At 68.3% G+C, this 56,406-nt stretch carries 51 protein-coding genes and 1 tRNA gene; 23 read left to right on the forward strand and 29 right to left on the reverse strand.

All coding sequences use genetic code 11. The features are described from left to right. Positions 1-111: 111 nt before the first annotated feature. The gene (gene rsmI / locus ACWCPQ_RS25280) at positions 112-957 is read left to right on the forward strand and encodes a 16S rRNA (cytidine(1402)-2'-O)-methyltransferase (RefSeq protein WP_449903088.1); all 846 of its coding nucleotides are present in this window, start codon (positions 112-114) and stop codon (positions 955-957) included. 12 nt (positions 958-969) lie between these two features. Here rsmI and metG read toward each other — a convergent pair whose 3' ends face one another. Beyond that, the gene (gene metG, locus ACWCPQ_RS25285) at positions 970-2,535 is read right to left on the reverse strand and encodes a methionine--tRNA ligase (RefSeq protein WP_449903090.1); all 1,566 of its coding nucleotides are present in this window, start codon (positions 2,533-2,535) and stop codon (positions 970-972) included. Positions 2,536-2,815: 280 nt separating this feature from the next. On the opposite strand from metG, the gene ACWCPQ_RS25290 reads away from it, so the two are divergent. From ACWCPQ_RS25290 to rsmA, 3 genes are all read left to right on the forward strand, one after another. After that, the gene (locus tag ACWCPQ_RS25290) at positions 2,816-3,652 is read left to right on the forward strand and encodes a TatD family hydrolase (RefSeq protein ID WP_449903092.1); all 837 of its coding nucleotides are present in this window, start codon (positions 2,816-2,818) and stop codon (positions 3,650-3,652) included. A gap of 151 nt (positions 3,653-3,803) precedes the next feature. Continuing rightward, positions 3,804-3,986 (forward strand): hypothetical protein, encoded by a 183-nt coding sequence (locus tag ACWCPQ_RS25295; RefSeq protein ID WP_449903274.1) that lies wholly within the window; start codon positions 3,804-3,806, stop codon positions 3,984-3,986. Between the two features lie 49 nt (positions 3,987-4,035). Beyond that, positions 4,036-4,902, forward strand: a complete 867-nt coding sequence (gene rsmA / locus ACWCPQ_RS25300) for a 16S rRNA (adenine(1518)-N(6)/adenine(1519)-N(6))-dimethyltransferase RsmA (protein ID WP_449903256.1) — start codon at positions 4,036-4,038, stop codon at positions 4,900-4,902. A 6-nt stretch (positions 4,903-4,908) separates the two neighbouring features. Here the strand turns inward: rsmA and ACWCPQ_RS25305 are convergent, their stop codons facing one another. Further along, the gene (locus ACWCPQ_RS25305; RefSeq protein WP_449903094.1) at positions 4,909-5,118 is read right to left on the reverse strand and encodes a heavy-metal-associated domain-containing protein; all 210 of its coding nucleotides are present in this window, start codon (positions 5,116-5,118) and stop codon (positions 4,909-4,911) included. Positions 5,119-5,367: 249 nt separating this feature from the next. On the opposite strand from ACWCPQ_RS25305, the gene ACWCPQ_RS25310 reads away from it, so the two are divergent. Both ACWCPQ_RS25310 and ACWCPQ_RS25315 read left to right on the forward strand, forming a co-directional pair. Continuing rightward, positions 5,368-6,336, forward strand: a complete 969-nt coding sequence (locus ACWCPQ_RS25310) for a 4-(cytidine 5'-diphospho)-2-C-methyl-D-erythritol kinase (protein ID WP_449903097.1) — start codon at positions 5,368-5,370, stop codon at positions 6,334-6,336. A gap of 106 nt (positions 6,337-6,442) precedes the next feature. Then, positions 6,443-8,248, forward strand: coding sequence for an ABC-F family ATP-binding cassette domain-containing protein (locus ACWCPQ_RS25315; protein ID WP_449903099.1), 1,806 nt, complete (start codon positions 6,443-6,445; stop codon positions 8,246-8,248). Positions 8,249-8,263: 15 nt separating this feature from the next. Here ACWCPQ_RS25315 and ACWCPQ_RS25320 read toward each other — a convergent pair whose 3' ends face one another. Together ACWCPQ_RS25320 and ACWCPQ_RS25325 are read right to left on the reverse strand one after the other, a co-directional pair. Continuing rightward, on the reverse strand, positions 8,264-9,121 hold the full coding sequence (locus tag ACWCPQ_RS25320; RefSeq protein ID WP_449903102.1) for an Abi-alpha family protein: 858 nt from the start codon (positions 9,119-9,121) through the stop codon (positions 8,264-8,266). Then, positions 9,112-10,434 (reverse strand): hypothetical protein, encoded by a 1,323-nt coding sequence (locus tag ACWCPQ_RS25325; RefSeq protein ID WP_449903105.1) that lies wholly within the window; start codon positions 10,432-10,434, stop codon positions 9,112-9,114. Before ACWCPQ_RS25325 ends, ACWCPQ_RS25320 begins: the two co-directional genes overlap by 10 nt. Positions 10,435-10,727: 293 nt before the next feature. Here ACWCPQ_RS25325 and ACWCPQ_RS25330 point away from each other — a divergent pair, with 293 nt between their 5' ends. Together ACWCPQ_RS25330 and ACWCPQ_RS25335 are read left to right on the forward strand one after the other, a co-directional pair. Continuing rightward, on the forward strand, positions 10,728-11,735 hold the full coding sequence (locus ACWCPQ_RS25330) for an Abi-alpha family protein (protein ID WP_449903106.1): 1,008 nt from the start codon (positions 10,728-10,730) through the stop codon (positions 11,733-11,735). Between the two features lie 350 nt (positions 11,736-12,085). Beyond that, positions 12,086-12,709 (forward strand): nuclear transport factor 2 family protein, encoded by a 624-nt coding sequence (locus ACWCPQ_RS25335; protein ID WP_449903258.1) that lies wholly within the window; start codon positions 12,086-12,088, stop codon positions 12,707-12,709. Between the two features lie 6 nt (positions 12,710-12,715). On the opposite strand, the gene ACWCPQ_RS25340 is transcribed toward ACWCPQ_RS25335, so the two are convergent. Next, the gene (locus tag ACWCPQ_RS25340) at positions 12,716-14,359 is read right to left on the reverse strand and encodes a peptide chain release factor 3 (protein ID WP_449903109.1); all 1,644 of its coding nucleotides are present in this window, start codon (positions 14,357-14,359) and stop codon (positions 12,716-12,718) included. Positions 14,360-14,920: 561 nt separating this feature from the next. Between ACWCPQ_RS25340 and ACWCPQ_RS25345 the strand changes: the two genes are divergently transcribed. Then, positions 14,921-15,517, forward strand: coding sequence for a 50S ribosomal protein L25/general stress protein Ctc (locus ACWCPQ_RS25345; RefSeq protein WP_449903112.1), 597 nt, complete (start codon positions 14,921-14,923; stop codon positions 15,515-15,517). 18 nt (positions 15,518-15,535) lie between these two features. Continuing rightward, complete coding sequence (gene pth / locus ACWCPQ_RS25350; protein WP_449903114.1) at positions 15,536-16,111, forward strand: aminoacyl-tRNA hydrolase; 576 nt, start codon at positions 15,536-15,538, stop codon at positions 16,109-16,111. A 124-nt stretch (positions 16,112-16,235) separates the two neighbouring features. On the opposite strand, the gene egtD is transcribed toward pth, so the two are convergent. The 4 genes from egtD to egtA all read right to left on the reverse strand — a co-directional run bounded on the left by egtD (position 16,236) and on the right by egtA (position 20,763). Next, positions 16,236-17,207 carry an L-histidine N(alpha)-methyltransferase gene (gene egtD, locus ACWCPQ_RS25355; protein ID WP_449903117.1) on the reverse strand — a complete coding sequence of 324 codons (972 nt, stop codon included), beginning with the start codon at positions 17,205-17,207 and terminating at the stop codon, positions 16,236-16,238. Beyond that, on the reverse strand, positions 17,204-18,040 hold the full coding sequence (gene egtC, locus ACWCPQ_RS25360; RefSeq protein WP_449903119.1) for an ergothioneine biosynthesis protein EgtC: 837 nt from the start codon (positions 18,038-18,040) through the stop codon (positions 17,204-17,206). Before egtC ends, egtD begins: the two co-directional genes overlap by 4 nt. Further along, the gene (egtB, locus tag ACWCPQ_RS25365) at positions 18,040-19,350 is read right to left on the reverse strand and encodes an ergothioneine biosynthesis protein EgtB (protein WP_449903260.1); all 1,311 of its coding nucleotides are present in this window, start codon (positions 19,348-19,350) and stop codon (positions 18,040-18,042) included. The genes egtC and egtB overlap by 1 nt, the downstream gene beginning before the upstream one ends. Positions 19,351-19,443: 93 nt before the next feature. Beyond that, positions 19,444-20,763: an ergothioneine biosynthesis glutamate--cysteine ligase EgtA gene (egtA, locus tag ACWCPQ_RS25370; RefSeq protein WP_449903121.1), complete on the reverse strand. Its 1,320-nt coding sequence runs from the start codon at positions 20,761-20,763 to the stop codon at positions 19,444-19,446. Between the two features lie 213 nt (positions 20,764-20,976). Here egtA and ACWCPQ_RS25375 point away from each other — a divergent pair, with 213 nt between their 5' ends. Beyond that, the gene (locus ACWCPQ_RS25375; RefSeq protein ID WP_449903123.1) at positions 20,977-22,149 is read left to right on the forward strand and encodes an aminotransferase class V-fold PLP-dependent enzyme; all 1,173 of its coding nucleotides are present in this window, start codon (positions 20,977-20,979) and stop codon (positions 22,147-22,149) included. Between the two features lie 143 nt (positions 22,150-22,292). Here ACWCPQ_RS25375 and ACWCPQ_RS25380 read toward each other — a convergent pair whose 3' ends face one another. The 3 genes from ACWCPQ_RS25380 to ACWCPQ_RS25390 all read right to left on the reverse strand — a co-directional run bounded on the left by ACWCPQ_RS25380 (position 22,293) and on the right by ACWCPQ_RS25390 (position 25,548). Further along, positions 22,293-23,789 (reverse strand): MFS transporter, encoded by a 1,497-nt coding sequence (locus ACWCPQ_RS25380; protein WP_449903126.1) that lies wholly within the window; start codon positions 23,787-23,789, stop codon positions 22,293-22,295. A 307-nt stretch (positions 23,790-24,096) separates the two neighbouring features. Further along, on the reverse strand, positions 24,097-24,900 hold the full coding sequence (locus ACWCPQ_RS25385; protein ID WP_449903128.1) for a hypothetical protein: 804 nt from the start codon (positions 24,898-24,900) through the stop codon (positions 24,097-24,099). Positions 24,901-25,008: 108 nt separating this feature from the next. Next, positions 25,009-25,548: a lipoprotein LpqH gene (locus ACWCPQ_RS25390; RefSeq protein ID WP_449903130.1), complete on the reverse strand. Its 540-nt coding sequence runs from the start codon at positions 25,546-25,548 to the stop codon at positions 25,009-25,011. A 131-nt stretch (positions 25,549-25,679) separates the two neighbouring features. Between ACWCPQ_RS25390 and ACWCPQ_RS25395 the strand changes: the two genes are divergently transcribed. The 4 genes from ACWCPQ_RS25395 to ACWCPQ_RS25410 are packed head-to-tail and all read left to right on the forward strand — an operon-like array spanning position 25,680 to position 30,943. Continuing rightward, positions 25,680-27,047 carry a hypothetical protein gene (locus tag ACWCPQ_RS25395; protein ID WP_449903133.1) on the forward strand — a complete coding sequence of 456 codons (1,368 nt, stop codon included), beginning with the start codon at positions 25,680-25,682 and terminating at the stop codon, positions 27,045-27,047. Continuing rightward, a complete protein-coding gene (locus ACWCPQ_RS25400; RefSeq protein ID WP_449903135.1) occupies positions 27,047-28,156 on the forward strand; it encodes a hypothetical protein in 1,110 nt (369 codons plus the stop codon). The genes ACWCPQ_RS25395 and ACWCPQ_RS25400 overlap by 1 nt, the downstream gene beginning before the upstream one ends. Position 28,157: 1 nt before the next feature. Next, entirely contained in the window at positions 28,158-29,669 is a 1,512-nt protein-coding gene (locus ACWCPQ_RS25405) for a tetratricopeptide repeat protein (RefSeq protein ID WP_449903137.1), read from the forward strand. Between the two features lie 47 nt (positions 29,670-29,716). Further along, complete coding sequence (locus tag ACWCPQ_RS25410; RefSeq protein ID WP_449903262.1) at positions 29,717-30,943, forward strand: CHAT domain-containing protein; 1,227 nt, start codon at positions 29,717-29,719, stop codon at positions 30,941-30,943. A 505-nt stretch (positions 30,944-31,448) separates the two neighbouring features. Here ACWCPQ_RS25410 and ACWCPQ_RS25415 read toward each other — a convergent pair. Continuing rightward, positions 31,449-32,357: an NADP-dependent oxidoreductase gene (locus tag ACWCPQ_RS25415; RefSeq protein ID WP_449903139.1), complete on the reverse strand. Its 909-nt coding sequence runs from the start codon at positions 32,355-32,357 to the stop codon at positions 31,449-31,451. A gap of 113 nt (positions 32,358-32,470) precedes the next feature. On the opposite strand from ACWCPQ_RS25415, the gene ACWCPQ_RS25420 reads away from it, so the two are divergent. Next, positions 32,471-32,938, forward strand: coding sequence for a winged helix-turn-helix transcriptional regulator (locus ACWCPQ_RS25420; RefSeq protein ID WP_449903141.1), 468 nt, complete (start codon positions 32,471-32,473; stop codon positions 32,936-32,938). Here ACWCPQ_RS25420 and ACWCPQ_RS25425 read toward each other — a convergent pair. Continuing rightward, the gene (locus ACWCPQ_RS25425) at positions 32,935-33,594 is read right to left on the reverse strand and encodes a TetR/AcrR family transcriptional regulator (RefSeq protein ID WP_449903143.1); all 660 of its coding nucleotides are present in this window, start codon (positions 33,592-33,594) and stop codon (positions 32,935-32,937) included. The two genes, ACWCPQ_RS25420 and ACWCPQ_RS25425, sit on opposite strands and share 4 nt — an antisense overlap. A 115-nt stretch (positions 33,595-33,709) precedes the next feature. On the opposite strand from ACWCPQ_RS25425, the gene ACWCPQ_RS25430 reads away from it, so the two are divergent. Next, positions 33,710-35,116 (forward strand): MFS transporter, encoded by a 1,407-nt coding sequence (locus ACWCPQ_RS25430; protein WP_449903146.1) that lies wholly within the window; start codon positions 33,710-33,712, stop codon positions 35,114-35,116. Positions 35,117-35,189: 73 nt separating this feature from the next. After that, positions 35,190-35,576, forward strand: a complete 387-nt coding sequence (locus tag ACWCPQ_RS25435; RefSeq protein ID WP_449903148.1) for a cupin domain-containing protein — start codon at positions 35,190-35,192, stop codon at positions 35,574-35,576. A gap of 28 nt (positions 35,577-35,604) precedes the next feature. On the opposite strand, the gene ACWCPQ_RS25440 is transcribed toward ACWCPQ_RS25435, so the two are convergent. Both ACWCPQ_RS25440 and ACWCPQ_RS25445 read right to left on the reverse strand, forming a co-directional pair. Then, positions 35,605-36,522 (reverse strand): ribonuclease Z, encoded by a 918-nt coding sequence (locus tag ACWCPQ_RS25440; protein ID WP_449903150.1) that lies wholly within the window; start codon positions 36,520-36,522, stop codon positions 35,605-35,607. Continuing rightward, a complete protein-coding gene (locus ACWCPQ_RS25445) occupies positions 36,523-36,780 on the reverse strand; it encodes a hypothetical protein (RefSeq protein ID WP_449903264.1) in 258 nt (85 codons plus the stop codon). On the opposite strand from ACWCPQ_RS25445, the gene ACWCPQ_RS25450 reads away from it, so the two are divergent. After that, complete coding sequence (locus ACWCPQ_RS25450; RefSeq protein WP_449903152.1) at positions 36,718-36,855, forward strand: hypothetical protein; 138 nt, start codon at positions 36,718-36,720, stop codon at positions 36,853-36,855. The genes ACWCPQ_RS25445 and ACWCPQ_RS25450 overlap by 63 nt on opposite strands. 45 nt (positions 36,856-36,900) lie before the next feature. Here ACWCPQ_RS25450 and ACWCPQ_RS25455 read toward each other — a convergent pair whose 3' ends face one another. From ACWCPQ_RS25455 to ACWCPQ_RS25475, 5 genes are all read right to left on the reverse strand, one after another. Next, the gene (locus ACWCPQ_RS25455; protein WP_449903155.1) at positions 36,901-37,989 is read right to left on the reverse strand and encodes a hypothetical protein; all 1,089 of its coding nucleotides are present in this window, start codon (positions 37,987-37,989) and stop codon (positions 36,901-36,903) included. A 61-nt stretch (positions 37,990-38,050) separates the two neighbouring features. Then, on the reverse strand, positions 38,051-38,305 hold the full coding sequence (locus tag ACWCPQ_RS25460) for a hypothetical protein (protein ID WP_449903157.1): 255 nt from the start codon (positions 38,303-38,305) through the stop codon (positions 38,051-38,053). Positions 38,306-38,426: 121 nt separating this feature from the next. Beyond that, positions 38,427-39,407, reverse strand: a complete 981-nt coding sequence (locus ACWCPQ_RS25465) for a ribose-phosphate diphosphokinase (protein ID WP_449903159.1) — start codon at positions 39,405-39,407, stop codon at positions 38,427-38,429. Between the two features lie 15 nt (positions 39,408-39,422). Beyond that, positions 39,423-40,895 (reverse strand): bifunctional UDP-N-acetylglucosamine diphosphorylase/glucosamine-1-phosphate N-acetyltransferase GlmU, encoded by a 1,473-nt coding sequence (gene glmU, locus ACWCPQ_RS25470; RefSeq protein WP_449903161.1) that lies wholly within the window; start codon positions 40,893-40,895, stop codon positions 39,423-39,425. 43 nt (positions 40,896-40,938) lie between these two features. Continuing rightward, a tRNA-Gln gene (locus tag ACWCPQ_RS25475) sits at positions 40,939-41,009 on the reverse strand. 355 nt (positions 41,010-41,364) lie between these two features. Here ACWCPQ_RS25475 and ACWCPQ_RS25480 point away from each other — a divergent pair. From ACWCPQ_RS25480 to ACWCPQ_RS25495, 4 genes are all read left to right on the forward strand, one after another. Continuing rightward, positions 41,365-42,027 (forward strand): TetR/AcrR family transcriptional regulator, encoded by a 663-nt coding sequence (locus ACWCPQ_RS25480; RefSeq protein ID WP_449903266.1) that lies wholly within the window; start codon positions 41,365-41,367, stop codon positions 42,025-42,027. A 162-nt stretch (positions 42,028-42,189) separates the two neighbouring features. After that, the gene (locus ACWCPQ_RS25485) at positions 42,190-42,837 is read left to right on the forward strand and encodes a TetR family transcriptional regulator (protein ID WP_449903164.1); all 648 of its coding nucleotides are present in this window, start codon (positions 42,190-42,192) and stop codon (positions 42,835-42,837) included. A 531-nt stretch (positions 42,838-43,368) separates the two neighbouring features. Next, positions 43,369-46,983: a transcription-repair coupling factor gene (gene mfd, locus ACWCPQ_RS25490; RefSeq protein ID WP_449903166.1), complete on the forward strand. Its 3,615-nt coding sequence runs from the start codon at positions 43,369-43,371 to the stop codon at positions 46,981-46,983. A gap of 98 nt (positions 46,984-47,081) precedes the next feature. Beyond that, positions 47,082-47,735: a MazG family protein gene (locus ACWCPQ_RS25495; RefSeq protein ID WP_449903268.1), complete on the forward strand. Its 654-nt coding sequence runs from the start codon at positions 47,082-47,084 to the stop codon at positions 47,733-47,735. Positions 47,736-48,201: 466 nt separating this feature from the next. On the opposite strand, the gene ACWCPQ_RS25500 is transcribed toward ACWCPQ_RS25495, so the two are convergent. The 8 genes from ACWCPQ_RS25500 to ACWCPQ_RS25535 all read right to left on the reverse strand — a co-directional run bounded on the left by ACWCPQ_RS25500 (position 48,202) and on the right by ACWCPQ_RS25535 (position 56,314). After that, the gene (locus ACWCPQ_RS25500) at positions 48,202-48,777 is read right to left on the reverse strand and encodes a TerD family protein (RefSeq protein WP_449903168.1); all 576 of its coding nucleotides are present in this window, start codon (positions 48,775-48,777) and stop codon (positions 48,202-48,204) included. A 233-nt stretch (positions 48,778-49,010) separates the two neighbouring features. Then, entirely contained in the window at positions 49,011-49,493 is a 483-nt protein-coding gene (locus ACWCPQ_RS25505) for a pyridoxamine 5'-phosphate oxidase family protein (protein ID WP_449903170.1), read from the reverse strand. 216 nt (positions 49,494-49,709) lie between these two features. Beyond that, positions 49,710-50,168, reverse strand: a complete 459-nt coding sequence (locus ACWCPQ_RS25510) for a flavodoxin domain-containing protein (protein WP_449903172.1) — start codon at positions 50,166-50,168, stop codon at positions 49,710-49,712. A gap of 38 nt (positions 50,169-50,206) precedes the next feature. Continuing rightward, positions 50,207-51,610, reverse strand: a complete 1,404-nt coding sequence (locus tag ACWCPQ_RS25515) for an MATE family efflux transporter (RefSeq protein ID WP_449903175.1) — start codon at positions 51,608-51,610, stop codon at positions 50,207-50,209. After that, positions 51,607-52,743, reverse strand: a complete 1,137-nt coding sequence (locus ACWCPQ_RS25520; RefSeq protein WP_449903177.1) for a PLP-dependent cysteine synthase family protein — start codon at positions 52,741-52,743, stop codon at positions 51,607-51,609. Before ACWCPQ_RS25520 ends, ACWCPQ_RS25515 begins: the two co-directional genes overlap by 4 nt. A gap of 55 nt (positions 52,744-52,798) precedes the next feature. Beyond that, positions 52,799-54,181, reverse strand: a complete 1,383-nt coding sequence (locus ACWCPQ_RS25525) for an alanine racemase (RefSeq protein ID WP_449903179.1) — start codon at positions 54,179-54,181, stop codon at positions 52,799-52,801. Then, complete coding sequence (locus ACWCPQ_RS25530; protein WP_449903181.1) at positions 54,172-55,182, reverse strand: ornithine cyclodeaminase family protein; 1,011 nt, start codon at positions 55,180-55,182, stop codon at positions 54,172-54,174. The genes ACWCPQ_RS25525 and ACWCPQ_RS25530 overlap by 10 nt, the downstream gene beginning before the upstream one ends. Further along, complete coding sequence (locus ACWCPQ_RS25535; protein ID WP_449903183.1) at positions 55,154-56,314, reverse strand: TauD/TfdA family dioxygenase; 1,161 nt, start codon at positions 56,312-56,314, stop codon at positions 55,154-55,156. Before ACWCPQ_RS25535 ends, ACWCPQ_RS25530 begins: the two co-directional genes overlap by 29 nt. Between the last annotated feature and the right edge of the window lie 92 nt (positions 56,315-56,406).

The following is a 56,406-nucleotide window of genomic DNA, read 5'->3' on the forward strand; positions in this document are numbered from 1 at the left end:
CAGGCCTCGAAAGCGCATGAGCCGAAGGCTCGAGTCTCGAGGCCTGAACGGCGAGACCAAGGGGGCCTCAACCCCGCGCCGCCGCAGGCGGCGCCGAAAACAAGGAGTGTGGTGGGCGTCGGTGGGCTGATTTTGGCGGCGACTCCGCTCGGGGCGATCGGGGATGCATCGCTGCGGCTGCGGGACGCGCTCGGCAGCGCCGATATCGTCGCGGCGGAGGACACTCGGCGTACCCGGTCGCTGGCGGATGCGCTCGGTGTGGAGATCCGGGGGCGGGTGGTCAGCTTCTACGACCATGTCGAGGAGGCGCGGATTCCGGCTCTGCTGACCGATATCAGCGACGGCCGCACTGTCCTGCTCGTCACCGATGCCGGTATGCCGTCGGTGAGCGATCCCGGGTATCGGCTGGTGGCGGCGTGTGCCGAGCGGGGGTTGCCGGTGACCTGCCTGCCCGGGCCGTCGGCGGTGACCACCGCGCTGGCGCTGTCGGCGCTGCCGGTGGACCGGTTCTGCTTCGACGGTTTCGCGCCCCGGAAGTCGGGTCGCCGCAAGGAGTGGCTCGGGACTCTGGTGGGGGAGAAGCGGGCGGTTGTCTTCTTCGAGGCGCCGCACCGGCTGGCGGACTGTCTGGCCGATGCCGTGGAAGTGCTGGGCGGCGATCGCCGGGCGGCGGTGTGCCGGGAGCTCACCAAGACCTACGAGGAGGTCGTCCGCGGCACGCTCGCCGAGCTCGCCGCTTGGGCGGTGGACGGGGCGCGCGGCGAGATCACCGTGGTGCTCGCGGGCGCTTCCGCCACTGTGGTCGATCCGGAGGATCTGGTGGCCCAGGTGGAGGAGCGCGCCGCGGCGGGTCTGCGTCTCAAGGACGCGAGCGCGGAGATCGCGGAGGTCGCCGGGGTTTCCCGCCGGGAGCTCTACGATGCCGTGCTGGCCGCCCGCCGCGCCGCGGTGGACTGAATCCGGCCGGATTCAGTCGTCGGTTTTCGGCTCCACGTAGCGCGGGAAGACCGGTTCGGGGGCCGGGAGCGCGACGCCGGGTACCAGCGGGGTGGCGATCGCGGCGAATTCGCGGTCCTGCTGGGCGAGCAGGTCCAGGATCCGTGCCGCCGATCCGGGCAGTACCGGCTGCACCAGGATCGCCACGATCCGGACCACCTCGAGGGTGACGTAGAGGACCGTCGCCATCCGGGCCAGATCCTCGTCGGTACCCGATTTGCGCAGTGCCCACGGCGCCTGGGCGCTGAAGTAGCGGTTGGTCTCGCCGAGGGTCAGCCAGATCTGTTCGAGCGCCAGATGCATCTGCTGGACGTCGAATTCGGCCCGGCAGCGTTCCAGCAGCGCGCCGGCGCGGTCGAGCAGCGCCCGGTCCTCATCGGTGAATTCGCCCGGGGTGGGGACGGCCGCACCACAGTTCTTGGCGACCATGGTCAGACTGCGCTGCACGAGGTTGCCGAATTCGTTGGCGAGGTCGGCGTTGATCCGGGAGACGATCGCCTCGTGGCTGTAGCTGCCGTCCTGTCCGTAGGAGATCTCGCGCAGCAGGAAGAAGCGCACCGCGTCGAGCCCGTAGGCGTCGACGAGGTCGATCGGGTCGACGACATTGCCGACCGATTTCGACATCTTCTCGCCCTTGTTGTACAGGAACCCGTGCACGAAGACCCGGCGCGGCAGCTCGATCCCGGCCGACATCAGGAAGGCCGGCCAGTACACCGTGTGGAAGCGGGTGATGTCTTTACCGATGATGTGTACGTCGGCGGGCCAGAATTTCTGGAACGTCGCCGAATCGGTGTCCGGGAAACCGACTCCGGTGAGGTAGTTGGTCAGCGCGTCCACCCAGACGTACATCACGTGGTCGGGATGGCCGGGGACGGGAACACCCCAGTCGAAGGTGGTCCGGGAGATCGACAGGTCCTTGAGACCGGCCTTCACGTAGCTCACGATCTCGTTGCGCCGGGTGGCCGGAGCGATGAACTCGGGGTGCTCGTCGTAGAGCGCGAGCAGTTTGTCCTGGTAGGCGGAGAGCCGGAAGAAGAAGTTGGATTCCTCGGTCCAGGTGACCGGCGTTTTCGTATCGGTGGAGACGCGGCTGCCGTCGTCGAGCAGCGTGGTCTCCTCCTCGGTGTAGAAGGCCTCGTCGCGCACCGAGTACCAGCCGGAGTAGTTGTCCAGGTAGATATCGCCGTTGTCCAGCATCCGCTGCCAGATGGCGGTACTGGCGATCTGGTGATCGGCGTCGGTGGTGCGGATGAAACGGTCGTAGGAGACGTCGAGGGTTTTGTCCATCTGCTCGAACACGTCGGAGTTGCGGGCGGCCAGCTCCTCCACCGGGATGTTCTCGGCGGCGGCGGTCTGCTGCATCTTCTGACCGTGCTCGTCGGTTCCGGTCATGAAGAAGACGTCATACCCGTCGAGCCGCTTGAACCGGGCGAGCGCGTCCGAGGAGATGTACTCGTAGGCGTGCCCGATATGCGGCGCACCGTTGGGGTACGCGATGGCCGTGGTGAGATAGAAGGCGGGGCGATCGACTGCGCTCATGGTGTGTCGATTCCATCATGAGGACCGCAGTGAACCCGACTCGACTGCGTGTTCATGCCATCAGAGGTTACTGGCAGGGCTTCGCGAGCCGGAATTCGAATTCGCCCGGGCACCGGTCTCCCGGCTGCTCGGTGAGCCGAACCGCCGCGCCGCGGGGCCGCGGCCGGGTCTCTACTGTGGTGCGCGTGGCTCTTCTCGAACGCGTGCGTGTGCTCCGTTCCGCCCACCCGGCGGAACCCGTCCGGTTCGCCGGTCCGCTCGGGCGCCGGGTGACCGGCCGATGAGCGCGAAACGTCCCGCGCCGCCGCTTCCCGAACCGTTGACACCGCTGGTCGACGCGCATACCCATCTCGACGCCTGCGGAGCCACCGACGCGCAGTCGGTGGCGGAGATGGTGGACCGGGCGGCCGCGGCCGGGGTCGGCCGGGTGGTGACCGTCGCCGACGACCTGGATGCCGCGCGCTGGGCGGTGCGTGCGGCGAACTGGGACGACCGGGTGTATGCGGCGGTCGCGCTCCATCCGACCCGGGCGAACGCCCTCGACGACACGGCACGAACCGAGCTGGAGCAGCTGGCGGCCGATCCGCGGGTGGTCGCGGTCGGCGAGACCGGGCTGGACTACTACTGGCCGGGGAAGCTCGACGGCTGCGCGGATATCGAAACCCAGATCGAGGGTTTCCGCTGGCATATCGACCTGGCCAAGCGGATCGGTAAACCGCTGATGATCCACAACCGGGAGGCCGATCACGATCTGCTGACCGTTCTGCTGGACGAGGGAGCTCCGGAGACGGTGATCTTCCACTGTTTCTCCTCGGACGCGAATATGGCGCTCTCGTGTGTGGCCGAGGGGTATGTGCTGAGCTTTTCCGGGACGTCGAGCTTCAAGAACGCGCACGAGTTGCGGGAGGCGGTGAAGGTGGTGCCCGATGAGCAGCTGCTGTTCGAGACCGATGCGCCGTATCTGACGCCGCACCCGTATCGGGGCGCGCCCAACGAGCCGTACTGCCTGCCCTATACGGTGCGCGCGGTGGCCGGGATCCGTGGTCAGGATCCGGCCGAGCTGGCCGAGATCAGTACCGCGAACGCGCGCCGCGTGTATCGGTTCGGTCGCGGCTGAGCCCGGTTGATCCAGAGTGATGTGAATCACAAATCGACAACCTGATATCTCGTCTACCTGGGGTGCTGCCCCTGGGGCGCGATGTGAAGAATCGGCGGGTCTGTTCGTAGCGGTTGTGGGGTGCCGCGGGCGTCGTTATCGTCCTGTGACCGTGTCACCCTTTGCGAGGATCAACTCCTCACGTTCGCCGCTGCTGTACCTGGTCATCGCCGCTGTGCTGCTGACCCTGATCGCTGGTGCCGGCGCCGCGATCGCCACGCACGACTCCGGGGGCGATCGCACGCGCTCCGCGCCGGCCCACGCCTCGTATTCGCTGGATATCGACGCGGCCTGAGTTCGCGTCCGCACCGGGTTGGTAGGTTCTCCCGGTGTCCGATGCCGAGATGATGGTGCGTGGCCAGGCCGCTCTGCTGGGTCCTGCGCAGGTGCGCGAGCTGGCCGAGCAATTGGGGGTGCGCCCGACCAAACAGCTCGGGCAGAATTTCGTGCACGACGCCAACACTGTCCGGCGGATCGTGACCGCGGCCGGTGTCGGGCGGGCGGATACCGTGCTCGAGGTGGGGCCGGGGCTCGGCTCTTTGACATTGGCCCTGCTGGATGTGGTTGACGCAGTTCTCGCTGTGGAGATCGACCCGGTGCTGGCCGGACAGTTGCCGGCAACGGTGCGGGAGCGGGCCGGAGAGCTGGCCGAACGGCTGACCGTGATCCCGGGTGATGCGTTGCGGATCGGATCGGACGCGGTCTCGGTGGCGCCCACCGCGCTGGTCGCGAATCTGCCGTACAACGTCGCCGTACCGGTTCTGCTGCATCTGCTCGCCGAATTCCCGAGTATCGCGACCGCATTGGTGATGGTGCAGGCCGAGGTGGCCGACCGGCTCGCGGCCGATCCGGGCAGCCGGGTGTACGGGGTGCCGAGTGTGAAGGCGGGCTTCTACGGAACCGTGCGCAAAGCGGGGGCGGTGGGCCGTCAGGTGTTCTGGCCGGTACCGCAGGTGGAATCCGGGCTGGTCCGTATCGATCGGTTCACCGAACCGCCGTGGCCGGTGGACGCGGCGCATCGGCGACGCGTTTTCGAAGTGGTCGACCTGGCATTCGCGCAGCGTCGGAAAACGCTGCGGGCCGCCCTGGCCGGTTGGGCGGGAAGCCCCGCGGAGGCCGAGCGGCGGCTGCTCGCCGCCGGTATCGCACCGACCGCCCGCGGGGAGACTCTGGACACCGCGGCGTTCGTCCGTCTCGCCGCGCAGTCCTGAATCGGCTCAACCGGCGATCGCGTAGCCCGCTTCGTCCACCGCGGCCGCGATATCGGCATCGGCAATGGGGGTGCTGCCCTCGACGACGACCCGGCCGGACGCGAGGTCTACATCGACGCTGGTGACACCGTCGATCTTGCCGATTTCGGTCCGCACCGACTGGACGCAATGTCCGCAGGTCATGCCGGTGACGGTGTAGGTGCTGGTCGTGGCCATGGCGTCTCCTTCGTGCTCGATCCCGTTCGGGAAGGTATCGCCAATATACCCCCGGGGGGTAGTTTGGGCAATGGGTGCCCAGTGTGACGTCGGGTCCGGCCGGGCTGCGCGAGCATTCGCTCCGGCCGTGCGCGGTCGAACGATGGGCTTCGCCCAGCTGCGCCTATTAGGCGTACCTCCGCATTCGCTCCGGCCGTGCGCGGTCGAACGATGGGCTTCGCCCAGCTGCGCCTATTAGGCTGTTTCATCGTGCTGTCCGTTGTGCCCAGTCCCGTCACCGTGCGGGCTCCTTCGAAGGTGAACCTCCATCTGGGAGTAGGTGACCTGCGCGCCGACGGCTACCACGAGCTCACCACCGTTTTCCAGGCGCTCTCACTCGCCGACGACCTGGAGATCATCCCCGCCAACTCGCTGACCCTGCGGGTCACCGGGGAAGGCGCCGCCGAAGTACCCACCGACCGGACCAACCTGGTGTGGAAGGCAGCGGTCCGGCTGGCCCAATCGGCCGGGCGCGCGCCGCTGGTGGAGATCGCGATCGACAAGGGCATCCCGGTGGCCGGGGGTATGGCCGGCGGCAGCGCCGACGCGGCCGCCGCCCTGGTCGGGCTGAACGAACTGTGGGAACTCGGGATGAACCGCGACGAACTCGCCGCCATCGGCGCCGAACTCGGTAGCGATGTCCCCTTCGCGCTGCACGGCGGAACCGCACTGGGGACCGGGCGCGGCGAGCGTCTGCTACCGGTACTGTCCCGCAACGCCTTCCACTGGGTGCTCGCACTCGCCAAGGGAGGCCTGTCCACCCCGGAGGTCTTCACCGAACTCGACCGCCTGCGGGTCCAGGGCGAACCGCCCCGGCTCGGGGAACCCCAGGAGCTCATGCAGGCGCTGGCGTCGGGCGACGCGCGACAGCTCGCGCCGCTGCTCGGCAACGATCTACAGGCGGCCGCGGTTTCGCTGCGCCCCGATCTGCGCCGCACCCTGCGCGCGGGCGTGGAGGCCGGCGCGCTGGCCGGGCTGGTCTCCGGTTCCGGTCCGACGTGTGCGTTCCTGTGCGAATCGGCGGAATCGGCGGTCGCGGTAGCGGCGGAACTGTCCGGCGACGGAGTGGCCCGCAGCGTGCGCACGGCCACCGGACCGGTTCCCGGCGCGCGGGTGACGAGTCACGAAGAGCCGCATCCGCCGGTGCCCGATCCCGGCCCCGGCCCGCGCCGCGCCTGACCGCGGCGTCCGTGCGCAGGCTGCGGATGGGCCCGGTCCGAGCACGCCCATTAGGCTGGCCGGGGCCCCGTACAGGCGTGGCCGGCAGCCGTAGGCGGAAGGATCCATGTCCAACCTGATCAACCTCGAACAGGTCAGCAAGAGTTTCGGGGTCACACCGCTGCTCGACGCGGTATCGCTGGGCGTGCACTCCGGCGACCGGATCGGGGTCGTGGGCCTCAACGGAGGCGGGAAGACGACCCTGCTGGAGGTGCTGACCGGGATCGAGGAGCCCGACAGCGGCCGGGTGAGCCGGGTCGGCGGGTTGCGGATGGCCGTGGTCACGCAGCGCGGGGTGCTGCCGGAGGGCGCGACCGTCGGCGAAGTGGTATTGGCCGGGCTGGCCGACGATGCGCCAACCGGCGATATCGCCGAACACGAATGGGCCGCCGACCCGCGGATCCGGTCGGTGCTCGACGGTATCGGAATCGCCGATCTGGGGTTGGACACCTCGGTCACCAATCTGTCCGGCGGTGAGCGTCGCCGGGTCGCACTGGCCGCCGCGCTGGTGCGCGAACTGGATCTGCTGGTCCTCGACGAACCGACCAACCACCTCGATGTCGAAGGCGTGGAGTGGCTGGCCGAACATCTGCTGGCCCGGCGCAGCGCGCTCGTCGTCGTCACCCACGATCGCTGGTTCCTCGATACGGTCGCGACCCGGACCTGGGAAGTCGTGGGCGGCCGGGTGGAAACCTATGAGGGCGGATACGGCGACTGGATCTTCGCGCGCGCCGAACGCGCCCGCCAGGCCGACGCCACCGAGGCAAGGCGCCGCAATCTGGCGCGTAAAGAGCTCGCCTGGCTGCGGCGCGGTCCGCAGGCCCGGACCTCCAAACCGCGCTACCGGGTGGAGGCCGCCGAGGCATTGATCGCCGACGTGCCGCCACCGCGCGATTCGGTCTCGTTGACCGCGTTCGCCAAGAAGCGGCTGGGCCGGGTGGTGATCGAACTCGAGGACGTCACCCTCGCCACGCCGGACGGGCGGGAACTGGTACGCGATCTCACCTGGCAGCTGGCCCCCGGGGAACGGGTCGGTCTGGTCGGGGTGAACGGGTCGGGCAAGACCACGCTGTTGCGCGCACTGGCCGGTGATATCGACCCGGTATCGGGTAAGCGGATCCAGGGCCAGACCGTGCGGATCGGCTGGTTGCGCCAGGAACTCGACGATCTCCCGACCGATATGCGGGTACTCGAAGCCGTCCAGCAGATCGCTATGCGGATCACGCTCGGGGAAGGCAGCAAGGCGCTCGAATTGTCGGCCGGTCAGCTCGCCGAACGGCTCGGGTTCACCCCGGCCCGCCAGCGCACCCCGGTCCGTGACCTGTCGGGTGGGGAGCGGCGCCGGCTGCAACTGACCCGCATTCTCATGGCCGAGCCCAACGTGCTGCTACTGGACGAGCCCACCAACGACCTCGATATCGATACCCTTCAGCAGCTCGAGGATCTGCTCGACAACTGGGCCGGGACCCTGGTGGTGATCAGTCACGACCGCTATCTCGTCGAGCGGATCTGCGACACCACCTGGGCGCTGTTCGGCGACGGTGCGCTCACCAATCTGCCCGGCGGAATCGCCCAGTATCTGCGCCGCCGCGCCGAACTGTCCGCCGGCACCCCGGCGGCACCGCAGTCCGGGCCGCAAACAGTCGCACCGCAGACGGATTCGGCGGCCTACCGGGCCGCCCGCAAGGAACTCACCCGGCTGGAACGCGCCATCGACAAACTGACGGAGCGGGAGACGGCGTTGCACGCCGCCCTCGCCGATGCCGCGACCGAACCGGACAAACTGATGACCCTGGGTGCCGAACTCAAGGACGTACAGGCGCAGAAGGAAACGGCCGAGGAACGCTGGATGGAACTCGCCGACGAGGTGTGAGGCCGCGGCGGGTGGTCAGTGGTTCTCGGCCGCCGACCCGTTTTCGCCGGTGATCGGCAGACTGGCCTGGACGAACTCCCCGCCGAACGTGGTGAGCGCGATACCGCGGTGCTGGAATTTGCCGCGACCACCGGCCTGTTTCAACAGTTCGATCGCCGGCGCCTGCGCCTCCAGGAGCTGATAGCGCTCGGGCGTGCCCACCGGTTCGCGCAGCAGTTCGATCAGGCCGATCCGGCGCAGATTGGTCAGATAACGCTGTACCCGCTCGGGATGCCGGAGTCCGGCGTGCTCGCCGATCATGCTCACCCCGATCTCGGCGGTACCGGCCCCCTGCTCCGATCTGCGGCTGCTCCGCCCGACGCGGCGGCCGCCGCGTACGGTGACCGCCGGCTGCGGGCCGTCGAGCCGCAGCAGCCGCAGGATGCGGGCCTCGTCGGAGGTCAGTTCGGCCAGGATCCGGGCGAACGCCGGATGGCCTTCGTCGGCGGCGCGGGGGCTGGCGGCCAAGCGCAGCAGCGCGGCGCCCTGTTCGCGCAACGACCGTTCGGTCGGGGATTCGGCCGGCCCTTCCGCCGCCGCGACACCGAGCGCCCGGCGCAGTGCCTCCTGCATCTGCTGCACCGCCTCGGTGCGGATCTCGGCCGGCGGAAGCCCGGCCATACTGCCGCGAACCACCGTTTCGGTGACATCGAGGGCGGTGTGCACACCCCAGCGGGTCGTGCCCGACACCGCCGAAGCCGCGACCCGCGCGACGCCGCTCACCGCGCGAAGTCCCGCGGCGGGACCGACCGGGCGGCCGGTCTCCGCCGGGCGGCCCGTATATCCGGGCCGCTCGGGCTCGCCGCTTTCCTGTGCTTCTCGTTTCACAGCCATGTCGTCGCCACCCCCGTTCCGAAGACCAGGATATGCGCGTATCCGGCGAACAGGCCCAGTACGCCGCCGTGCACGAACAGCAGCCATTCGTCCTGTTTGATCGCCGCCCGCAGCATATCGACGAAATCGTTCGGCGACAGCTCGGACATCTGCTTGGCGATATAGGCGCTGATCTGCTTGCCCTGCCGCACGTTGAAATCCTGATCCGAGAACGCCAGCGGCGCGATCGCCATCGCCTCGGAGGTCAGGGTCTGGGTCAGTGAGTGGTACTCGCGGCTGCCGAGCACCAGTTTCACCGCGCCCCGGGCCGGGCCGAGTGCCCGGTCGGCGGCGGGACGCAAAGTGTCCTCCAGCATCTGGAGGGTGCGGTCGGATTTCGGTCCGTTCAGCAGTTCGTCCCCGATATTGGCCAGGGTCATCACCTGGGTGGACACCAGCTCGGCATAGCCGGTGGTGATCTCGTCCTGACGTTTGATCAGCAGGCCCTGCCGCCACGGGCACCACCATTTCGGCTCGGCGGGCGCGAAGATCATGTTCAGGCCCACCCAGTTGACCACCCAGCCGATGATCACCCCGCCGATCGGCAGCACCGCCAGCGTCGGCCATCCGGTCAGCTGGAGAATCGCGACCAGCACCACACCCATCGGCGCGCCGAAGTAGAGGCCGAAGTTCTGCATGAACCGCAATTCCTTGGCACCCAGCACCTGGAACAATTGATTGAGCAACTGGGGACGGGATTGGAAATAACGAATCACCATCTGCTTGACATCGAGTAATTGATCGATGTTCGCGCCGAGTTCGGTGGTGAGTTCGTGCAGGATATCGGGTAGCTGCTGGCGAACCCGTTCGTGGACCAACTCGCGGACCTGTGTGGGCAGGTTGTACCAGAGCTGCGGATGTTCGCGGCGCAGGATGGTCTCGACGATATCGCGGATCTGTGTCTCCGCGGTCACCGCGAGGTGTTCGGCGAGCGCGTCCGGTTCCAGTTCGCGGTAGAAATCGGAGACACTGCCGAGCTTCGAAAGCCCTTTGTCCACCGCGATACTGGCCATTTTGTCGGCCCGCGAGGGCACGATGCCCTGCCAGCCGAACCGGCCGTCGTGACTGAGCAGCGGCAGGATCTGGATCCGCTTGGGCAGATACGGGTACAGATATTGCAGGCCGGGTACCCGGACACCGTGAAATGCGATCGGCCGGAACAGCATCAGCACACCGGTCCAGTTGGTGATGTAGCCGATGACTCCGGTGAACAGAGGAATGGTCAGCAATTCCAGGAGGATCGTCGGGTGCACCCCGAACACACTCTCCAACACGGCACACCCTCCTGCTCCGGTGATCGCAGCCTCACCGGGACCCTCAAATTAGCACCACTGCCGGAAGACGTCCGCGTTGCGGCGGCAGTCGCACCGGCAGCGTGTGCGAGCCCGGCGCATCAGGCGTACCTCCGCCTTCGCTCCGGCGTGCGCGGGCGACCAGTGGGCTTCGCCCAGCTGCGCCTACTAGTGTCTCAGACGTAGGCCGGATTCATGGTCCGGCGGCGGGTGATCGCGGCGAATGGGCAATAATCGGTGAGCGGATTCGTTCATCTGGCGATATCGGAGTAGACGTGGCAGACGACAGGACCGGACAGGAGATCCCCCGGACCGGTTCCCGAGCCGTGCAGCGCAGCGCGTCCCCGGGTGCCGTGCGGGCGTCGAGCTCCGGAACCACACGTGGGCTCTCGCCGAACGGTGCGCGCATTTCCGGATCCGACGTCGTCCCCAGGCCGCCGTCGAGTGTGGAGCGCAGCTCCGATGTCGAGCAGCGGCAGATCAGCAACGAGGCCCGGCTCATCCGCGGTGTGTTCCGGGCCGCGGGCCTGGCCGCGGGCAGCGTGGTCCGTGGGGGTCAGTGGGCGGTGGAGACCTCCTACGAGGTGACCCGGGAGATCACCCAGGCGGCGCTGGACGGGGAATCCTCGACCGAGATCGCCGAACGGACCGGTAACGCGCTGCGTTCCATCGCGCGTAGTGCGCTGGGGGTGACCGAGGGCTCGGTACGCGAGATCGTCAGTTATGTCCCGACCGGGCAGACTCCCGCCCAGCAGACCGTCGCCGTCGGTTCCTATCTGCGCTCGGCCAGTGTCGCCGAACTGCGTAAACGCGGGGATGCGCTGCTGGCCCGCTCGGCCGATGTGTATTTCACCGAAGAGGTGCATCCGGCCTACGACCGGATCCTGGACGAACTGGCCCCCGACGAGGCCCGCATTCTGCGCTATATGGCCCTCAACGGGCCGCAGCCGACGGTCGATGTACGCACCAACCGGCCGCTGGGGATCGGATCGGAGCTTGTCGCCGGTGGCCTGACCTCCGTTCCGGAGCAGGCCGGAGTGCGCTATATGGACCGTGCGCGCTCGTATCTGATCAATCTGAGCCGGCTGGGCCTGACAGAAAATTCCGACGATCCGGTGGTGCTGAGCCGCTATATGGTGCTGGAGGTCCAGCCGATCGTGGAGGCTGCCCTGAAAAAGGCGGGCCGGGCACCGAAAATCGTCCGCAAAAGCCTGCGGCTGACCGAGTTCGGCGAGGATTTCTGCCGTACCTGCTTCACCATCGGCAACGGTGATCGCCCCTGATATCGGCTGCCGGGAACAGTGTTCGAACCCATCTACCTGGTGCTCTTCCGAACCGACCGGGCGGGACGCTGCGGCCCGTGATGCCGCCGACGCAGGATAGCAATCCGATACAGATCTGAATTACCTCCCAATTTGTCCATTTCAGGTGGGATGGTGGAGTTATGGACCAGGGCGAGGAGCGCAACGATCCCGGGCCGCGCCCGGGTGGATTTCCGCGGCGGCCGGGCCAGAGCAGGGAAACCATGGCCTTCTCCGGCGCCGCACTCGCGGCCGCGTTGGGAGCCGGACTCGATGTCTCGCTGCCACCGCGGCTCGAGCCCGAACCGGAAGTGCCGATGACGATGGGGCCGATGCGTCCCGGCGAACGATCCGGGGTGAGTTCCGTGACTGCAGACGACGTGCTCGCGATACATCGCCTCAAATTCCGGTACCTGCGCACCTTGGATACCAAACTCTGGGACGATCTCGCGGAAACGATGATCCCGGAGGCCACGGCCACCTATAGCGAATATCTGCAGTTCGAATCCCGGGAAGCATTTCTCACATTTCTGCGCAATACGCTCGGACCGCATGTCATCACCGAACACCGCTGCGATCATCCCGAGATCGATGTGGACGGTGACCGGGCGACCGGAATCTGGTATCTCTCCGATACCGCTTTGATTCCCGAGAACAATATGTTGCTGCGCGGTTCGGCCTTCTACAACGACGAATACGTGCGGTGCGACGACGGTCATTGGCGGATCGCGCACACCGGATACGAACGCACCTACGAAGTGGTGCTCTCGCTCAGCGACCTGCCCAGCCTGCGGCTCACCGCCAACCGCTGGGGTCTGGTCCAGCAGCCCACCGGGGTGGAAGAGGTCGAACGCACTCCGCGCGATTACCCCGCGCCGAGCACCCGGCCCGAAACCGGCGCCTACGACGCCGATCGCGAGTATCCGGGTCCCGAGGAGGAGCGCGCGGCCGGTTGAGCCGGTTCAGTCGGCGGCGGCGACCAGCGGTTCCAGGGTGAGGTCGGGCATTTCCTTCTGGATGTACTGCAACCGCCATTTATCGCTGAACAAGGCCAGGATCGCGCCGTCGGTGCGGGTGAAGACCTCCACACCGCGCTGACGGTCCAGTTCGGGTGCCGACTCGGCATCGGTGCGCCGCGCGATGGTGTAGGCGAGATGATCGAGCTGGGTCTCGACCCCGAACTCGCCCTGCATCCGGGCGGTCACCACTTCGAACTGCATCGGACCGACGGCCGCGAGCACCGGCGAGGCGTCACCGCGCGAATCGTTGCGCAGCACCTGCACGACACCTTCGGAATCGAGCTGGTCGATGGCCTTGCGGAACTGCTTGTACTTACCCGCGCTCTGCGCCCGCAGTGCCGCGAAATGTTCCGGCGCGAACGAGGGGATCGGTGGGAACTCAACCTTCTTTTCCACGAAAAGGGTGTGGCCGGGGGCCAGGGCGGTCGCGTTCACCAGGCCCACCACATCACCGGGATAGGCGGTGTCCACGGTCGCGCGTTCACGGCCGAACACCGTGAGCGCGTACTTGGTCGCGAACGGGCGGCCCGTCTGCGCATGGGTCACCACCATGCCGCGTTCGAATTCGCCGGAGACGATCCGCATGAACGCCAGCCGGTCGCGATGCGCGGTATCCATTCCGGCCTGCACCTTGAACACGACGGCGCTGAACGGATCCGCGGTCTCGCGCGGGGTGCCGTCGACCGCGGCCCGGGCACGGGGGGCCGGAGCCAGCGCGACGAGGGTCTCCAGCAACTGCCGCACGCCGAAGTTCAGCATGGCCGAGGCGTAGATCACCGGTGAGGTCTGCCCGGCGAGGAAGAGTTCCTGGTCGTGGTCCTGGCCGGTGGCCGAGAGCAGTTCGCTCTCCTCCGCCGCGGTACTCCACGGCTCGCCCTCCCTGGCCTCGGCGGCCTCGGGGGTCAGCGATTCTTCCGGCGCGATGGTCGCGCCACCGGCGGTCCGGGTGAAGTGGATGTATTCGGTGGCCGTGCCGTCGGGTCCGCGGCGCAGCAGGCCCCGGAAATCACCGGCGATCCCGACCGGGAGGAACAGGGGCGTAGGGGTGAGTCCGATCCGTTCGTCGATCTCGTCGAGTAGTTCCAGGGGTGCGCGCCCGGGCCGGTCCCATTTGTTGATGACCGTGATCACCGGGATGCCACGGTGGCGGCACACCTGGAAGAGTTTCAGCGTCTGCGGCTCCAGGCCCTTCGCGGCGTCGATCAGCATGACCGCGGCGTCCACCGCCGTCAGCACGCGGTAGGTGTCCTCGGAGAAATCGGAGTGACCCGGTGTATCGACCAGGTTGATCACATTGTCGATCTCGGAGCCGGCCGCCCGGTAGTTGAACTGCAGCGCGGTGGAGCTCACCGAGATTCCGCGGGCCTTCTCCATCTCCATCCAGTCCGACACTGTGGACTTGCGGCCCGCTTTGCCGTGGATGGCGCCCGCCTCCGAGATCTTGCGGGCATGCAGCGCGAGCGCTTCGGTCAACGTCGATTTACCCGCGTCGGGATGGGAGATCACGGCGAAGGTGCGACGCCGCGACACCTCGGCGGTCAACCCGCGCGCAGCGGGCGCGACGGAGCCCTCGGTGGAGGCGGTCAACGGAAACAACCTTTCGGCGGAAGAGCGGGACAACCGTCCAGGCTACGTGACCGGCCCGGGCAGGCGCTCCGTGCACCTACCGGTTCGATGGTTGCGCCGGATAGGGCCCCGACCCGCCGAATGTGGGCCCCGGTTCTCGAGCGAGGAGGCGAAGAAGCGCAACCACTGAACCGACCGCCGACGCACAGCACCCGAGTCGACGGAGCCCCGGCCCTTCGCCGGAGGCGGGGCCATCCACAAAGGCGGGGCCCGCCCCGGGTCTGGACTGACGGAGCGGGGGAGCGGAGGAGGGAAGACCCGGGGTCACGAGGGCCCCGCCCGCGACGCCGAAGGCGGCGCCGATGAACACAGCCCACCCGATTCAGGAGTTATGCGGCGCTCGAGTTACAGTATTCGGGTTGTCTCGGCGAGGGTTCGCATTTCTGCGGCACCGTGATCGACGCGGCGCGGCTTCCGGCCGCCTCCGATCGGTCTTCGCCTGACGAGCAGACCAACCGACCAGGGGCGCGATTACCCTGGCACCGCCCACCAGTCCGGTAGAGCCGTAGGAGTTATCCAGTCATGTCCGACGTCAACCTTCTCGAAGCGCAGATCCGCACCGAGTTCGGCAAGGGCGCAGCGCGCCGTACCCGCCGCGCGGGCAACGTGCCGGCTGTGCTGTACGGGCATCAGTCGGACCCGCAGCATCTGTCGCTGGACGCGCTGTCGTTCGCGGCCATCCTGCGTCAGCACGGCACCAACGCGGTGCTGAACCTGAACATCGAGGGCAAGAAGCAGCTCGCGCTGACCAAATCGGTCGTCGTGCATCCGATCCACCGTTACATCGAGCACGCCGACCTGCTGATCGTGCAGCGGGGCGAGGCGGTCACCGCCGATGTTCCGGTCACGCTCACCGGTGAGGCCGGCCCCGGGACCCTGGTCACCCAGGAGGCCACCACCATTTCCGTCTCGGCCGACGCGCTGAACATTCCGGAGTCCGTCGAGGTCTCCGTCGCCGGTGCCGAGGTGGGCACCCAGATCACCGCGGGCGCCATCGTGCTGCCCAAGGGTGTCGAGCTGGCCGGTGACCCGGAGGCGCTGATCGTGAACGTCGTCGAGCCCCGTGCCGCCGAGCCGGAGCCCGAGGCCGAGGTCGCCGAGGGCGAGAGCGCCGAATAGGAATCCGGCCCCTTCTCGATGGCCGATACCGCGCCGGCGCTCGTCGTCGGCTTGGGCAATCCGGGTCCGGCGTATGAGCGGACCCGGCACAATGTGGGCTTTCTGGTCGCCGATTCGCTCGCGGAGCGGGTCGGCGGCCGGTTCACCGCTCATAAGAAATCGGGTGCCGATCTGTTGCAGGCCCGATTGGACGGACGTCAGGTATTGATCGCGAAACCGCGATCGTTCATGAATCTGTCCGGCCGCCCGGTGGCGGCTCTGGCCCGGTTCTTCTCGGTTCCGCCGACCGAGGTCGTCGTCGTGCACGACGAACTGGATCTCCCGTTCGGTGAGATCAGGCTCAAGCGTGGTGGCGGCGAGGGCGGGCACAACGGTTTGCGGTCGGTGTCCGGTGCCCTGACCACCAAGGATTATCTGCGCACCCGTATCGGTATCGGGCGTCCGCCGGGCCGGCAGGATCCGGCCGATTTCGTGCTCAAACCGTTTTCGTCGGCCGAGCGCAGAGAACTGCCCACGGTGGTCGAGCAGGCCGCTGATGCCGTGGAATTGCTGTTGCGGGTCGGGTTGGAGCCGGCGCAGAACCGCCTGCACTGATATGCGGCCGCGCCCGGGTTTCGCCGGCCACCTGGCGGCGCCCGTACCGGACCTCGGGGACGAGCGTCCCCCGGAGAAACGAGTAGTCCGAGGGAAGCTCGGATGCCGGAATCCGATTCCGCCCTCAGACCCGGGCCGCGAGGACGAGAGCGAAACGGTCGTCGGGATCGGTCCACGCGTGTTCCAGCACGAATCCCGCAGCCCGTAGTTCACTGTCCAGTCCCGGAATACGGAACTTCGCGGAGATCTCGGTGCGGATCTGCTCGCCCGGCGCGAAACGCGCGGTGAAACCGAGATCGGCGACCGTGACGTTCATTTCCCGGGTCGCCTCCAACCGCATCTCGATCCATTCGTTGTCCGGATCCCAGTGCGCGATATGCCGGAAGGATTCCGGGTCGAAATCGGCCCGGAGCCGGGAATTGAGAACCCGCAGCACATTACGGTTGAACTCCGCCGTGACCCCGGCGGCGTCGTCGTAAGCGGGGACCATGACTTCCGGGTCGACGACCAGCCCGGCACCCAGCAGCAGTTGCTCGCCCGGTTCCAGAACATCGTGGATACCTGTCAGGAATTCGGCGCGTACATCGGGGACCATATTGCCGATGGTGCCGCCGAGGAACGCGATCATCCGGCGTCCACCGCGCGGCAGCGCGCCGAGCGTGTCGGTGAAATCGCTGACCACCCCGTGTACCGCCAGGCCCGGAAACTCCGCGGCCACTTCCGTCGCGGAAGCGCGCAGCGCCGTCGCCGAGACATCCTGCGGTACATAGGTTGTGAGGGGACCCTCCGACGTGAGGGCGTTCAACAGGATCCGGGTCTTGGCCGCCGAACCGGACCCCAGCTCGACCAGGACCTCCGCTTTCGCGGTGCGGGCGATCGCGCCGGCCACCGATTCCAGCAGGGCCCGTTCGGTGCGGGTCGGATAATACTCGGGCAGCGCGGTGATCTGCTCGAACAGTTCGCTGCCGCTGGCATCGTAGAACCATTTCGGGGGCAGCCACTTCGGGCGTGCGGTGAGTCCGCGGCGGGCATCGGTGCGCAGCGCCTCGGTGAGATCGGCGTCGGTGAGATGGACTTCCACGATCGGCTGGGTCATCGGGGCAGGCTTTCGGTCGCGGTGGATCGGCCGAGCTCGAGGTTATCGATGCTCAGCCCGCCGGGTTCGGCGTGGACGAGACTCCGGTCCGGTAGCAGCTGCCACCGGGCGTCGTCGTCATAGGGTTCGGAGGCCAGCACGGCGAACTCGTCGCCGATCAGGGCGTACAGCGAGTGGTAGCAGGTGGTGGCCCACAACCGCCTACCGTCGCCGAGTAGCAGGTTCACTCGGGCGTCGGGAGCGTGGTGCAGGACGCCGGTGACGAGCAGACGCAATGCGGTGCCGGGGGTTTCGGCCAACCCGGCCGGCGGTTCGGGGTCGAGCAATCGGCTCAGCAGCACCCACAACGCGGCCGAATCGGTGAGCGCCTCGGCCTCGAGCAGATGGCTGGTCTCGTAGCGGCGGGTCATTCCGGCGCGGGTGGCGGCGACATCCAGATCGGAGAGGACGGCGGTGAGTACCGAACGCCATCGCGGCACCACCCCGTTGTGACTGAACGCCCACCGATCCCACAGGAACGGCGCGCACGCCGAACGTTCCAGCGGCATACCGACGGTCGCCGAACGCACCGAGCCCAGAACCGCGTGCGAGGTCAGCTGCGGCAGTACCTCGTCGACCGCCGGGTCGGTCCAGATCGGATCGGCATTGCGGTAGCGGGTGACCGCGGTCGCGTCCGGCCCCCACCACGCGACTCCGAACCCGTCGGCGTTGATCGTGCCGCCGCCGCGCATCTCCCGCGGCGCCCACGCCTGGGTGCGCAGGGAGTGCGGGCCGCGGGTCAGCATGTCGCCCACCGGCACCGGGGTACCCACATAGCCGAGATGGCGGCACATCAGGCCTCTTCCGGGCCCACGGTGCGGGCCAGCCGGAACCCGGCGAAGATCTGCCGGCGGATCGGATGGTCCCAGTTGCGGAAGGTACCCCGGCAGGCGACGGTGTCGGTACCGAAGGAACCCCCGCGCAGCACCCGGTAGTCACCGCCGAAGAACACCTCGGAGTACTCCCGGTACGGGAACGCCCGGAATCCGGGATAGGGATCGAACCCGGAGGAGGTCCACTCCCAGACGTCGCCGATCAGCTGGTGCACGCCTGCGGGCGAAGCACCGGCCGGGTAGGCGCCGATATCGGCGGGCTCGAGATGACGCTGACCGAGGTTGGCCAGACCCGGCCCGGGCTCCGTATCACCCCACGGGTAGGTGCGGGTGCGCCCGGTCTCCGGGTCGTAGCGGGCCGCTTTCTCCCATTCCGCCTCGGTGGGCAGCCGTTTACCGGCCCAGTTCGCGTAGGCCTGCGCCTCGAACCAGCACACGTGCACCACCGGCTGTTCCGGCCGCAGCGGGCGGAGCGCCCCGAACACCCGCCGCCACCACTGTCCGTCGGCGTCACGTTCCCAGAACTGCGGTGCCGTGAGCCCGGCTTCGCGGCGATGTGCCCAGCCACGTTCGGACCACAGTTCCCGCCGCTCGTAGCCGCCGTCGGCGACGAACGCCAGATACTGCGCGTTGGTGACGGGTGCGGCGTCGATCGCGAAGGCGGGCACGTGCAGCGGATGGGCCGGTCGTTCGTTGTCGAGTGCCCAGGGATCGGTGGAGGTGCCCATGACGAACTCACCTGCCGGGATCACCACCTCGCCGCGTACCGGCACAGCGGCGGCGGGTGGGGCGGGCGCGGTGAGCGCCGGCGCCCCGGTCCGCAACTGGTGGGTGGCGAGCATGGTCTCGTCGTGCTGCTGTTCGTGCTGGGCGATCATGCCGAAGGCGAAACCACCCGTGACCAGTTCGTTGCCCCGCAGCGGGCTGCGGTCCAGGACGTCCCATACCTTGTCGCGTACCGTACCGACATAGCCGCGGGCCTCGTGGGGACTCAGCAGTGGCAGCTGCGGCCGATTCGAGCGGGCATGTTTGAACGCGTCGTACAGTTCGTCGATATCGGGACGGACCGGCTCCCGGCCCCCGACGTCGCGCACCAGCCACAATTCCTCCTGGCTGCCGATATGGGCCAGATCCCAGACCAGTGGGCTCATCAGCGGGGAATGCTGCGCCCGGAGTTCGGCTTCGTCCACACAATCGGTGAGCGCCGCGGTGCGCAGCCGCGCCCGGATGAGGGCGGCCGCGATGTGCTCGCGCAACCGTTCGGTTTCGATGAGGTCGGCGTTCGGCTGGGTGACGGTCACGATGCTCTCCGCTCGTCGACGGGTGATCGGTGGGGGTGGGTGCCACGTACCGAGGCGGCGCGGTCAGGCATGGTGCGATTCGTCCTGTGGTGCCCGGCCGCCCGCACACCGCCGGACAGCGGACCGCAGCGCAGGACCGGGGTCCGGGTGGTGCGCGGCAGCGGCCTCCAATACCGCGACGGCGGCCGCCCGCAACTCCGGATCGGCGAGACCGAACCGCGCGGCGTCCTGCCAGCGGCCGGTCGTCGCGCCCGCCGCGGCCGTCGCGTCGGCGACAGCGGCCGGGGTGGACAGCAGGGCGTCGAGGACGGTGATCGGGACCGTCCAGCCGTCGCCGGGTTGTGCGTCCAGATAACGGACCTCGAAGTACCCGGCGGGCCGGACCGGCGGGAAGAGGGTGGTCAGATGGTAGTGGAGATCATCGATATCGGGGCGGCGGCCGATCACCTCGTCCAGGCCACCGGACAGCCAGTCGCCGAAGGTGGCATCCGGCGGGGCCGCCCAGGCGAGGTGTTCGGGACGCCGGACGCACAGCAGCGGCGCATCCAGCGCCCAGGACGCGTAACCGGTGACCGGGTCGGCCCAGTCGGCGACGGGCGGGCAGGCACGTGCCGGGTCCAGGTGCAGCCAGGTGCGCATCCGCTGGGACGCCCATTCGCCGGTGGGCGCGCCACGAAGCGCCGGGGAACATGCGAAAGCGGTGATCAGGGCGGGGCCGACGGCGTGCAGGGCGGTCCACCGGGCGGTGAGTTCGGCGAGGTCGCCGCCGATATCGAGGCTGACCTGGGCCGCCGCGGTATTGCTCATCATGAGCCGACCGAAGGGGCCGATCCGGGTGAAATAGTGCTCCATCGCCCGATAGCGGGGTGATTCGAGCTGGCATCGGGGGGTGCGGGCCGGATCGGCGGCGGCGGCGATCATCCGGATGGATCGGGCGCGCAGGAGTTCGCGCAGCCGCTGTTCGTCGGCGCGGAGCCGGGCACACAGGTCGGCGGCGTCGGAGACGGCGATGCTGGAGAGTTCGATCTGCCCACCTGGTTCTACGGTGACACGGCTGCCACCGGGCAGGGCGTGGGCGGGGGAATCGGGCGCGATGGCGCGGGGTGCGTAGGGGCCCAGAGCCTGGGCCAGCAGTTCGGTCGTGGGCCGGGCACCGTCGAACAGCTGATATGCGCTGCCCGCGGTCGGTCGTTGTGCGTTCCGGCGGGCCGTACGACCGGTACGGCAGATGGTGAACCATTCGAGTTCGGCGCCGATGAGACGGGGCGGGCCGACTTTGAAACAGACACCGCCGATATAGGCTTCGGCCGCCGCTCGGCTGGACAGAGCCGGGTGTGCTGGTAGGTCGCTGGTCGATTCCGGATGTTCGAGTGTGACCGCCATACCAACCTCCGTGCGGCTTCTCGCTGGTTCGTAATTCGCGTGTTCGGTCCGGGCCGCTGCCCGAGCGGTGTGTTCGATTGTCGGTTCGTCATCGATCGACGGTGGCGCACGATCCGGACGCCCGGCCGAGCTCCGCGTGGAATCCAGAGTAGCGAGGAGCACGGACACATTTGCGGCGCGAACGCGTCACGGATCCGTCATAGGCTCGGGTGCATGGTCGATGAGCAGCGAGTACGTGACGATACGCCCGGCGTCGGGGCCGGTTCGGTCTTCTTGGACAGTGCGGGGTCCTCGCTTCCACCGCGGGTGGTCACCGAAACGGTGATCGCCCATCTGCGGCGGGAGGCCGAGATCGGGGGGTACCGGGCGGCGAATGAACGCCTCGACGATCTGGCCGCGGTCAAGGAGGCGATAGCGACCCTGCTGAACACCACGCCCGGCACCATCGCCCTCGGCGACAGCGCCACGCGGGGCTGGTCGGACTTCTTCTACGCCGTTCCGCTACGTCCCGGCGACCGCATTCTCGTCTCCGGCGCCGACTACGCCAGTAATGCCATCGCCGCCCTGCAGCGCGCCCGGGCCGCCGGGGCCCGGGTGGAACAGATCCCCAGCGACGACACCGGCCGGCTCGATACCGATGCGCTGGCCGCGATGCTGGACGACCGCGTACGGCTGGTGTCGCTGCTGCACGTGCCCACCAACGGAGGTCTGGTGAATCCGGTGGCGGCGGCCGCGCGGATCGCGCGCGAGGCCGGGGCGCTGGTACTGCTCGACGCCTGCCAATCCGCGGGCCAGCTACCGCTGGATGTCGTCGAGCTGGGGGTGGACGCGTTGTCGGCGACCGGTCGCAAATGGTTGCGCGGTCCGCGTGGTACCGGATTCCTCTATCTGCGGCCGGAACTGGCCGCCTCGATGGAACCGGGCCGGCTCGATCTGCACAGCGCGCAGTGGACCGGGCCGGACGAGTACCGGATGGCGCCGGACGCGTCCCGGTTCGAGTTCTGGGAGCACGATGTCGCGGCCCGGCTCGGGCTCGGGGCCGCCGTGCGCTACCTGCTCGAACTCGGTCCGGAGGAGGTTTACGCGGCGGTCGCCGAGCGGGCCGGATACCTCCGGGGCGCACTGGGTGAACTGCCCGGGGTGACGGTGCGGGATCTGGGGGTACAGCACAGCGGGATCGTCTCGTTCACAGTGGCCGGAACGCCGCCGGTGGAGGTCCGGGACCGTCTGCTCGGCAAAGACATCACCGTGACGGTCAGTCATCGCGGGTCCACGCTGCTGGATATGTCGGCCCGTGGGCTGGATTCGGTGGTGCGCGCTTCGCCGCACTGTTTCGTGAGCTTCGACGAACTGGACCGTTTCGTGGCGGCTGTCGCCGCGATCTGAGCGGATCTACCCGGCAACGACATCCGGATCGGCCCACGATCCGCGCGGCCGGGCCCCTATCCGGCCGCCGGATTCGATTCGCACTGTGACGAATCGGCGAGCCGGTCGCGCCACCACGCGCGACCGGCTCGGCACTCCGTGGTTCAGCGGGCGAAGACCAGACCGCCTTCGTCGGTATCGGTCACCTTGTCGGGTGCGCAGACCTGCACGATCCGGCGCGGTAGTGCCACCGCGACCAGCGCGCCGAGGACCGCGGTCGCGGCACCGACGAGGAACGCCACGGTGAAACCGCCATCCAGGTAGAACACGACCCCCCGGGTCGTTTCCGGTGGGATCGGCGCGACGTAGGAATTGTTCATGACCGTGAACGCGATAACCGGGAGTACTGCCGGAAAGACGCTCTGCGACACCCCGACAATGCTCGCCGTACCGGCCTGCAGCTGTGGCGGCACCGCTTCGATCAACAGGTTCGGCACCGCCGCGTACGCCATGCCCATACCGGTGCCGAACACTGCGGCGAACGCGATGAGCAGCGTCTTGTTGTCGTGTACGGCCGCGGTCAGCGTGAACCCGGCGGCCATCAGCAGCATGCCGCAGGTCATCAGGACGCGGGGCCGGATATCGCGGCCGACGAGCAGTCCGACCAGCACACCACCGATCACCACCATCAGGCCGATCGGTGCCTGGAAGATCGCGAAACCCTCCGCCGTGACACCGAATCCGTATCCGAGCCCGAGCATGTCCGGTGTCATCGCGAGCATCGGCAGCAGGATGGTGAACAGGCCACTCGAGCCGTAGCAGAGTCCGGCACCGATCGTGGTCAGCAGGACCGGACGGCGCCGCAGTACGCCGAGATCGATCAGCGGGTCCCGGATCATTCGCGCGGTTGCCGCCCAGACGAGCAACAGCACCACGCCGCCGGCCAGGTACGCGACCGTCGATCCGGCGCGCCAGCCCCAGGCCGGCCCGAAGCTCACCGCGACGAGCACCCCGGCGATACCGCCGCCGAGCAGCACTGCCCCGATCAGATCGATCCGCGAACGCAGTCGTACCGGCGATTCGGCGGTGGTCAGGAAGATCAGCGCGCCGAGGACGGCGAGGCCGATCACGAAGAACCAGAAGATGCTGCGGAACCCGTGGTTGTCGATGAGCCATCCGGTGAGGAAAGGCGCGGGGATCGCGATCAACCCCATACCGCTGGTCGCGATGCTGACGGCCAGCGCGATGGTTTTCGCCGGGAACACATCCCGGATCAGCGAATAGCTCAGGAACAGGCAGGGGACCAGCAGGCCGGTGAGTGCCCGGCCGGCGATGAGAACCGCGTAGCTGCCCGCGACCGCGGAGACGAACGATCCCACCGTGGCCACGGCGACGCAGCCGAGCAGGGCGCTGCGTTTGCCGTACATATCCGCCAGTTTGCCGATCAGCGGTGCGGTCACGGCCCCGACCAGCAGGAACGAAGTGAGCAACCAGGCGCCCTGGGTGGTCTGGTAGTGCGCGGCGATCGAAGGTAGCGCGGTGGAGATCATCATGTAGCTCACCGCGAGCATTTCCAGTAGCAGCACGATCGCGGCGAGCGAGAAGATCAGACGCGGCGTCCAGCGCTGCGGGGTGTCGGATGGGAGGGTCGAGGCGACCATCAGCGGTCCTTTCGGGTGGTTCCCGCATTCGACGAGCAGCCGGAATGCGTAACCGACATCACACTTTCCCCGGGCGGATCGCAGGGCCGGAAATCCCATCCACTGGGAGATGGATATGCCGGATAGGTAGATCGAGGCATGGAAACGCAGCTGACCAGCAAGTACTGCGTGTAGCAGGGATCGGCGATCCCGCACCCCGCGGCCAACCCGGTCATGCGGTGGGCCCGGCGGGTGATGCCGGTACGACATCCGGCGCGGGAACGCCGATGCGCCCGTCCTCGCGGGACGGGCGCGCCGGGCCGGTTGTTCACGCATTGACCGGAATCGACAGCACGACCTCCTTCTCGTTACCGGGCAGATAGTGGGCCGTGACGATCCGGCCCACCTGCACATTGCCGATCGCCGCCGGCGGCAGGAACTTCTCGGAGACCGTGCTGAAGGTGCTGCCGTCGGGACGGGTGATCACCAGCCCCACCGCGACTTTCGAATAGCCGTCGCGGATCTCCCCCGGCACGGTCAGCGACTGGACCACGGCCTGGGCCGCGACACCGCGTGCGGCGATATCCACCTTTTCCTTTGTCGTGAAACCCTTCCGGATCAGCGATTCGTTCATCACCCGCTGCGCCGCCGCAGTGTCACCGGACAGGTCCAGTTCGACCACACCCGGGCGGTCCGGCCGGTAGCGCACCGGCAGGACCACACCGGGTGCCAGCAGGGCGAGTTCGGTCAGGGGCACAATCGTTTTCGCGACCGCGTCGAACCGCTCGCCCTGCGCGCCTTCGACACCGAACTCGATCCGGATCTGCGGCTGGTCGTTCAGGGTGACGCCGGTATGGGTGAACGACCGCACGGTCCCCAGACCCAGTGGGGCATCGCGGAAATCGCCGGTGTTGCGACCGGTCAGCGCCGTGACGATACCCGTGCCGGTGAAGGCGAAAACGGTGACGACCAGGCTGAGCGCGATGATCGGCAGAGCCAGGAAACCGTTGAGCCAAGCCAGCTCGGCGGGTTCGTAGACGCTGCCGGCCCGGTAGGTCAGGCCGTGCCAGAGATAGAAGCCCACGGCGAGGGCGGCGCCGGCGAGGGCGGTGAGACGCAGGGTGCGGATCATGATTTCTCCTGAAGGTTGTGGTCCGGATACCTGGCCACCTCGTCGCACCGGACGTTCGGCGGGAACCGAGCGTGCGGGGCGACGAGGAGCCGGATGCCCGGCCCGCGATCAGCCGCCGACGACCGTCGAGCAGGCGAAGGTGATCTCGAAGGCCGCTTCGGCGGGTCCGGCGAGCGGGTCGGCCATATCGGGCGCGCCGATGCCTTTGCCGGTCACCGTGTAGGTGTCGCCGTCCTTGGTCAGCTGGGCGGAACCGCCGGGCTGGCCGTTGCCGTAACCGACCGCGTAGGGCATTCCGTTCGAACCGCCCTGACTGCCCGCGATGGCCACCGCCTGCACGGTTGTGTAGTCGACGATGCTGGCGCTGACGCTCAGCTGGCCGTACCGGGCGTTCGCGGTATCGGTCAGCGCCAGCGCCAGGGTGTTGCCCTGCTTCGCGCAGGTGGTCTCGAAGTTCGCCTCCAGCGCCTTACCGTCGACCTCGGCAGCCGACGTGCCGCCGCCGGTGGTGGTGTCGCCGGCTGCGGTGGAGGTATTCGGGCCTGCCGGTGCCGCGGTGGTGCTCGTATCCTCACCGCAGGCGGACAGCAGCAGGGTGGCGGAGGCGGCGAGGGCGACGGCGCCGAGGCGGAAGATCGTGGCGTTCATGGTGGTTCCTGTTCTCTCGGTGTTCCGGCCCGGTGTTCGTGGCCGTTAGGAGAAAAGTAGGAATCGGCGCGCGCCTACCGATCCCAACTTTCGGCACCGCCACCGGGGCGCTACTCCGATAACCTGGGGTCATGCGACGACCGCGGGCCATGGTGCTCGATGAGGTGTGGCGCGGTCTCGGGGGTGTCGAGGCGTTGAGCGGACCCGCGGGTGGGCCGCTGCGCCGGACCGTGAAATCGATCCTCGATCCGCTGGTCATCCGGCCGGTGCAGTATCCGAGCTGCGGGGGCGCGGTGCTGACCCCCGACGGCGCGACACTGCTTGCCGCCCGGGTCTATGCCCAGGCCGACGCGCTGCGGGCGACCGCCGCCTGGTTCACCCTGCTCAAACAGGTCCGCCGCCGGTTGCGGATTACCGAGGGCACCGCTCAGGATCTCTACTTCCAGCGTTGTTTCGAACTGGCCGTCACCCGGGGCCACCCCGATCCGGACCGGGACCGGGTCCGGGCCGAGGCGGTACTGCGCGAGATCCACGGCTTCACGGCCGGGCGTACCACCCAGGCGCTCAAGGACCATCTCACCGATTCCGCGCGGACGGCGCTGCTCGATGATCTGATCGGCACTGCGTGGGGCCGGCGCCCGGCGCCGCCCGCGGTACCGGTCGAGTACACCGGCGCGCTACGGCAACTCCTGGAACACGCGGTCGCGACCCGCTCCGGGGTCGACTCCGGCACCGGGCGCCGGTTGCTCGGGGAACTGGTTGCACAGAATGTGGGAACACATACAGGAATCGAACTGTGGCGCTGCGAGACCCCTGCTTCGTCCGCCGGTCTCGGGCGCGCCCACGAGCTGGGACTGACGGTTCATCCGGCGCCGCGCCGTCCGGCCGTGGGTGCGTCGGCGTCCACTGCCACCCTCGGCCTGCCGTTCGACCGAACCGTCCACGAGCGGGTTTTCACGGTGTTGCAGGTTTCCACCGAACGAGCCGAGCTGCCGCCGATTCCGGACCTGGTCACCACCGAGATCGCCCGCAGCTGCGCGCCGTGGGCACTGCTCGGTGAATCGCTGCGCCTCACCGCGGCGGCCGGAGTCGAGCTGGCGCTCGGGCTGGCGCCGATCACGCCACCGCAAACCCGGGACATATCGGGGGCCGCCGCCGAGTCGGCCGCCCAGCAGCTGGTGAACAGCAGGTGGCAGCGGGAGGCCTATGTGCTGCAGGCGCGCCGGCTGGCGATCCATCCGGTGTCCGGGGACCGTGATCCGCTCGCGGTCATCGCCGCCGAACTGCGCACGCCGTGGCGCCCGTACCTGCGGCGGCTGTGGGTGCGGCTGCACGGGCGAGATGTCCGGGAGATACCGGTCACCGAACTCGACGAGTTGTGGGATCTGCTGGACGGGGTGGCACGGTCGGTGGCGCTCGATCATCGCACCCGGGTCCGGAAGGCGTTGAGCGCACGGACGGTACCGGAGCCGGAGACGGCCGAACCGAGGGCAGTCTGATGGTCGACACTGTGCGTATCCGGCTGATCGGGCCCGGCCGCTGGAGTATCGTGCCGGGCGACTCGCCCGATCCGGCGGCGGCCCCGGGACTGGACACCGCTGTCCTGGAAGTCGGCGGCGGCTATCTGAGCTGGAATCTGCTGGCGGGCCGGCCTGTTCCGGCGGCGATCCTGCACGATCTCGATACCGCTCAGGAGTGGCTGTGGGCGCTCTACGGTGCCGAGGTCGCGGTGGCCGCCGACGAGTACACCGATCCGGTCGAACTGCCCACCCGTCCCGAACGGCCCGAACTGGCAGCCGCGGTGCGCCGGCTCGGCTACGCGCACTGGGCGGCACGCTGGTGGCCCGCCTCGACCGTGGACGGTATTCCCGCGCTCGATCCGGCCGAACTGGACCGTGAGATAGCGGAGTTGAGCGAATTCTGCGAGAGCATCGTCGACGGTGCCGACGCTCCCGATGCCGCCACCGACCCGGACGTTCTCGCGGCGCCCGGACCCGCAAGGGCCACCGACTACGCGCTGGCGGCCGGTGGGCGGCCGAGCGGCGCCGACACTGCCCTCGTCCTCGAAAGGGGCAGCGCCGGATGGGATTGGCGGCATTGCCCGCCCGGTATCGTCGACGCTTCCGAACGGGCGGTGTCCTGGGAACTCGTCCGGGTCCCGGGCGGTAGCACTCTCCGGGTACGGGTGGTCGCCGCGCCGGGGCTGCGCGCGGATCCGCCGGAGCATCTGCGACCTCGGGCGCTGGTCCGGACAGGCGCCGGGATCCGGGCCGCCGCCTTGGTATTGAACGGGGATACCTGGTCGGCGGTGGTGGCCGATACCACCGCGACGGTCTCCGATATCGAGATCTACGTGCCGGGCGTGGGAGCCGCCGCACCGGCGGGTGCCGGATCACCGGCCGATCCCGCGGTGCCGGAGAACCGGCCCATGACCGATCCCGCGGCCGATATTCGGCAGCGCGATCTGATCAGGGAACTGGCTCACGCCCGGCTGCGCCGTGCCGGGCAGGCCATTTCCGCGGCGGCCGGCGAAACCGCGGCGGGCCCCGTCGATATCACCCCCTTGCGCGCCGAGGTCGCGGCCGCCGAATCGGAGTCGGATTTCTGAGATGAGCGAACAAGATCCGCCCGGGCTGGAGCTGCTCTACGAGGGCGCGGCCGCGTACCAGCGCGGGGATATCGCCGCGGCGCTGCGAATTTTCGAACACGCGGTGGCGACCACCACCGGCGGTCTCCGCACCAGTGCCCTGATCAACGCCGCGAGTATGTACGACGAACTCGGTGACCATCAGGGCGCCGCGACCCGGTATCGGTCCGCGCTGGACCAGATCCCGGCCGACGCCGTCGAGAAAACGGCCTCCACACTGATCAACTATTCGCAAGCGCTGCAACATCTCGGTGCGCTCGACGACGCACAATCGGCTCTGGAGAAGGCGCATGACCTGCTCGCCGACGCCGAGGATCTGGGTGTGCTGCGTGTTTCATGTCTGCTGTCGCTCACTGCTGTGGCGACCCACCGCAGTCAATGGAACCGGGTCGTCGAAATCGCCACCGAATCCCTGCACGCGGCAATGCGTTTCGCCCCGCATCTCACCGGGCATCCGCTGATGAACCTGGCCGGTGCCTATTTCGAGACCGGTCGCCGTGAGCTCGGCGTGGATTTCGCCCAGCAGGCATTGGCGGCGTTCACCGCGGCGGGTGACCACAACGCGGTCGCAGACACGCAGCAGAATCTGGCCCAGCTCTTCAGCCGTCTCGACCGGCTCGACGAGGCGGAGCGACTCGTGCTGGCCAGCCAGGAGTACTACGAACGGGCCGGACTCGGCTATCGGGCCGGGGTCGGCTGGAAGCTCCGCGGCTATCTGGCCGAATGCCGCGGTGAGGCCGACCGGGCCGAGGAATGGTACGGGCGCAGCCTGGACTGTTTCCGGAGTTCCGGTGCCGTTCTGGACTCCGCTTCCGTGCAGTGCCGCCTCGCCACCGTGGCGTACGCGCGGGGGGAAGTCGGGGCGGGGCAGCAGCTGCTCGGCGCGGCGTTCACCGTCTACGCCGAACGCGGGCTCGGCCTGCAGTGCGCCCAGCTCGACTTCTGGCACGCGGTGCTGGTCCAGATGGTGGTCGACGATATGGAATCTCCGCCGGACGAACTGCTGGCGCTGGGCCGTGCGCTTGCCGTGCCGGCCGCGATCGCCATCGACGCGGTGCGCTACACCCTGCCGGGCGGCCATCAGCGGGATCAGTGGAACCGGGAGGTCGCCGATCCCGCTGTCCGGCTGGCCTTCCGATTCGCCCACCTGTGCCGGGACGGTCAGCTGCTCATCGATCTGATCGAAACACAGTGCGCGGGAACGACGTTCGATACCGCCTCCGGCGATGGGGTGGAGCGTCCGCTGTTCCCGCTGGACAGTTCCGTGCAGCCGTCCGGCGTCGAGCCCGCCCCGGGCCCATTGCATCTGGGTGCCGCACTCGCGCGAGTCGCGGCATCGGCCGGGCTTCCGGTGTCGCCGCCGCCGCGACTGGCCGTGCCGCCCGGCCCGCGTATCGCGCTCGGCGACTACATCGCGGCCGCCGAACAGCGTTACGGTCGGCGTGTCCGCGAGGACCGGGTGATCGCGCTGTGAGCGACCGGGATCCCGAGCGGGTCGATCGGCCGACCGTGCTGGTCCGGATGGCCGACGCGGGCGATGTGTACGTCTCGTGGCGTTGGTTCGGCCACGATGCCGCACCGGGTGTCACGGCGCTGCCCGGTGCCGAGATCGACAGAGTGGTGGGCGAGCTCGCGGCCGCGCTCCCGGACCCCAGTAGCCCCGGCGGCCTGGAACGTACGCTCACCACCGGCGCCCTCGCCGCAGCCGATTCGGAATACCTGCTGGCACGCGATCTCTCCCGGGCGCTGCTGGCCGAGGGTCTGGCGATCCAGTTGTATTCGCTCCACCAGCAGGGGATCCGTCCACTCATCCGGCTCCAGCCCTCGCCGAGGGTCGCCCAGGTGCCATGGGAGATCCTGGCCCCGGCGCCGGAACTCCGGTTGATCGATATCGCCGATATCGGCCTGCTGGCACCGGCGGGAATCGTGCACGCCCCCGGCCGTATCGGACGTTCCTGGGAGCGGACCCGCGGATTGCCGGTGGTGGCCGTCCTCGATCCCCGGGTGCCCGGCTTCCGCGCCGATTCCGAACTGGGTTCGGTGCTGGGCCGGATGACCCATCCGACTCCGCTGACCGAACGCATCGGGGAACATATCCGTGCGGGCCGGATCCGGCCCGAGATCGGCGAACCCGCCGAGATCTTCCGCCGCACCGATCTCGATCGTGAATGGCTCTCGCGCGCGTTGCGCGCCGGTGCCGCCCGGCTGCTCTACGTCGGCCATGTCACCGCCGCGCGGCCGGAATCCGGGCAGAGCGAGAACACCGAACTGCACCTGTCCTGTTCCGTCGATACGGTCGGATTCGCCGAACCGCACCGGGCCCATCGCCCGCTGTCCGCCAAGGACCTGCTGCTGGGCACTCATACGCTCGAATCCGAGCCGGTAGCGGGTCGGGAATTGTGGCCCGTGCCCAGCCGCGTCGCCCTCATCGCCTGTGAGAGCGGCGGCGACCTGCGATTCACCGAGGCGCTGGGCCTGATCGCCGCCATGATCACCGGGGGCGCTGAACTGGTCACCGCGACCCGCTGGCCGTTGCCCACCGATCTCGCCTTCCAGCGTCTCGGTGGCGCGACCGGCGCCGCGCCACTGCAAGAAGTGATCTGTGCGGTCGACGCGGCCCACGAAACCACCGACCCGGTCGCTGCTCTCGCACAATGGCAACGCGCCCGGCTGGATGCCTGGCGGGCGACCGGAGCCGTCGTGGACTCGCCGGTGCTGTGGTCGGCATTCGCCACCTTCGCGATTTGACGGACCGCGGTCGCCCGGGTGACGCAATCGAGTCGCCCGGGCGCGGCCGGGTTGTCCGGGTCGGTACATCCTGGGCGGATTCGGCCACTTCGCGGGCGGTCGGCGGGCCGGGCGCGGCGGTGACCGGCGGGCCGGCCCCGGTTCCGGCCGGTCTCGCGTTGTGCCGCAGACGTTTCTGTTCCGGTATACGATCACTGCGGGTGGAGCTCCTCGCTTCCTCGGAAGCGAGGGATACGAAACCCGATGCAGGGTCCGATGTGCTGTGGCGGCCGTGATCGGACCACCGGTGGCACAGTTTCGGCGGTACCACCGGTGTCCCCCGAAGGGTCCGGGGGCCTCCCTGCATCGGGTGAACTTCGTTCGCCACCGACCGGAACCGCGACCGGACTCCTCGATGCACGAATCGTGCCGATAGTGCCGCGGCGGCCGCCGTGACTGCTACCCGGACATCGGGATCCATGAGCGATCGGCCACAGGTGAGCCGATATCGCTCGGTGAGTCCGGCTCAGGGTCGGAGAACATATTTCCCCCGCACCCCGCCCTTGGCGACCTCCCGATGTGCGTCGGCGGCCCGGTCCAGCGGGAGCACCGTGTGTACCCGGGCCGGCAACCGGCCGCTCGCGGTATCGGTGAGGAAACCGGCCAGGCGGGTGCCGTCGGCCTGGACAGATACGGCACGAACCGTGATCCCCCGCTCGGTGGGTGGTTCGGCACCCGGCCGGACACCGACGAACAGGCCGCCGTCGCGGACCAGCGCCAGACCTTGTTCCTGCAGGGTCGCGGCATCGGCCACCGCGTCCCAGCCGGGGGTCGCCGTGACCGCGAAATCGGCGCCGAGTCCGCGTACGAACTCCTCGTCGCCGGCCCGGGCCAGCCCGGTGACCTGCCAGCCGCGTTCCTGCGCGAACCGGATCACGTAACTGCCGACGGCGCCCGCGGCACCGGTCACCAGCAGGCGCCGGCCGTCCCCCACGCCGAGCAGATCCACCAGCTGGGCGGCGGTGAGACTGTTCAGCGGGACGGTCGCCGCGACGGCCGGGTCGAGTCCGTCCGGGATACGGGCGATATCGCTCGCCGGGACGATGACCTGTTCGGCGTAGGTGCCGTAATCGCGGTCGAATCCGCCCACGAGGCCCGCGACGGGGGTACCGATCGGGATATCGACGCCGGGGCCGGTCGCGGCGACGGTACCGGCGAAATCGGTGCCGATACCGGTGTAGGCGGACCGGGTGATCAGTCCGAGGCCGTGGAAGACACCGGCCGTCAAGGCCAGGTCGACGGGGTTGACGGTAGCGGCGGTGATTTCGACCCGTACCCGGCCCGGCCCGGGTTCGGTGACGGGGACATCGATGATCTCGATGGAATCGGGGCCGGCCGGGGTCCGGACGACCGCGCTGCGGAAGGTGCTGGACATATCGCCTCCTGTGGAGATTTCTTCGCTGTGACTCCACAATGGATGGGTAACTCTCCATCGGGAAGTAGGCACCTCGAAGTGCGTATACCACCGCGAGGTAGGAAGGAGCGGTCGTGGCGACGATGACGGCGGCCCAGCAGCGAGCCCGGGACAAGGTGGATTACGACGCGTTCTTCGACGGCTGCCCCAGTCGTCAGCTGCTGGAACGGATCTCCGGAAAATGGGTGGCGCTGGTCCTGTCCGCGCTGGGTAGCGGTGGTCCGCACGCCGGGGCCGACTGTGCCGGTGAGCCGCAGGCGATGCGGTATTCCGAGCTGGCCCGGCGGCTGGCCGGGGTCAGCCAGAAAATGCTCACCCAGACTCTGCGCACCCTGGAGCGGGACGGGCTGGTCGTCCGTACGGTGACTCCGACCGTGCCGGTCACGGTCACCTATGAACTGACCGAACTCGGGCTGTCGCTGCACCAGATCATGCGCGGGATCAAGGTGTGGGCCGAGGCGCATATGGACGAGGTGCAGGCCAACCGTGAGCGGTTCGACGGCGTGGCACCCGTGCCGGAAACCGTCGGCGGGGCCCGCTAGTGCCGCGCCGGGCCGACCAGGCCGGTGATCAGGGCTCGGAGACCGAGTAGGTAGGTGTCCTCGGCGGTGAGTTCGACCCAGCGCGGGCCCACCTCGGCAAGCCGGGGGAGGGTCTCGGGGTCCAGATCCGCGAAGACCTGCGCACGGAACGTCGGGCGGCCGTCCGCGGCGCGCCGCGCGGAGCGGGCGCGGACGATGATCTCGCCCGCGGTGTAGTGCCAGATGATCCGGTAGGCGCGGACCGCCTCGTCGGCGGTGAGGCCGCAGCCGACGGCGCCGTCGATGATGGCTTCGGGGGCCCAGAGTGCGGAAACGCCGAGTAGATCGTCGGCGGCGAGGATCTCGACGAACCAGGAGCGGGCCGTGAGCACCTCGTGTACGGCGAGGGCGGCCGTGACCATCCGCTCCCGCGGATCTTCCGGTAGCGCCGGCCATTCCACGTGTTCGGCGTAGTCCTCGAGCAGTAGCCGCAACAGTTCGTCCTTATCGCGAACGTGGTGGTAGAGGGCCATCGGTGTGCATCCGAGCTCGGTGGCGACCCGGCGCATGGTGAGCGCGCCCGGGCCGTCGGCGGCGACCACCGTGTCCGCGGCGGCCACGATCTCCGAACGGGAGATCTTCGGCGGTCTGCCGGTGCGCGGCGCGGACTCGGTCATGAGGTCATCTTCGCGCATCGGCTTCCCGGCTCTGGACACGGCCTCGCCGCACGGTTACTTTTTATACGTGTATAAAAACATTCGTCGACGGCCTTCCCTCACTCTCGCGGCCGTCGTGACCGCTCAGTTCATGGTCGCGCTGGATATGGCGGTGATGAACGTGGCGCTACCGTCGATCCGCGCCGATCTCGGTTTCGCGCCGCTGGATCTCGCCTGGGTCGTACATATCTATGCCCTGACATTCGGGGGGTTCCTGCTGCTCGGTGGCACCGCGAGCGATCTGTTCGGCCGCCGCCGTCTGCTTGTCGCCGGGCTCGCCGTCTTCGGGATCGCCTCGCTGGCCGGCGGGCTCGCGCAGCAGCCGTGGCAACTGGTGGCCGCCCGCGCGGTCCAGGGATGCGCGGCCGCCGCGCTCGCTCCGGCCGCGCTGGCGGTACTCACCACCACCTTCGCAGAAGGCGCCGCCCGGGTGCGGGCGCTCGGGATCTGGAGCGGGGTGAACGCGGCCGGCGGCGCGAGCGGTGTGCTGGTCGGTGGATTGCTCACCGAATTCGCGGACTGGCGTTGGGTGATGCTGATCAATGTGCCGCTCGTGGTCATCGCGGCCGGTGCGACCGCGGCCGGTATCGGTGCCGACGCCGGGCACGGTGGCAGACGGCTCGACCTGTTCGGCGCTGTCCTGGCCACCGGCGGAATCGGCCTGCTGGTGACCGGGGTCGTCCGAACCGACCACTACGGCTGGACCGCGCCGGTTACGGTCGTCACCGCGGCAGCCGGTGTGCTGCTCCTGGTCGCCTTCGTCGTGGTCGAGAACCGTTCCGCCGCACCGCTGGTGCGGCTCGGACTGTTCGGAAACCGCTGGGTCGCCGGGGCGAACATGTTCGTCTTCCTCGCCGCCGCCGGACAATTCGCCGCGTTCTACCTGGTGTCGCTGTACATGCAGCAGGTGCTGGGTATGGGCGCGGGCGCCACCGGGGCGGCGTTCCTGCCTTTCTCGGTGATGACCGTGCTCGGCACCGTGCTCGCCACGAAAGCGGGCGCGCGCCGGTCACCGCGGGTGACTTTGATGACCGGTGCGATGGTGACAGCCGCCGGTCTGCTCTGGTTCGCCACGATCAGCCCGGACGGCGCCTTCCTCACCGATGTCCTCGGCCCGTCGATCATCGGCGGTCTGGGAATCGGGTTGTGCCTGGCTCCGGCGGCGGTCGCCGCGTCGATGGGAGTCCAGGCCAGGGAGGCCGGTATGGCCTCGGGTGTGTTCAACAGCTCCCGGCAGCTCGGCGGGAGTATCGGGGTCGCGGTGCTGGCCACGGTGGCCGCGAACCGAACCGGCACCGCCGCCGACCCGACCGCGCTCAACAGCGGATACGCGCTCGCACTGACCGTCTCGGCGACAGTATTCGTACTCGCCGCGGTGGCGGCCGCGGTGGTGTTGCCCCGCCGCGCTTCCGCCGCACCGGACGCCGGTGTGGCGTCGGCCCCGTCCTCCGATCCGGCCGCGCCGCCGGTCGTCCCCGCCTGACCCGGCGCCGCGCCTGCCGGCAATCGAAAACCCTGTGCCCCAATTTATTTCACGAAAGACGAAAGGAATCATCATGATCTCCTCCATCGATATGTTCGCTCGCGCACTGAGCTTCCATTCCGGCGGCCGGGTGTCCGACGGCGAACGCCGGATGAGCAGCGGCACCGACGGCTGGCAGCTGGCCACCTTCCACGTGGAGACCGATGCCGAAGTCCATGCCGACCACTGGGAGATGCATCCGGCGTCCGAGGAAGCGGTGTGCTGTCTGTCCGGCGCGTTCCGGCTCTATCTGCGCCCGGCCGGTCCGGGCGATACCGGAACAGAGGTGCGGCTCACCGCAGGAACCGCGTTCGTAGTGCCACGTAAACGCTGGCACCGGCTCGAACTGGAGCAGCCGTCCGACATCATGTCGATCGGGCTGCGCGACGGTACTCGGATCGAGCCGGTCGCCGGGCCGTGACGGCCGGCCGCCACCGGCATCGAAAGAATCAGCGGCGTGTGGGGAACGGAATGTGATCCAGATCCGCGGCGATCACGATATCCCCGCCGAACACCCGCTGTGCTTCGGTGAGATGCCGGTCCAGGTCGGGGTAGCGCTGCGAGAAATGGGTCAGGACCAGCGTTCGGGCGCCGGCGTCGGCCGCGATCCGGGCCGCCTGTGCCGCGGTGAGATGGCCGTGTTCGGCGGCCAGCTGCGCGTCGGCGTCCAGGAAGGTGGCTTCGATTACGAGCATGTCCACGCCCGCCGCGAGTTCTGTTGCGCCCGAGCAGACCCGGGTGTCCATGACGAATGCGAAACTCTGCCCGCGCCGCAGCGTGCTCACCTCGTCGAGGGTCACTGTCCGGCCCCGCCAAGCGATCTCGCCCTCCCGTTGCAGGCGGCCCACGACCGGACCGTGCAGGCCCAGTTCGTCGAGCCGCTCCGGCCGGATCGTGCGATAGTCCGGCTCGGTCAGCCGGTAGCCGAACGCCTCCACCGGATGGTCGAGCCGGGCGGTGACGATCTCGAACGGGGCGCCGGGAGCGGGTAGCGCGCCCGGGCCGGTGATCGGCCGCTGCCGCAATTCCACCGCGCGGTGGTAGGCGGTGGCATCGCAGAGATTGTCGAAGTATCGCTGACCCGAGGCTGGAAAGTAGGTGTCGATCGGATGCGGGACCCGATCGAGATTGATCCGCTGGACCACCCCCGCCAGACCCAGGCTGTGATCACCGTGGAAATGGGTTATGGCGATCCGGGTGAGATCGGTGGCGGAGATCCCGGCCCGGATCATCTGTCGCTGGGTGCCCTCACCCGGGTCGAACAGTACGGCCTCGCCACCCCAGCGCAGGATGTATCCGTTGTGGTTGCGCCGGGTGGTCGGCACCTGGCTCGCGGTGCCCAGGACGACCAGTTCCCGCTGGGACATCTATCCGCACCACGGCGGCAGCGCCGCCCCTGCCGCCGTCGCGAATCCACCGGCGCCTTGTTCGTCGCGCATGGGCCAGACGATATCCGTCGCCGCCGCGGCGTGCTGAGCATGGGCGAAAAGTGCGGTTCCAGGAAGACCGGCCGAGGGGCGGACACGGAATTCTCGATACAGCTCCGGTAGGAAGCCGGCCAGATGACGCATATCCTGACCGCAGTGGTAGAGCAGGTCGCGGGCCAGATCCAGACGCAGGATCAGGTCGGCGGGATCGGCGGCGGCCCCACGCTCGACCGCGCTCCCGACCCGGGCCCGGCGAACGCGGTGACCTTGTGACGCTCCACAACAACACCGGTAGCCGCGGTGCCGGGCCGGTCGCGATCAGCCGGCCGATTCGTTGGGCACTATTTCGGTCCCGGTGAGGAGCAGACCGACGACCACGCCGACGACCAGGCATATCGCCGCCGCGATGGCCGCCCATTTGCCCAGCGGTTCGCCCCGGATATGACCGACCACACCGAGCACGATCCCGGCGGCACCGAACACGATGGGACAGAACAGCAGCGAGACCGCGGCACAGACGAAGCCGATGATGGACAGGATCTGTGGTCCCGAACGTTCCGGTTCCCGGGTGGCGCCGTAGGGCTGGTACTGCTGTTCGGGGTAGGCCGGATAGCCACCGGGCCCACCGCCCGACCCCTGCGGCCCGCCCGGCGCACCACCGGTGCCGGGCCACCCCTGCTGCGCGCCGGGAGCACCGCCCCAGCCCGGCTGCTCCTGCGCACCCCAGCTCTGCTGCTGCCCCGGCGCGTCCCAGCCCGGTCGGCCCCCGTATCCGGCTCCGGGCTGTCCGCCGTATCCGCCGCCGGTCTGCTCGTACCCACCTCCGTAACCGCCCGGTGGGTACTGACCACCCGGTGGCTGGTAGGGCGACCCACCCGGCGGCTGTCCGTAACCCGGCTGTCCACCGGGTGGCTGTTGCTGCCAGGCCTGCCCCGGTGCCTGTTCCTCGGGCCGGGCCGACCACGCCTGCGGGGGCACTTCACCGCCGGGCGGCTGCTGTTCCGGTGCGCCCGGCTGCCAGCCCTGCGCGAACGCCGCCGAACCCGTATCCGGCTGTTCGTCTGTTCCCGGCCGCGCCGCGTCGCCGGGCCGGGATTCGCGGCCGAGCAGCTTCGGCAGGTACTCGGTGGGCGGGTCATCGGAGCCGGCCGGCGGTGTCTCGGCGGGCTCGGGCGGCTGCGGGGCAGCGGGAGAGGGGCCGCCCCACGGCGGCTCGGGGGCGTGCGTGGGGGTCCGACCGGCGTCGGGCGGCTGCGGGGCGCCCGGAGTGCGGGACGGTTCGTCCGGAGATTCCCGGGGGCGCTCCGTGGACGGATGCTCGGCTGCGCCGGAATCGGGTTCCGGCCGGCCTGTGCTGTTGTCCTCCGGGGTCTCGCCGGAGTCGCGCGGGTCCTGCGGTGTGCTCATCACGTCTCCTCGTTCGTAGCGTCGAGGGCTCGTAGGCCGGTACCGCGGTGCGGGCGCAGCGTCAGCTGTCGGGTTCGTCCTCTATATGGATGGCGGCGGCCTCGGCGGGACGATCGTCGTCGTTCTCGGCGGCGCGGTCGCGGCGGTCCGGTTCCTGCCGAAGTTCCTCGGCTATGCCGAGCCGGCCGTCGTCATCGCCTTCGCGGTTGCGAATGCGCAGATCGGCGGGCGGGTCCTCGATATAGCGTTCGTAGGCGCGGACCTCGTCCTCCTGCTCGTCGTCACCCATGTCGGGCTCTCGTGGTTCGCGATCCATACCAACCAGTATGCGCTGCCGTGCGGTCCCGCCGGGGGACCGTGACCAGCGGTGTCGGGTTTGTCGCCGGAACGTCGAACGGCCCCGGACCAGCGGGTCCGGGGCCGTTCGACAGGATGTATCAGGCGTTGCCGTTGAACAGTCCGGTCACCGAACCGTTCTCGAACACCTCACGGATGGTGCGGGCCAGCAGCGGCGCGATGGACAATACGGTGAGCTGCGGGAACTTCTTGTCCTCGGTGATCGGCAGGGTGTTGGTCACCACGACCTCCTTGGCGCCGCAGGACGCGAGACGCTCGGCGGCGGGGGCACTCAGCACACCGTGCGTCGCCGCGATCACCACATCACCGGCACCGGCCTCACGCAGCACGTTCACCGCGCCGGCGATGGTGCCACCGGTGTCGATCATATCGTCGATCAGGATGCAGGTACGGCCCTCGACCGAGCCGACCACCCGGTTCGACTTCACCTGGTTGGGGACCAGCGGGTCCCGGGTCTTGTGGATGAACGCCAGCGGCGCCCCGTCCAGCGAATCCGCCCACTTCTCTGCCACCCGCACCCGGCCGGAGTCGGGGGAGACCACGGTGATGTTGTCGAGGCTGTAGTTGGTGCGGACATATTCGGCGAGCTGCAGCTGCGCGTGCATATGGTCGACCGGGCCGTCGAAGAAACCCTGGATCTGGTCGGTGTGCAGATCGACGGTGACGATGCGGTCGGCACCCGCGGTCTTGAGCAGATCGGCGACCAGACGAGCCGAGATGGGCTCACGGCCGCGGTGCTTCTTGTCCTGGCGGGCGTAGGGGTAGAACGGCAGGATGGCGGTGATCCGCTTGGCCGAACCGCGCTTGAGCGCGTCGATCATGATCAGCTGTTCCATCAGCCACTGGTTCAGCGGGGCCGGGAAACTCTGCAGGACGAAGGCGTCCGAGCCACGGACCGACTCCTCGAAGCGGACGAAGATCTCCCCGTTGGCGAACTCACGCGCGGTCTGCGGGGTGACATGAACGTCGAGTTCCTTGGCCACCTGCTCGGCTAGTTCTGGGTGCGACCGTCCGGCGAAGAGCATCAGGTTCTTCTGGTTGTCGATCCATGACGCGGTCACTGCTGGTTGCCATCCTTAAGCTTTGTTGCCCGATCCGGTGTTCTCATCGGCCGCGAGCGCTTTCGCCGCCGCGTCTGCTGCAGCAGTACCTGGACGCTTCCGCTGCACCCAGTTCTCGATATTGCGCTGTGTACCCCCGGACACTGCCAACGCGCCCGGCGGAACGTCTTCCCGCAGTACAGTACCTGCCCCGGTATAGGCACCGTCACCCACGGTCACCGGCGCAATGAACATCGTATCGCTGCCGGTTCGTACGTGGGAGCCGACCACGGTCCGGTGTTTGTTCACCCCGTCGTAGTTCACGAACACACTGGATGCTCCGATGTTGCTGTGCTCGCCGATGGTGGCGTCGCCGATATAGGTCAGATGCGGGACCTTGGTGTGCCGGCCGATATCGACGTTCTTGGTCTCGACGAAGGCGCCGATCTTGCCGGACTCGCCCAGCACCGTGCCCGGCCGCAGATACCCGAACGGCCCGACCGTCGCCTTCGGACCGATCGTGGCGGCATCCCCGTGCGTCCGGATCACCCGGGCGCCGTCGCCGACCACCATGTTCGTGAGCGTGGAATCCGGTCCGATCTCGGCGTCCTCGCCGATCACCGTGGTCCCCAGCAACTGGACCCCCGGGCGCACCACCGTGTCGCGGCCGATCCGGACATCGGTATCGATCCAGGTGGTGGCGGGATCCATGATGGTCACCCCGGCCCGCATATGCCGCTCCAGGATGTAGCGGTTGAGCGTATGGGCCGCGGCAGCCAGCTGCACCCGGTCGTTCACCCCGGTGACCTTGGCCGAATCGACCAGCCGGGCGCCCTGCACCGGGTATCCCGCTTCGCGGGCCAGCTTCAGGACATCGGTGAGATAGAGCTCGTGCTGGGCGTTGGCGGTCGACAACCGGCCGAGCATGGTGCGCAGCACCGCGGCGTCGAAGGCGTACACACCGGAATTGACCTCGCGGATCGCGGCCTGATCGGGAGTCGCGTCGGCATGCTCGACGATCTCGGCGACCTCGCCGTCGGCGTCGCGCACGATCCGGCCGTAACCGTTCGGATCGTCGGGCACGAAGGTGAGCACCGTGACGGCGGGACGCTCCGGATAGCTCCGATGCTCGTCGAGCAGGGCGGACAGGGTGTGCCCGTCCAGCAACGGGACATCACCCGAGGTGACGATCACATCGCCGGTGAACTCGGCGGGCAATCCGGTGAGCCCGATCTGCACGGCGTGCCCGGTCCCGAGCTGCTGCTCCTGGACGACCGGCACGATCTCCCGGTGGAGCTCCGCGGCCACCGCGGCCGCGGCCGCACCAACCTGCTCACGATCGTGGCCCACCACGGTGACCAGATGGTGCGGGTCGATGGAATCGGCCGCGTACAACGCGTGCGCCAGCATGCTGCGCCCGGCCAGCGGGTGCAGCACCTTGGGGGTCTTCGACCGCATTCTCGTACCGGCACCTGCGGCTAGCACGATGACGGCGGTCTGCTCCTGCATGAATCTCCCTCGGGCCGACGATGGTCATCGTGCACGCGAGCTGCTCCGCCGCCAGGACTCGAACCTGAACTATCTGAACCAAAATCAGAGGTGCTGCCATTACACTACGGCGGACTGTCACACCGGTAGGTACCCGAATCCCACCGCTGTGCCCCGGCACGGCAACGATACTCGCATGCCACCCCGGGATACGTCGAACCGTGGTGGTGGCGACACGCCAGCAGGCAGCACGATGCCTCCTTTCCGTGGTCGGCGGGCTACCGGCGCCGCCCGGGTGACTCCGGCCGCCGCGGGTCTGGGACAGTTGACTCGATGGTTCTGGTCGCAGGTCCGGCTCCGGCCCTCCGCGACCCCGATAACCAGGGAGGTGGGAAACGTGTCGTCGGGAGAACCGAGAACAACCGAGGAGTTGCGGGCCGCCGGTGACACCGAAGAGGTCACCGAACAGGTCCCGGCGGCCAGACAGCGGATGACCGGTACCCAGCGGCGCCAGCAGTTGATCGAAATCGGCCGTGCCCTGTTCGCCGAGCGCGGATACGACGCCACCTCCATCGAGGAGATCGCGCAACGCGCCCTGGTTTCCAAGCCCGTCGTCTACGAACACTTCGGCGGCAAGGAAGGGCTCTACGCCGTCGTCGTCGACCGTGAGATGTCGATGCTGCTGGACATGATCACTTCCTCCCTCACCAACAACAGGTCGCGAGTCCGGCTCGAACAAGTGGCTCTCGCGCTGCTCACCTACATCGAGCAGCGCACCGACGGATTCCGCATCCTGGTACGCGACCAGCCGGTGTCCTCCACCGACGGCCGCTATTCGAGTCTGCTCAACGAAGCGGTCAACCAGGTGGCGCATCTGCTCGCCGGCGATTTCGAACGACGCGACCTCGACACCAGCCTCGCCACCCTCTACGCGCAAGCGCTGGTCGGCATGGTGGCCACCGCCGCCACCTGGTGGCTGGATGTGCGCACCCCGTCCAAAGAAGTGGTGGCCGCGCACCTGGTGAACCTGTGCTGGAACGGTTTGAGCCATCTAGAGGCCGATCCTCAGCTCAGCTCGGAATGGCCGGCCGTGAACGGCCCGGGCCCGGCGAACTCCCCGGGCGGGCAGCGCAGTTCGCGCAACCGCGAATGAACTACCCGGCGAACTCGGGCGGCCGGCGAATCGAGAGACGTAGCGAACACGGATGGTACGGTTCACCCATCCTCTGGGTGCTGTTCGGGCGGTAAGTCGGTCTACTTCGACAATGTCGGTCTACTTCAGGATGGCTGGTTATTGGGATGACAGGCGGAAGTGATGGCTAGGCAAGCGCGCGCGGAGATCACTCGCGATTCCGTGCTGGCGGGCGCTGCCGACGTCTTTCTGCGCTTGGGCTACGCCAATGCGAGCCTCAGCGAGATCATCGCGCAGTCCAACGTGACCAAGGGCGCCTTGTACTTTCACTTCGGGTCCAAGGAAGAACTGGCCCGCGCGGTGGTCGACCAGGGCAACGAACGCCTCGTCGCCTCCTGCAAGGGATTCTTCGACTCCCGGGTCCCGGCCCTCGAGGCCGCGATCGGTATCACCTATGTCGTCGCCGATCTCTCGATGAACGATCCGATGGTGGGCGCCATGCTCAAACTCACCCACCAGATCGGCGACTACCGCGGCGCCAACGGCGACAATATCGCCAAAACCTGGGGCGACACCTACCGCCTCCTCGCCGAACGCGCGGTCGCCCAAGGCGACCTGCTACCCGACCTCGACCCCGAGACCATCGGCCTGCTGCTGTACGGGCTCACCACCGGAATCCACATCGTGGCAGTCGGCACGGAATCGGTCGACCAGATGGCCTCGCGGATGGAACGAGCCTGGTACTTCCTCCTCCCCTCGGTAGTCCCCGACGACAAGGTGTCGTACTTCCGCGAATTCGCCGCCCGCCGCCTCCGCCGCTACGTGCCGTAATTTTGGCGGCGCCTCCCGCGCGCCGGCGCGCCGAAAACACAGCACCTTCGCGAGCAGGTCGCATGCACCCTGTGGTGAGTGAGCCCGCGTCTTCGCTGTGGTGAGCACCCCATCTCCTCGCCGTCCCGAGCACCCCCCACCCCCCACCTCGCCCTGCGGGTCTGTGTTCTCGGTGTGCGGGCTCTCCTCCCCGGTTGTACGGCTCTGTGTCCCGGTTCTACGGCTCTGTCTTCTGTTCCGCCGGGAAGCCCCGTGCCCACCTCGTGCACCCGTACCCCTTGCCGCCGATATTCGCGCACCCCGCCTCGAGCCCCCCGCCCGGACCACTTCCTGTCCGGCGCGACCGGCGTTCTCTTCGTCCGCGGCGTGCAGTTCACCCGGCCACCTCTCTTTGCGTTCCTTGCCGCTGGTCGCCTGACCTCGGCAGACCGGCGGAGAGGTCTGTCCGGACCGCTGGTAATTCACTGGACGCCCGTCGATAGACTCGCGGGGCCCGGTGGAATCGCTTTCGTTCGGCGTTCAGGAGTAAACATGTCTGCCCCACGTCCACCACTCGCGGGATTGGCCGCCGCGGCCGGTGCCGACAGCGCGTTGCGGACCGTTGCCGGGATGCTCGGGCGGTCGCCGGTGGAGTTGGTGGCGCCGGCGGCGGCCCGGTCGTTCGTCGCGGCGACCATGGCGGCCGAGCGGCCGGTGGTGGTGGTGACCGCGACCGGCCGGGAGGCCGATGATCTGACGCTGGAATTGGGCGAGATGCTGGGGGCGGCCGTCGCGCAGTTCCCGTCTTGGGAGACGCTGCCGCACGAGCGGTTGTCGCCGGGCGCGGATACCGTCGGACGCCGGCTGGAGGTGTTGCGGCGGCTGGCGCATCCGGAGGATCCGGTGTTCCCGGAGCCGCTACGGGTTGTGGTGACCACGGTGCGGTCGCTCATGCAGCCGATGGCGAGCGGTTTGGGTGATATCGAACCGATTGTGTTGCGGATCGGCGGGGAGGCCGATTTCGACGAGTTGATCTCGCGGCTGGTCGAATTCGCGTATACGCGGGTGGATATGGTCGGTAAGCGCGGCGAGTTCGCGGTGCGCGGCGGCATCCTGGATCTCTTCCCGCCCACGGCAGACCATCCGGTCCGGGTGGAGTTCTGGGGGGACGAGATCACCGAGTTGCGGCCCTTCTCGGTGGCGGATCAGCGTTCGCTGGGGGAGACCTCGAGTGATCCGGTGGTCGCGCCGCCGTGCCGGGAACTGTTGCTCACCGCGGCGGTGCGGGAGCGGGCGGCGGCAGTGGCGGCGGCGAATCCGGCGGATGCCGCGCTGGTGGAGATGCTGGCGAAGCTCGCCGAGGGGATCCCGGTCGAGGGGATGGAGGCGCTGCTGCCGGTGTTGCAGCCCGGCGAGCTGCGGTTGCTGACCGAACAGTTACCCGAACACACCCATCTGCTGGTGTGCGATCCGGAGAAGGTGCGTACCCGGGCGGCCGATCTGATGCGGACCGGTGAGGAATTCCTGGAGGCGTCGTGGACCGCGGCTTCGTTCGGGGGTGACGCGCCGCTGGGTGCGCACGGGCTGGATCTGGCCGCGTCGGCCTATCGGCCGCTCGCCGATATCCAGGCGAGTGCCGGGGGGCGGGAACTGCCTTGGTGGACGTTGAGTCCGCTGGCGTCCGGTGACCCGTCGGAGGTGGAGTTGCCGGTGCAGTCCGGCCCCACCGCGCGCGGTTCCGACGAGCTGGTGGCGACTATTTTCGCCTCGTTGCGTGCGCATGTGACGACCGGCGGACGGGCGGTGGTGGTGCTGGCCGGGCACGGTACGGCCGCGCGCACCTTGGAGCGGCTCGGTGAGGCGGAGGTTCCGGCCGCCGAGTTGACTGCCGGTGCGGAGCCGGTGCCCGGGGTGGTCGGGGTGCTGTGCGGGTCGCTGCACGACGGGGTGATCTTCTCCGATGCCGGCCTCGTGGTGGTCGCGGAATCCGATCTCACCGGTAATCGGGTCACCGCCCCGGGCGACGGGAAGCGGCTGCCCGCCAAACGCCGGAACCAGGTGGATCCGCTGGCGTTGAACGCCGGGGATATGGTCGTGCATGATCAGCACGGTATCGGCCGTTTCGTGGAGATGATCGAGCGCACGGTCGGTGGCGCCCGGCGCGAATACCTGGTCATCGAATACGCGCCCGGTAAACGCGGCCAGCCCGGCGACCGGTTGTTCGTTCCGATGGAATCGCTGGATCAGCTGTCCCGGTATGTGGGCGGGGAACTGCCCAGCTTGTCGAAACTGGGCGGCGCGGACTGGGCGAACACCAAGCGCAGGGCTCGTAAGGCGGTGCGGGAGATCGCCGGGGAACTGGTGCAGCTCTATGCTGCCCGGCAGGCGGCGCCCGGCCACGCGTTCGGCCCGGACACGCCGTGGCAGCGGGAGATGGAGGACGCCTTCGCGTTCACCGAGACCGTCGATCAGCTGACCGCCATCTCCGATGTGAAGGCGGATATGGAGAAGGCTGTACCGATGGACCGCGTGGTGTGCGGCGATGTCGGTTACGGCAAGACCGAGATCGCGGTGCGGGCGGCTTTCAAAGCCGTGCAGGACGGTAAGCAGGTCGTGGTCCTGGTGCCGACCACGCTGCTGGCCCAGCAGCATCTGCAGACGTTCTCCGAACGGCTCGCCGGATTCCCGGTGACGGTGAAGGGTCTGTCCCGGTTCACCGATCCGGCGGAATCGCGGGAGGTGCTCGCGGGGATGGCCGAGGGCGAGGTCGATATCGTCGTGGGTACTCATCGGCTGCTGCAGACCGGGGTGCGCTGGAAGAACCTCGGCCTGGTGATCGTGGACGAGGAGCAGCGTTTCGGGGTGGAACACAAGGAGCACATCAAGGCACTGCGCACGCATGTGGACGTGCTGACCATGTCCGCGACTCCGATTCCGCGCACGCTGGAGATGAGTCTGGCCGGTATCCGGGAGATGTCGACCATCCTGACTCCGCCCGAGGAACGGCATCCGGTGCTCACCTATGTGGGCGGCTACAACGACAAGCAGGTCACCGCGGCCATCCGGCGAGAGTTGTTGCGCGACGGCCAGGTGTTCTATGTGCACAACCGGGTCTCTTCGATCGAGAAGGCGGCCAAGCGGATCCGTGAGCTGGTCCCGGAGGCCCGGGTGGTGGTGGCGCACGGGCAGATGAACGAGGACACCCTCGAACGCACCGTGCAGGGTTTCTGGCAGCGCGAATTCGATGTCCTGGTATGTACCACGATCATCGAGACCGGTTTGGACATCTCCAACGCCAATACGCTCATCGTGGAACGGGCCGATGCGCTCGGGCTCTCTCAGCTGCACCAGTTGCGCGGGCGGGTCGGGCGCAGCCGTGAACGCGGATACGCCTACTTCCTGTACCCCGGGGAGAAGCCGCTCACCGAGACCGCCTACGACCGGCTCGCCACCATCGCGCAGAACTCCGATCTCGGCGCGGGTATGGCGGTGGCGATGAAGGATCTGGAGATCCGTGGCGCCGGTAACGTGCTGGGCGCCGAACAGTCCGGGCATGTGGCGGGTGTGGGTTTCGACCTCTATGTCCGACTCGTCGGTGAGGCGGTGGAGGCTTACCGGGCTGCCGCGGACGGGAAACCGATCACCACCGAGGAGACCAAAGAGGTCCGTATCGACCTTCCGGTGGATGCGCATATCCCGCCCGATTACATTGCCAGCGACCGGCTCCGGCTCGAGGCCTATCGCAAACTCGCCGCCGCGCACGACGATCCGGCGCTGGCCGCGGTGGTCGAGGAACTCGTGGACCGCTACGGCCCGCTGCCGGTCGAGGTCGGCCGGTTGGTCTCGGTCGCGAAACTGCGGCTGCTGGCTCGGGAGTACGGGGTCACCGAGATCGCGGTCACCGGGACGACGGTGAAGGTTTCGCCGCTGTCGCTGCCGGATTCGAAACAGATGCGGCTCAAGCGGATCTACCCGAGCGCAACCTATCGGGCGGCCAGTTCGGTGGTGCAGTTGCCGCTACCTCGGGTGCAGGACAGCGTCGGGGCCGATCGGCTGCGCGATGTGGTGCTGCTCCAGTATCTCGCCGATCTGCTGCTCGCACTCGACGGTAAGGCCGCCGGTGCGGTCGACCTCACGGTCGCGACCGAGGTGAGTCCGGCCCGATGACAACTCCGGGGGAGGCGTCCGGCGACCGGCCGGACCGAGATGTGCTCGAATCGGAGACAGCCACCGTCGCCGCCGGTCTGACCGAAGCGGTGGAGGTGATGGACCGGTTGTGGCGGTTCGGCGGCTGGGAGGTCACCCAGACCCACGATTCGCTGCGGCCGTACCTGCTGGAGGAAACCTACGAGCTGCTCGACGCGATCCAGGAGGAGGACGCCGGCACCATCTGCGAGGAATTGGGTGACCTGCTGCTCCAGGTGCTGTTCCATTCGCGGATCGCCGAAGCGGCGGGGGAATTCACCATCGACGATGTGGCGGCGGCGCTGGTCGCCAAACTGGTGAACCGCAGTCCGCACCTGGTCGCCGGTCCCGACGACTACGGGTTCGACACGGCGGTCACGGTCGACGAGAAGGTCGCTGCACAGGAAAAGGCCTGGGAGGAGAGGAAATCCGCGGAGAAGACCCGGCGTTCCTGCCTGGACGGTATCGCCATGGCGCAGCCGGCATTGGCGCTGGCCGAGAAGGTCCGCCAGCGGAGCGCGCGGGCGGGTCTGCCCGGCGATCTGATCCCGGCGCAATTGCGTACGGTCCGACTGGGTGAGCCCGACAGCGCCGAGGAACGGTTGCGCAAGGCCACGCTGCGGTTCGCCGCCGCGATCCGGGCGGCCGAGGACGCCGCCGAAACGGCCGGCGGCATCCGCCGCCCGCTGTCCGCAGCGGACTGGCGCAGGTACTGGCCGGTCGACAGTCCGTAGAAGCCCACAGCGGAGCCTTTCATATACGGCGCCTCGGGAACAGCACGGTGGGCTCCGCGCCACACTCCGGGCCGTATCGCCCGGAGTGGACGTGTCACAGTCGCCGCGATCGGAGAACACCGGGACTTTTTCCGAGTCGCCGACTGCCGTGCCACACGACGGGTTCGGAAACCGAGCGCAGGAGTGTCGGAGACACCTGAGTCCTATTCCGCTGTAATGAGATCGGTTCGGGATCTCACCGACCGTATCCTGCGGCGAACAGCCCACCGGGTATCGACGTCAGCCACACACCTGTCGTCGACAGAACGATGTACGTGGTCGGCAGGCGGAAATCGCCGACTGGAAAGCTGGTGAAGCGGTGCCCGTCTCGCCGCCCGAGTGGTCCTCGTAACCGCGGAGAAGCCCGTGGACGGCGCAGCGCTGCCGTGGGTCCGGTCCCGCGAGTGGAGCGTCTATCCGCGGATTCTCAGACGTTGACGCCGTAGTCGCGTGCGATACCGGCCAGACCCGATGCGTAGCCCTGGCCGATCGCGCGGAACTTCCATTCGCCCTGCCGGCGATAGAGTTCACCGAAGACCATGGCGGTTTCGCAGGAGGCGTCCTCGGACAGGTCGTAGCGGGCCAGTTCGGCACCGGTGCTCAGATCGACCACGCGGATGTAGGCATTGCGGATCTGACCGAAGGACTGACCGCGCTGATCGGCATCGTGGATGGAGACCGGGAAGAAGATATTGGTGATCGTCTCCGGGGTAACGGCCAGATCGACATTGATCACCTCGTCGTCACCGTCGCCCTCGCCGGTCAGATTGTCACCGGTGTGCTCGATGGAGCCCTCCGGTGACCGGAGGTTGTTGTAGAAGACGAAATGCTGATCCGAGAGGACTTTCAGGCTCGGCCCGGTGGCCAGGGCGCTGGCATCCAGGTCGTAGTCGGTGCCCACTGTGGTGCGTACATCCCAGCCGAGTCCGACAGCGATCTTGGTCAGATTGGGGGCCTGCTTGGACAGCGAGACATTGCCGCCCTTGGCCAGTGTGACGCTCATGTTCTCCTTCCCACCGCGCCGAAGGCGCTCGATTCTCACAGCGTCGAAGGCGCTCGATTCTCACAGCGTCGAAGGCGCTCGATTCTCACAGCGTCGAAGGCGCCCTTGTGACAGCACCGAAGGCGCCCGGCTCACGTAGCGCGAGGGCACCCGATATCCGCGAGCGCCGGGGTGCTCGGCCGAAACCCGATGAGAGCCGCCCTATCGGACGGGACCGGGACGCACGGCCGGATTCAGAACTTCTCTTCGTTCTCCGCCCAGGATTTCAACGTCGCCACCCGGTGCTCCAGAGCGTGTAACTCGCTGTCGTCGAGTACGGTGCGCTGAATACCCTGGGCCACCGCGAAAGCCGACTGCCGGTGATCATCGATCACATCCACATCGAGACGCACGGCCACATAGTCGTCGGCGCCGGGCATCTCCTCGGCGATGACCTTGGCCGCCCCACGCGCGCACAGCGCCACATTGCCGCCACCCAGAATGAGCAACGCGACCTGCGGCCGCTCGCGGAGCCGGGCCAGCGATCCACGATCGAATTTGAGGCTCAACAGGATTCGCCGGTCGCCTGCGCGCACCGGCCACGAGACCGGGATGGCATGCGGCGCGGGATCGGTGGTGACCAGAACCGCGATCGTCTCCTGCGGCCACTCCGGCAGCGCTTCCAGCTCGGGATGGTCGGTTGCGGGATTTTCCGCAGGACTGATTCCGGCTGCCATATCGTCCCCTCCTGGATCGACGTGGTACAGCGGGGGTAATGCCGTACCACGCACCAGTCTAGAGGTCGGCGCGGACACATGCGGGGGAAGCACCAGGCCCCGACCTGCGCCGGAACGCGCTGGTATCGGCCACAATCGGTGAGATCCGGGAAAGGCAGACCTCAGAACCGGAGGTGAGCGCTGTATCGGTCGCCCGCTCGGCCGGATCGTCCGGGCTCAGGCGCCGGCCAGGGTGGTGGACTCGAGGGGGAGAGTCCGGGCCCATTCGCGGCCCATCGCGGCGGGCGCGATATCGGTGGACGCGTCGTGGCGGGCGTGTTCGCCGATCTGGATACCACCGAATGCGGTGAGCTTCTCGGCGGCGATCTCGCCACCCCGGTTGAAGGTGTTGTCGTAGACCGAATCGCCGAGGCCGAACACGGCGAAGTGCAGACCGCGCAGATCCGGGCGGCGCGCCTCGAGTGTTTCGAAGAACGGTTCGGCACCGGTGGGCAGGTCACCCGCACCGTAGGTGGAGCACACGATGATGTGGAAGCTCTCGGTATCGAGGCCGGCGATATCGAACTCGCTCATATCCGCGACCGTGACCTCGTGTCCGGATATCTCCGCGGCGATGTTCTCGGCCACGTTCTCCGCTGTGCCCATTTCCGAACCGAACAGGACGACGATACGCACCGCCCGACTCCCTCCGCTCAAACTTTGGAGAGGCAATCCTAACTTACGACCTGCCGCGGGCGAGGAGCCAGCACGGCGTCCCGCTGGTCCAGCAGACTGAAGTATTTACGCAGCATGAGGGCGGCGGTGGCGGCCAGGCCCGCGGTCAGCCCCCACCAGACCCCGGCCGCGCCCATACCGACCGGATAGGCCAGTACAAGTGCCGTCGGCAGGCCGACGATCCAGTAGCCGACCACCGACAGCCGGAAACCGGCGTCGGTGGCCTGCAACCCGCGCAGCAGCCCGGTGCCGATGTTCTGCGCCGCGTCGAAGAACTGGAGCACGATACCGATCAGCAGGAGCGACCGCGCCACCGCCGCGGTCGCCTGATCGGTGGGATCCAGGAAGGGACGCAGCACCAGATCGGGGACGAAGGCGTAGGCGAGCCCGGTGACCAGGGCGACCGCCCCGGCGAATTGCAGTGCCAGCCGGGCCAGGCCCCGCGCGTGCGAGGTCTCGTCCCGGGCGACACTGTGGCTGACCAGGATCGAGGCACCGTGTGAAATGCCGATGGCGATCTGGAACACGATGTAGATCACCTGGTAAACCACATTGTGGGCGGCCAGCGCCGCCGGGCCCAGAGCACCCATCACCAGCGCGAGTACCGAGAACATCCCCGCCTCGGAACCGTAGGTGAGGGCGATGGGCGTGCCCAGCCGCAGTTCGCCGCGGACGGTCGCCATCCGCACCGGCCACGGGCGGACCGGCAGCGTAGGACCCAGTTCCGGATCGCGGCGCACCATCGTCGCGAACACGGCGAACATGAGCAGGAAGACCAGGGAGGTCGCCACCCCCACACCGGTCAGCCCGAGCGCGGGCAGCCCGGCCCAGCCGTGGATCAGGGCCATGGCGAGCACCAGGTTGACCGCGATCGAACCCAGGGTGACCGCGAGCAGTGCCTGCGGCCGCTGCATCCCCACGGTGTACTGGCGCAAAACCTGGAACCAGAGGCAGGGCAGTAGACCGGGGGCCAGCGCCACCATCAGCGGCCGGGCATCGGCCAGTACCCCGGCGTCCTGACCGAGCCACTGCAGCGACCAGCCGAGGCCGATCAGTATCGCGCCGCCGAACAGGCCGGCGACGGTGGCGATCAGGAAACTCGACCGGACCACATCGCGGACCTCGGGTTCGGGATCGTCGCCGCGTTTGCCGGCGGCGCCCACCGCGGCGGCGATCTGGTTGCCGCTACCGGTGATCAATCCGACGCACATGGTGCGGATCTGGTTGAACAGCACCAGCGCGAGACCGCCCGCGGCGACCGCGCGTACACCGAGGCCGCCCATCAGCGCGATATTGGTAGTGGATACGGCCACCTGCGCGAGCTGGGTCAGTGCGATGGGGGTGGCCAGGGCGGCCAGCCGCCGCCCGTCGGGACGAATTCGCGAGAGAGGTGTGCCGATCACCGGGCCCGCACCATAGTGTCCGATTCCTCCGTATGTTCGTGGTCGTCCGGCCGGACGGCGCGGACGGCGTGGGTATTCCCGGCAACAGCATCGTTCAAAACGGCCGCCCCCACCGGATGATTGCCCCGGCTCCCGGGGGCATACCGGGTGAGCATGGCGTGGACGTCGCGCTCGGTATCAGGGTCGAGCAGCTCTCGGGCGGCCATCCAGTCGTCGTCGAATACGGTGTCGAGATACTTCTCGCCTCCGTCGCAGACAATGGTGACCACGGTGGATCCGGCCGGGAATTCTTCGAGCCGGGTCAGCGCGGCATGGACCGAACCGCCCGCGGAACCGCCGAGCATCAGGCCCAGCCGGTGCGATATCGCGCGGCAGGTGGCGAACGCGGCCCGGTCGGTCACCTTCATCCCCTCGTCGAGGAGGTCGTAGTCCACCGCGGTACCGATGGTGGCGCCGGGCGGAGTGCCGGTGCCCGACTGCCAATACGGTCCACCCGGCCCGCCGAAGGCGATGGAACCGACCGGTTCCACTCCGATGACCCGCGGTACACAGCCGAGCTGCCGCAACCGGGTCGCGGTGCCGAACAGCGAACCGCCGGTGCCGACCGCGGACAGCAGGATATCGACGCGATCCACCTCGGCCAGTAATTCCTCGGCGACCGCGTAATAGCCGACAGCGTTGGCGTCGTTGTTGTGCTGTTCGGTGAAGAAAGCGTCCGGTTGCGCTGCCGCCATCGCGGCCGCGTGATCTTCCCGCGCCGAAGTCGCCAGATTGTCGTCACCGTCGTCGGCGACGAAAACCAGCTCCGCGCCCATTGCCCGCATCGCCCGCAGTTTGTCCTTACTCGCGTGATGATCGACCACCGCGGTGAAACGATAGCCGCGTTCGGCGGCGACCACCGCGAGACCGAGCCCGGTATTTCCGGAGGTGGATTCGATGATATGTCCGCCGTCGCGCAGCAAACCCCGACGCTCCGCGTCGAGAACCATTTCCCGCGCCATTCGGATCTTGGCGGCGCCGGTCGGGTTGAACTGTTCGAGTTTGAGCAGTAATCGGGTGCCGGACGAGGTCGCGGCCAATTCGAAGAGCGGGGTGCGGCCGATCAGGTCCGTGACACGGGTGACGAGGGACATGGCGGATCTCCTGGGCGTCGAATGCGGGCAGTGCGATGAGACCGGGGCTGCGGTCTCACTGACAGGGTTGATCGAGGGCCCAGCGATACCGGCCGCCCGGTGCGTCGGAGAGCACCACTTTCGGCGGAAGGGGTAATTCGTGAAAGGGCGATTCGTTGGAATCCATCTGATATCCGGCGGTATTCGGGTAGATCAGCAGATCGCCGGTGACGGCGGCGCGGGGCAAGGGAATGCGGCGCCAGCTCAGCATGTCCGATTCGAGGCAGGTGGCCGCCCCGACGACCGTGGCGGTCCGGGTTCCGGGCCCGTCCGGCCAGAGCACCGGATCGGGGAGGTATTCGCTGTCGAACCATTGTTCGGAGAGGCTCAGGCTGGATCCGTCCACAGTCAGGACCCGGTAGGGCTGCCCGTGTTCGTGGCGGGTCTTCCCGCCCTGCACCCGGAAAACCGTGCTGCCCGCCCGGTCCAGCAGTGCGCGGCCCGGTTCGACCGCCAGCGTCGTCTCCGTGCGGCGCAGGCGACCGGCGAGATCGTCGCGTCGAAGAATCGCGGCCAGCATGGCCGGTCCGGGCTCGGGAAAGGAATACGGATAGTACGACTCGAATGCCTTGCCGGAATGGAACCAGCGGCGGGTCGCCTGCTGCCGGAAGGCAGACCAGTCGGCGGCGGGAACGTAGTCGACACCGAAGCCGCCACCGATGGAAATGATTCCGGCCGGATGTCCCAGTGTGCGCGCGGCCCGGCACCGGTCGATCAGTTGTCCGGCCATCGCGGCGCGCGGTTCCGGGTCGTAGCCGGAAAGGTGGAAACTGAATCCCTGTAGCGAGATCGAGGGATAGTCGACGGCTTCGGAGACCGCCTGATCGAGTTCCTCGGCCGACATTCCGAACCGGCTGGCCGAGGCGGCGGGTAGGACCCGCAGCAGCACATCGATCGGAATATCCAGTGCTGCCAGGCGTTTCAGCTCGCCGATACTGTCCACAGTGATCAGGCAGCCGTGCCGGCCGGCCAGCCAGTGCAGATCGTCGGATTTCTCGGGTCCGGTGACCAGCAGATCCGCACCGCGAATTCCCTGGCCCAGCGCCGCGGTCAGTTCGCCGGTGCTCGATACATCGATACCCGCTCCGGCGGTGGCGCAGGCTCGTGCCACGCAGGCCGCCTTATTGGCCTTTTTGCCGTAGTAGACGGTGCCCGACGTCCGGGACTCGGTGAAAACCTGCTGGAAGGCGCGGATATTGTCGACCACCCGGGTCGGATACATCAGGTGGAACGGTCCGCCGATCGCGAAGGCGATATCGCCGAGCAACTGCGGATCGGTCAGCACATGCTGTTCCCAGGGGTCGCGGTGCGCGGGCAACGGCGCCGCCACAGTCCCTTCGGACAGGTCGCCGGGGCCGGGTTCGGCCCCGGCGGGGGCATCGGCTCCGGTCAATCCCATAACGCCACCTCTGTGCCGCGGCCTTCGGCGATGGCGCGTTCGGCCAGGGCGTGGGCTACCGCGACATCGGTGAGCACCAGACCGCTGTTGTAGACGAAGATCTTGTCCGCCGCCCGCTGCCGGCCCACGGCACGCCGGCTCAGGATCTGCGGCAGTTCCGCGTCCACCCGGCGCAATTCGCCGTTGTCGTCGGCCATATCGGTGCCGGTCAGTGCCATCTGCTCGGCACTGGTGGCGACGACCCGGTCGGCGTCGCGCAGGGTCGACGGGGCCAGTCCGTAACCCACCAGCACCACCACCGACCCCGATTTCAGATGCTCGGATTCGATGGCGACCTCGGTGCCCGGGCCGGCGGTCGCCAGCACCACATCCGCTGTTCCCGCTGCGGCGTAGGGGTCGTCGACGTTCTCCAGCAGCGCGTGCGGTGCGTAATCGGCCAGTTGCCGGTGCACCGCCTCGATGCCCTCGGGGTGGGTGCCGTACAACATCAGCTTGCGCAGTTGCGGATTTGCGGCCAGTAGATGTGGCAGGGCATTGCGGCCCTGGGTACCGGTGCCGACGAGCAGCACGGTATCCGCGTCCCGGTGCAGTGTTTCGCGAACCAGCAGCGCCGATACCGCCGGGGTGCGCAGCGCGCCGACCCGGGAGCAGTCCATCATGGCGATGGGTGCGCCGGTGGTGTCGTCGTACAGCGTGATGGTCGTGTAGTAACGCTTGGTGGTGCGATCGTGCCCGGGATCGAACTTGTACGACGTCTTCATCGCGACCACCCGGCGCCGGCCGTCGCGGCCCAGCATCGCGTAGGCGACCGACCAGCCGTCCGGATTGGCGACACTGAGCTTGCGTGGATTATCGGAATCCCCGGCCGCCAGTGCGATATACGCTTCCTCCACCGCGCGGACGACCTCGGCCGGAGCCACCGGCACGTCGGCGAGATCGCCGCGGCTCAGGACACGCAAGGGGGTCGCTCGGTCACGTGTGCTCAACGGATCCTCGATCATCTACTGCACCGTTCCGCTCTGCCCGCGCCCGTTGCGCCGGTAGCGGCGCGAAGGGCGCGATGATTCGCTGACCGTATCCATTCTCCCCGGATTCGGCTGCGCGGCGCGGGCGTTCGGGTAGCCGGATGTTCACCCGTTTGAGCCAGCGGTCGGTGCCGTCGTAGCGGGCAGCGAACGGAACCCGGCCGTGAACTGCGACATCGTTGTCGACGAGGAGCAGCTCGCCGGGTTCGAGACAGGCCAGTACACAGACTCGTCGGAGTTCGTCCGTCAGCCGCCGGTACGCCGCCCGGTAGTCCGGATCGGCGTCGTCGAGCGGTGTGTAGGCGGGGTCGAATCGTACGGTGAGTGCCTCGGATGCGCCTTCGTGCCCGGGCTCGCACCACAGCGTCGGGACGGATACGGCGGTGGCACGATCGAATCCGGACCCGTAGGAGACGTCCGGCAGGATCGGCAGCGTGGGTGTGCGCAGTGTCGTCTGCTCCGCGGCCGTGAGCTCCACCCGGCGGACCGAGGAGACCGTGGTGCCGACGCGGTCGGGATTGCGCAGACAACCGAGCAGCAGCAGATTCGCACGCATCGGATGGAATGCGTCCTCGGTGTGCGGGCTGAGCAGAACGGTGCTGCTGGCACCGGACTGCTCGAGTTCGTGTCCGGCTGCCGGCACGATGTTGTTGACCAGGCGCCCGTCCTGCTGACCGGCCCAGCCGAACGGTTCACCGGCGGCCGCGGCGAGCAGAAGCATGGCGATGTCCAGCTCGGCCGAGCAGCCCGGCCGATCCGGCTCGGCGGTCCAGGCGGTCGCGCTCTGCCAATCCGGTGGGGTGGGGCCGATCTCGTCGTCGTGCAGGGGCAGCCGCCGCAGTACGCATGCCCCGGCCGATCCGGTCGGCGGGCGTACCGCGTGGCGTACTTCCGCGGGGAGTTCGGGCACGCGGGCGGTGATCTGCGCGATCAGCGCGGGGTCGGACAGTGCCCGCGCGGTATCGCCCGGCGCGGGGTCCAGTGTGAACGCGATCTCAGCGGCCAGTTCACGCACCGCCCGTCCGGCGGTTTCGGGTAACTCACGGTGCTCGATATCTTCGATGCTAGGTGGGTGAAGCGTCTTACGTTCGGAGAGAACGCTTTTCACCAAGGTTTCCTTTCTCGGAATTGTGGTTCGGAGTACCGGAGTGTGGAGTCGGTGCGAAATTAGTGCGTTCGCGCAGTCGTGGCAAGGGTTAC

Source organism: Nocardia sp. NPDC001965, assembly GCF_053594175.1.

Excerpts from the sequence above, each read along its gene's own strand:
- ACWCPQ_RS25335 (WP_449903258.1), top strand. The coding sequence starts at position 12,086 with ATGCGTCCCGGCGAACGATCCGGGGTGAGTTCCGTGACTGCAGACGAC.
- ACWCPQ_RS25390 (WP_449903130.1), bottom strand. The coding sequence starts at position 25,548 with ATGAACGCCACGATCTTCCGCCTCGGCGCCGTCGCCCTCGCCGCCTCC.
- ACWCPQ_RS25405 (WP_449903137.1), top strand. The coding sequence starts at position 28,158 with ATGAGCGAACAAGATCCGCCCGGGCTGGAGCTGCTCTACGAGGGCGCG.
- ACWCPQ_RS25440 (WP_449903150.1), bottom strand. The coding sequence starts at position 36,522 with ATGTCCCAGCGGGAACTGGTCGTCCTGGGCACCGCGAGCCAGGTGCCG.
- ACWCPQ_RS25520 (WP_449903177.1), bottom strand. The coding sequence starts at position 52,743 with ATGTCCCTCGTCACCCGTGTCACGGACCTGATCGGCCGCACCCCGCTC.
- ACWCPQ_RS25485 (WP_449903164.1), top strand. The coding sequence starts at position 42,190 with ATGGCTAGGCAAGCGCGCGCGGAGATCACTCGCGATTCCGTGCTGGCG.
- ACWCPQ_RS25480 (WP_449903266.1), top strand. The coding sequence starts at position 41,365 with ATGACCGGTACCCAGCGGCGCCAGCAGTTGATCGAAATCGGCCGTGCC.
- ACWCPQ_RS25500 (WP_449903168.1), bottom strand. The coding sequence starts at position 48,777 with ATGAGCGTCACACTGGCCAAGGGCGGCAATGTCTCGCTGTCCAAGCAG.
- ACWCPQ_RS25455 (WP_449903155.1), bottom strand. The coding sequence starts at position 37,989 with ATGAGCACACCGCAGGACCCGCGCGACTCCGGCGAGACCCCGGAGGAC.
- ACWCPQ_RS25345 (WP_449903112.1), top strand. The coding sequence starts at position 14,921 with ATGTCCGACGTCAACCTTCTCGAAGCGCAGATCCGCACCGAGTTCGGC.
- rsmA (WP_449903256.1), top strand. The coding sequence starts at position 4,036 with ATGATGGTGCGTGGCCAGGCCGCTCTGCTGGGTCCTGCGCAGGTGCGC.
- ACWCPQ_RS25305 (WP_449903094.1), bottom strand. The coding sequence starts at position 5,118 with ATGGCCACGACCAGCACCTACACCGTCACCGGCATGACCTGCGGACAT.
- egtA (WP_449903121.1), bottom strand. The coding sequence starts at position 20,763 with ATGGCGGTCACACTCGAACATCCGGAATCGACCAGCGACCTACCAGCA.
- ACWCPQ_RS25505 (WP_449903170.1), bottom strand. The coding sequence starts at position 49,493 with ATGGCAGCCGGAATCAGTCCTGCGGAAAATCCCGCAACCGACCATCCC.
- egtC (WP_449903119.1), bottom strand. The coding sequence starts at position 18,040 with ATGTGCCGCCATCTCGGCTATGTGGGTACCCCGGTGCCGGTGGGCGAC.
- ACWCPQ_RS25410 (WP_449903262.1), top strand. The coding sequence starts at position 29,717 with ATGGCCGACGCGGGCGATGTGTACGTCTCGTGGCGTTGGTTCGGCCAC.
- mfd (WP_449903166.1), top strand. The coding sequence starts at position 43,369 with ATGTCTGCCCCACGTCCACCACTCGCGGGATTGGCCGCCGCGGCCGGT.
- ACWCPQ_RS25400 (WP_449903135.1), top strand. The coding sequence starts at position 27,047 with ATGGTCGACACTGTGCGTATCCGGCTGATCGGGCCCGGCCGCTGGAGT.
- ACWCPQ_RS25385 (WP_449903128.1), bottom strand. The coding sequence starts at position 24,900 with ATGATCCGCACCCTGCGTCTCACCGCCCTCGCCGGCGCCGCCCTCGCC.
- ACWCPQ_RS25290 (WP_449903092.1), top strand. The coding sequence starts at position 2,816 with ATGAGCGCGAAACGTCCCGCGCCGCCGCTTCCCGAACCGTTGACACCG.
- ACWCPQ_RS25425 (WP_449903143.1), bottom strand. The coding sequence starts at position 33,594 with ATGACCGAGTCCGCGCCGCGCACCGGCAGACCGCCGAAGATCTCCCGT.
- ACWCPQ_RS25495 (WP_449903268.1), top strand. The coding sequence starts at position 47,082 with ATGGACCGGTTGTGGCGGTTCGGCGGCTGGGAGGTCACCCAGACCCAC.
- ACWCPQ_RS25525 (WP_449903179.1), bottom strand. The coding sequence starts at position 54,181 with ATGGGATTGACCGGAGCCGATGCCCCCGCCGGGGCCGAACCCGGCCCC.
- ACWCPQ_RS25435 (WP_449903148.1), top strand. The coding sequence starts at position 35,190 with ATGATCTCCTCCATCGATATGTTCGCTCGCGCACTGAGCTTCCATTCC.
- ACWCPQ_RS25530 (WP_449903181.1), bottom strand. The coding sequence starts at position 55,182 with ATGATCGAGGATCCGTTGAGCACACGTGACCGAGCGACCCCCTTGCGT.
- pth (WP_449903114.1), top strand. The coding sequence starts at position 15,536 with ATGGCCGATACCGCGCCGGCGCTCGTCGTCGGCTTGGGCAATCCGGGT.
- ACWCPQ_RS25375 (WP_449903123.1), top strand. The coding sequence starts at position 20,977 with ATGGTCGATGAGCAGCGAGTACGTGACGATACGCCCGGCGTCGGGGCC.
- ACWCPQ_RS25395 (WP_449903133.1), top strand. The coding sequence starts at position 25,680 with ATGCGACGACCGCGGGCCATGGTGCTCGATGAGGTGTGGCGCGGTCTC.
- ACWCPQ_RS25415 (WP_449903139.1), bottom strand. The coding sequence starts at position 32,357 with ATGTCCAGCACCTTCCGCAGCGCGGTCGTCCGGACCCCGGCCGGCCCC.
- ACWCPQ_RS25380 (WP_449903126.1), bottom strand. The coding sequence starts at position 23,789 with ATGGTCGCCTCGACCCTCCCATCCGACACCCCGCAGCGCTGGACGCCG.
- glmU (WP_449903161.1), bottom strand. The coding sequence starts at position 40,895 with ATGCAGGAGCAGACCGCCGTCATCGTGCTAGCCGCAGGTGCCGGTACG.
- ACWCPQ_RS25315 (WP_449903099.1), top strand. The coding sequence starts at position 6,443 with ATGTCCAACCTGATCAACCTCGAACAGGTCAGCAAGAGTTTCGGGGTC.
- ACWCPQ_RS25460 (WP_449903157.1), bottom strand. The coding sequence starts at position 38,305 with ATGGATCGCGAACCACGAGAGCCCGACATGGGTGACGACGAGCAGGAG.
- ACWCPQ_RS25320 (WP_449903102.1), bottom strand. The coding sequence starts at position 9,121 with ATGGCTGTGAAACGAGAAGCACAGGAAAGCGGCGAGCCCGAGCGGCCC.
- egtD (WP_449903117.1), bottom strand. The coding sequence starts at position 17,207 with ATGACCCAGCCGATCGTGGAAGTCCATCTCACCGACGCCGATCTCACC.
- ACWCPQ_RS25450 (WP_449903152.1), top strand. The coding sequence starts at position 36,718 with ATGACGCATATCCTGACCGCAGTGGTAGAGCAGGTCGCGGGCCAGATC.
- metG (WP_449903090.1), bottom strand. The coding sequence starts at position 2,535 with ATGAGCGCAGTCGATCGCCCCGCCTTCTATCTCACCACGGCCATCGCG.